Consider the following 57,671-nt stretch of genomic DNA (forward strand, 5'->3'; position numbering starts at 1 on the left):
CAGCTCCCACTGATTGTACGTACACGGTTTCAGGGTCTATTTCACTCCCCTCCCGGGGTTCTTTTCGCCTTTCCCTCACGGTACTGGTTCACTATCGGTCAATCAGGAGTATTTAGCCTTGGAGGATGGTCCCCCCTTCTTCAGACAGGATATCACGTGTCCCGCCCTACTCTATAAGCTTCCACATATCGCACCTTCGTGTACGGGACTTTCACCCTCTATCGTGCGACTTTCCAGACGCTTCCACTAATACTATATGCTACCCGCTTGGGCTCCTCCCCTTTCGCTCGCCGCTACTTAGGGAATCTCGGTTGATTTCTTTTCCTCGGGGTACTTAGATGTTTCAGTTCTCCCGGTTCGCCTCATCTGACTATGTATTCATCAGATGATAGTGTAGTCACCTACACTGGGTTTCCCCATTCGGACATCGACGGCTATAGCGCCTTTTATCAGCTCACCGTCGCTTTTCGCAGATTAACACGTCCTTCTTCGCCTCTGATTGCCTAGGCATCCACCGTGTACGCTTAATTTCTTAACCTTACAACTCACAGTTGTCTCGGTTTTAATTACGCTTTTTTTCTCTCTCTTACGTTATCCACTTTATTTATTCGTCATTAATTAAAATTTATCGCTAACTTTTAATCATACGATTCTATAAAAGCTTTACATAAGAACGAAAACTCGTTTCTTTCAGCTTGTTCCTAATTGTTAAAGAGCTTTATCTTTCTATTTACTTAACTATAACTCTCAAGCAAATACAAACATAATTTTTTATATATCTAATGAAAGAGATATCTTTAATGGTGGAGCTAAGCGGGATCGAACCGCTGGCCTCCTGCGTGCAAGGCAGGCGCTCTCCCAGCTGAGCTATAGCCCCAATAATTCACTTCATCTGTGTATTTCCCAACTCGCTTAACGCAGACCGCTTCGTGCTAATTTATGCCTTCACTTCATCAACGTAAGCCAAAATCAGCAAAGTTAAGTAGAATTGGTGGGTCTGAGTGGACTTGAACCACCGACCTCACCCTTATCAGGGGTGCGCTCTAACCACCTGAGCTACAGACCCAATAAAGTGACTCTTTCTTCTAAACAAACAATCTGTGTGAACACTTACGAGCTCTTCGTAAGGAGGTGATCCAACCGCAGGTTCCCCTACGGTTACCTTGTTACGACTTCACCCCAGTCATGAACCACACCGTGGTAAACGCCCTCCCTAAGGTTAAGCTATCTACTTCTGGTGCAACCCACTCCCATGGTGTGACGGGCGGTGTGTACAAGGCCCGGGAACGTATTCACCGTAGCATTCTGATCTACGATTACTAGCGATTCCGACTTCATGGAGTCGAGTTGCAGACTCCAATCCGGACTTAGACGTACTTTATGAGGTCCGCTTACCCTCGCGAGCTCGCTTCTCTTTGTATACGCCATTGTAGCACGTGTGTAGCCCTGGTCGTAAGGGCCATGATGACTTGACGTCGTCCCCACCTTCCTCCGCTTTATCAACGGCAGTCTCCTTTGAGTTCCCGGCCTAACCGATGGCAACAAAGGATAAGGGTTGCGCTCGTTGCGGGACTTAACCCAACATTTCACAACACGAGCTGACGACAGCCATGCAGCACCTGTCTCACAGTTCCCGAAGGCACTCTCGTATCTCTACAAGATTCTGTGGATGTCAAGACCAGGTAAGGTTCTTCGCGTTGCATCGAATTAAACCACATGCTCCACCGCTTGTGCGGGCCCCCGTCAATTCATTTGAGTTTTAACCTTGCGGCCGTACTCCCCAGGCGGTCGATTTATCGCGTTAGCTTCGGAGCCCATCGCTCTAGGCAACAAACTCCAAATCGACATCGTTTACAGCGTGGACTACCAGGGTATCTAATCCTGTTTGCTCCCCACGCTTTCGCATCTCAGCGTCAGTATCTGTCCAGAAGGCCGCCTTCGCCACCGGTATTCCTCCACATCTCTACGCATTTCACCGCTACACGTGGAATTCTACCTTCCTCTACAATACTCCAGATAACCAGTTTTAAGTGCAATTCCTAGGTTGAGCCCAGGGCTTTCACACCTAACTTAATTATCCGCCTACATGCCCTTTACGCCCAGTCATTCCGATTAACGCTCGCACCCTCCGTATTACCGCGGCTGCTGGCACGGAGTTAGCCGGTGCTTCTTCTGTAATTAACGTCAATTAGTGCACCTATTAGATACACTACCTTCCTCATCACCGAAAGTACTTTACAACCCGAAGGCCTTCTTCATACACGCGGCATGGCTGCATCAGGGTTCCCCCCATTGTGCAATATTCCCCACTGCTGCCTCCCGTAGGAGTCTGGACCGTGTCTCAGTTCCAGTGTGGCTGGTCATCCTCTCAGACCAGCTAGAGATCGTCGCCTAGGTGAGCCATTACCTCACCTACTAGCTAATCCCATATGGGTTCATCAAATGGCGCATGGCCCGAAAGTCCCATGCTTTGGTCTCTCAACTTTATACGGTATTAGCAGTCGTTTCCAACTGTTGTCCCCTTCCATTCGGCAGATCCCCATACATTACTCACCCGTCCGCCACTCGTCATCAAGTGCAAGCACTCATGTTACCGTTCGACTTGCATGTGTTAAGCCTGCCGCCAGCGTTCAATCTGAGCCATGATCAAACTCTTCAATTTAAAGTTTGACGCTCAATAACTGTCTCTGACATATTCAAATGAATCTTCAGTGTCACTTATCAAGACTTAATTTTTAAGTCCGTAGACTTTTCATTCTTCGTCTCGCAAGTGCCCACACAGATTGTCTGTTTCTTCTTTTTAAAGAGCTGACAGCTTCAATTCCCAAACAACTTTTTGTTGATTTAGTTTGCTGTCTCAAGGGTTGCGTATGTTACTCACTTCACTTGCATACGTCAACCCCTATTTTATAAATTTTTCTTTTTTTGAATTAAGCGATTGCTTTTTAGACAATAAAATTCATTATAGGGTTATTTTTAGTTGTTTTACTACATTAATGGCTTTAGTAATCGCATCGTTAATCGTTAAAGCCTTCGCTAGCGCAACCCCCATTCTGCGAGTACCTTTCACTTCTGGTTTACCAAATAAACGTAAATCAGTTTGCGGTTCACTTAATGCTTTATCAAGATTAGTAAAAGTGACTTGTTTTGAATCACCTTCTATTAATAAAACAGCTGATGCACATGCCCCATATTGTTCTATAATAGGAATAGGCAGCCCTAATATTGCCCTAGCATGTAGTGCAAACTCAGACAAATTTTGTGAAATTAATGTCACCATGCCTGTATCATGTGGACGAGGTGATACCTCACTAAACCATACTTGATCACCTTTAACAAACAATTCAACACCAAATAACCCTCGCCCACCTAATGCATCTGTTATTTTAGTTGAAATATCTTTTGCCTGTTTTAAGGCCTTATCAGACATCTGCTGAGGTTGCCAAGATTCTCGATAATCACCTTTTTCTTGACGATGTCCTATCGGTTCACAATATGACACACCCTTAATATGTCTAACAGTGAGTAGGGTAATTTCGTAATCAAAATCAATAAAGCCTTCGATGATAACTTTTCCACCGCCAGCTCTACCACCTTCTTGTGCATATTTCCATGATAATTCAATATCTGCTTCGCTTCTTAATAACAATTGTCCTTTACCAGAAGAGCTCATAACAGGTTTGACTAAACAAGGAAGACCAATTTCTTTGACTGCTTTTCTAAATTCTGTTGCATTTGTAGCAAATCGATAAGGTGACGTTGGTAATTTTAATTCCTCCGCTGCAAGTCGACGAATCCCCTCACGATTCATCGTAAGTTGAGTTGCTTTTGCTGTTGGAATAACTGTAAAACCTTCATCTTCCAGCTCAATTAGTGTAGATGTTGCAATAGCTTCAATTTCAGGGACAATATAATCTGGATTTTCTACTTCTATGACTTTTCTTAAAGCATCTCCATCAAGCATATTAACGATATGGTGCCGATGAGCAACTTGCATCGCTGGCCCATTTGCATAACGATCAACGACAATAACCTCACAACCAAATCGTTGTAACTCAATGACAACTTCTTTTGCAAGCTCACCCGCCCCACAAAGTAAAACTTTAGTTGAACTGGGTGATAATGGGGTCCCCAATTTAGCCATAAATTCCTCTTACCCAATTAACTTTTTTAGAAAAAAATATCATAAAAACAAAAAATCGGGACATTTATCCCGATTTGATTGACGCTAAATTAGTTTTGGTACGGATCGCGTAAAATCATTGTTTCACTTCGATCAGGTCCTGTTGAAATAATATCAATTGGCGTTTCGGTTAACTCTTCAATCCGTTTAATATAAGCTTTAGCTGCTTGTGGAAGAGCATTATAACTTTTAACACCAAAGGTTGACTCATTCCATCCAGGCATTGATTCATAAACAGGTTTGACTAAGCTCCATTCTTCAGCAGCGGCTGGAGCATTTTTGATGACCTCACCATTTGGTAATTGATAACCAACACAGAGCCTCACTTCTTTAAGTCCATCTAGCACATCGAGTTTAGTTAAACAAAATCCAGAAATAGAATTAAGTTGTACTGCCTTGCGAACAGCAACCACATCAAGCCATCCAGTACGACGACGACGACCAGTTGTTGCGCCAAATTCATTACCTTGCTTACATAGGTATTCACCAGTCTCATCAAATAACTCTGTAGGAAATGGGCCAGCACCAACTCGTGTAGAGTAAGCTTTGACAATACCTAGTACATAACCAACATAACGCGGACCAAAACCAGAACCTGTTGCGACACCGCCAGCAGTAGTATTAGAAGAAGTAACAAAAGGATAAGTCCCATGGTCAATATCAAGTAATGTACCTTGCGCCCCTTCAAACATAATTCTCTCACCTTTTTTGCGTGCTTCTTCTAAAAGAGCAGGAATATCGGCAATCATAGCAACTAAAATATCAGCTATCGCTAATGTATCATCGAGAACTTTTTGATAGTCTACAGCTTCTGCTTTGTAATAATTAACTAATTGGAAATTGTGATATTCCATTACTTCTTTTAATTTTTCGGCAAAAGTTTGGCGATCACATAAATCACCAACTCGAAGCCCACGACGTGCCACTTTATCTTCATAAGCAGGACCAATACCACGCCCTGTTGTTCCAATAGCTTTACTGCCACGCGCTTTTTCTCGCGCTTGGTCTAATGCAATATGGTAGGGTAAAATTAAAGGGCATGATTCTGAAATAAGGAGTCTTTCTTTAACAGGAATGCCACTTTTTTCTAACTCATTCATTTCTTTTATTAAAGCATCAGGACATAACACAACACCATTGGCAATAATACTTATCACATCATTGCGTAAGATTCCTGATGGAATTAAATGTAATACGGTTTTTTCACCATTAATCACTAATGTATGACCAGCGTTATGTCCACCTTGATAACGAACAACATATTTTGCTTTTTCTGTGAGTAAATCAACAACTTTACCTTTGCCTTCATCACCCCATTGTGTACCTAGTACAACAATATTATTACTCATAGACTATTTACTCATTCAGTTATTTATTAGATTTTAATTTCATATATTTAAAAAATTCACTATCAGGACTAATGACCATAACATCATTACCTGTAAAGCTTTGTTCATAAGCTTTTAAACTACGAATAAAGCTAAAAAATTCTCTATCTTTACCAAAAGCATCAGCATAAAGCTTGGCTACATTCGCATCACCTTCACCACGAATAGATCGAGATTGACGTTCAGCTTCGGATAATATCTTTGTTACTTCTAGTGTAGTATCTGCTCGTATTTCATCGGCTTTCTTAACACCTTCAAAACGTTGATTTTGTGCAACAACTTTTCGAGCTGCTTTCATTTGCTCATAAATTGAATTGGAGATTTCCTGAGGAAAATTAACTTTCTTTATACGAACATCAATAACTTCAACACCAAAAGATCTCATACTTGTCTTATTACTTTCAGATTCTTTTTCAGCCGAACCAATAAAATTTTCGTTTGATTCACTTCTAACCAACTCTTGAACAGTGCCATTTAATGCATCTTTTACTCGTGTCATTATAGAATTACGAGAGTTATTATTTGTGTCATTAATAATATCAATGATATTCAATTTCCCAATTTCAGCTCTTAGACGTCCATTTAATCGAGCAAGCAACAAGTTCTCAATGTTATTACCACCAGCAATTGTTTCATAATATCGATTAAAATCAACAATCTTCCATTGTACAAAATAATCAACAACTAAATCTTTATTTTCACGTGTTATGAACTTTTGCTCCCGACCTATATTATCAGAACTATTTGTTGTTTGGATTTTAGCATCAACAATTTTTACATTATCCATTCCTGGAATTTTAAAATGTAATCCAGGCCCAGATAATCTAATAATTTTATTGAATCGTAAAACTATACCACAAGTCCCTTCTTCAATAACATAAACACTAGAAAAAAGCACACCAATTAAAATTAATGTTATAGGAATCAATAATTTTCGCATAATCATCTCCTTATCTTCCCATAAACCGCGGAGTCCGCGTGGTGTTGCTGGTTTTATTTATACTATTTGTGTTATTGTTAACCTCTTTTGGCAATTCCTGCGTTGTTTGAAACTGCTCTTTTATAATTTCAGATGAGTTTGGCATATTAGAATTATATTCACTATTTGGGTTTTCTAAAGTCATGGGTTCTGAATTTTTTTCATTTTTATTTTTTAATAATTGTTCTAATGGCAATACCATTAAATTCCCATTTTTATCATTAACTATAATTTTGTTGGTTTTGGTTAACACTCTTTCCATAGTTTCAATATACAAGCGTTCTTTAGTAATTTCTGGTGCTGCTTTATATTGTGGTAAGATTTTTTCAAAACGAGCCACATCACCTTCCGCTTCAAGTTCCACTCTAATTTTATAAGCATTTGCATCAGCTAAAATTCTTGCAGAGCGACCTTCTGCCTGTTGTACTTGTTGAACTTTTTCAGCAGCAGCTTTATTTATTTCACGTTTTTTGTCTTCTCGAGCATTCATTGCATCATTAAAGGCTTCTTGTACAGCCTCAGGCGGACGAGCTGATTGGAAATTAAGATCCACTATACTAATTCCCATATCGTAATTATTGATGACATTAACTAGCTCATCTTTTGTACGAGTTTCTAATGCTGAACGCCCATTAGTTAAAATATCATCCATACTTGAGCTACCTACTTCAGTACGCAAAGCACTATCAGCAGCTTGTTGTAAACTATCTTTAACATTAGTAACATTAAATAAATATTTTACAGGATCGCTAACACGATATTGTACATTCATTTCAACAAAGACTAAATCTTCACCGGTTGTTATCATAAAGCCATTCACATTAAAATTGTGTGTACCTTGTGTATCAACTTTATATACTTTATCAATTAACGGTGGATTCCAATTTAATCCAGGTTGAATAATTTCTGCCTGAACTTGACCAAATCGGGTAATTACACCTCGTTGGCTTTGGCTAATAGTATAAAAACCACTCCCCGCCCAAACTAGCACGAATAAAGCGATTATAGATATAATAATTTTAGCCGTATTCATCGGCAACTTAATTCCTGACGATCCCTTATTATTACCAAAATTGCTTTTTTTTAATAAATCTTTAATTTTACCCAATAAATCATTAGATGAATGATTAGTTGGTTTTTTGTTATGATTTCCCCATGGGTCGTTATCTTGTCCGTTATTGCCGGGCTGATTCCACGCCATATTTTATATGCTCCATTTAACAATTAGTTGTTATTTTGCTTATTGATTAAGTATAACAGATCTGGCTCTTGTTTACAGAGGCGATTCCATTCAATAGAGGGAATTCTCACATTTAGATGAAAACTACCATCCTCATTAATAAATTCATTTTCTACCGCATTTAACTGATATAAACGACTTCTTAGTCTTGCTAAATAGGCAGGTAAACTCAAATGGCAAACTTGAATTTGCTTAGCTAACCTTTCTTTTAAAGCAATAAATAATTGATCCAATCCTAAACCTTTTTGTGCTGAAATCCAAACTCGAATTGGTATGCCGTTTTCGTCCCGATCAATACTTGGCTGTTTCCCCTCAATTAAATCAATTTTATTCATAACGAGCAATGTTGGAATTTCATCTGCATCAATTTCAAGCAACACTTCATTAACGGCATGCATATTATCCAATATATTTGGATCGGCTGCATCAATAACATGTAATAATAAATTGGCTTCTTGCGTTTCAAGTAGTGTCGCTTTAAAAGCGGCAATTAAATCGTGGGGTAAATGACGAATAAATCCGACTGTATCAGCTAAAACAACTTCACCAACATCATCGACAATGATCCGCCGTAATGTTGGATCGAGTGTAGCAAATAACTGATTAGCAGCATATACATTTGCATTTGTTAATGCATTAAATAATGTTGATTTACCCGCATTAGTGTAGCCAACTAAAGAAACTGTTGATAGATCGGCTTTATTTCTTGATTGACGATTTTGATTTCGCTGTTTTTCAACTTTAGCAAGTCTTGATAAAATTAACTGAATACGATGACGAATCAATCGTCTATCTGTTTCTAATTGTGTTTCACCGGGCCCTCGTAAGCCAATTCCGCCTTTTTGCCTTTCTAAATGCGTCCAACCTCGAACTAATCGAGTCGAAAGATGTTGTAACTGTGCTAATTCAACTTGTAATTTACCTTCATGTGTTCTAGCCCGTTGAGCAAAAATATCAAGAATCAATCCTGTTCTATCAACAACCCGACATTTACACAACTGTTCTAGATTACGTTCTTGGGAGGGTGTTAAAGTATGATTTACTAAAATAACAGAAGCATCAAGCTGTTTAACTTTTTCAGCTATTTCTTGTGCTTTACCTTCACCAATAAAATATTTGCTTTGAGGTACTTTCCTTGAGGTTGTTACAATATCGAGAATATCTATTTGAGCTGAAGAAACTAAAACTTCAAACTCTTTAAGATCCTCGATATCGCTTTCTTGCGGGAAGAATACATGAACTAATAAGGCAGTTTCACCGCCTTTATATCGATCGAACAATCAAATTCTCCACTGAAATATCAGCTTTCAGCTTCCTCTTCAGGTTGAGTTACTAGTCCAGAAATAGGCCTAGATGGTACAACTGTTGAGATAGCGTGTTTATATACCATTTGACTTACAGTATTTTTTAGTAAAATTACAAACTGATCAAATGATTCAATTTGTCCTTGTAGCTTAATACCATTAACTAAATAGATTGATACAGGAATATGCTCTCGACGAAGCAAATTTAAATAAGGATCTTGTAATGACTGCCCTTTTGACATGAGTTTATCCTTTAAAAATAATTATATGAATATAAAATTAATGTATTTTTTACATACGATTTCAGATACATCTTTAGTATCTACCAAAATAACATAAAAAGCACTTCTCTTGAACTAATCAACAACAATTTATGCACAAATAACTAATTTTTTAATAATTTTAAACTAAAAAGATAAAAAAAAGACTAAATCTTGACAATAATGCGCATAATTTTATCAACAATACTATACAATAGTATACTATTAATCCTCTTTCTAAAAATTATAGATTAGAACATTTTTTGAAAAATTGAATCCATATTATCATTATTTAACCATGTAATAGGTTGCTTCCAACCACGCAGCCACGTGATTTGTCGTTTGGCTAATTGACGAGTAGCACAGATACCTTTAAAAACCATTTCATCATAACTTATATCGCCATTTAAATATTCCCACATTTGGCGATAGCCTACACAGCGAATAGAAGGCAAATTTAAATGCAAATCAGATCGCTGCATAAGCGTTTTAACTTCATTTTCAAATCCTTCATCTAACATCTTTAAAAAACGTTGTTCAATACGCTCATGTAATTGCGACCGATCTTGCGGCATAATAGCAAACTGCATAATATCATAGGGTAATGCTTCGCCGCTTTCTTGTGTAAGTTCAGTAAGACTTTTTCCTGAGATTAAATAGACTTCTAAAGCACGATTAAGACGCTGTGGATCGTTAGGATGAATTCTTTTAGCCGAAACGGGATCAACTTTTTTTAGTTCATCGTGAATCGCTTGCCAACCTAATTTATTGGCTTTTTCTTCTATTTGCTCACGAATTTCACTATTGGCCGCTGGAAGTGGTGAAAGCCCTTCAATTAAAGCTTTAAAATAGAGCATTGTTCCACCAACTAACAATGGAACTCGACCTTTTTTTAGTGATTTTTCAATTTCTACAATTGCATCACGCCTAAAATTAGCTGCAGAATAACTCTCTGCGGGATCACAAATATCAATCAATTTATGTGGATAATATTGTTGCTCTTTTTTAGTTGGCTTTGCGGTACCGATATCCATACCGCGATAAATCAGAGCGGAATCGACACTAATAATATCAATAGGATAACGTTCGTAAAGTGCCATAGCAAATGCCGTTTTACCAGATGCTGTTGGTCCCATTAACGAAATAATTTTTGGTTTATTCATGATAAAATGGATTGAGTTAAAGATTGTATATCAATCGGATATAAAAATGATTCTTGTTGTAATAGATTAATATCCACCTCTTCTAATTGAGCAAGCAACGGAATGACTTTAGCCACACTCCAGATCATAGTGCGATTATCATCATACTGATTAGCTAACCAAGCCGCTATTTGTGTAGGATCTAACACTTCATTTTTTGAATCTGATATAAAAGCAATTAAAGCAGGTAATAATTGCTGCCAATTCATAGTGCGCAACATTTTAGGAACATTTTGCAAATACAATTTTGCTTTATCAATATAAAAATCAAAGCCTAAAAAATTCAACTGAGGTTGATAACTGGAAAGCACTTGCTGCTCTTGATGATTGATTAAAATGGTTAATGGAATAAGCAATTTTTCAGAATCTTGTGATAATAATTTAATTGCAGTCACTTTTTGCTTAGCAATAGGTAATTTCATCAACATTAATTTTTGCTGAGTATCTTCATACTTTTCAAGCAATGCGATGTCGGGTTGAATAATAGTTAACACTCGACCAAATTGCACTATTGATGAGCTATCAAGTTGCTTTTGTAATGTTTGCAAAGGTATATTACGTTTAGGAAATAATGCTTCAATAACCGCTTTTTGTGGTTCAGTTATTTCATTTTTCTCTACAGATAAACCTGATTTTTTTAGCTCAGATTGTATAATTTCTTGAGATGGGGGAACAACATTGACTAATTGACCATATAATGCATTTTCTTTAGCATAATTACTGTTTTTTTTTGATAATTGACTATTCGTTTGATAAGACTTAGTGGATATTTTTTGATTAAAGATATTCTCACCAGCTGCTTGTCGATTGGGCGTTATTGTTGCTATTTCTTCTGTTACAGGTAAATTCGATTCAAGTGCCATTACTATAGCTTGATAAACAAAATCATGAACCAATCTTGCTTCATGAAAACGGACTTCATGCTTAGCAGGGTGAACATTGACATCAACTTGTTTTGGATCGATGTGTAAAAACACCACATAACTTTGTTGTTCATTCGTACGGCTTATATAGGCCTGACGCAATGCATGATTAAGTAATTTATCTTTGATGACTCGCCCATTAACATAAAAATACTGCAAATCACTACTTTCACTACTAGTGACCCAACCTTGAATGAGTAAATCATCATGTTGCCAATCTAATTTGACAGCTTTTTGCATAAATGCACGCCCGCACACCAATTCGACTCTTTTTTCAAGGGTGGATGAACGATACTGCTTAACCAATTTACCATTATGTTGCAAATTAAAGGTAACATCAGGTCGTGCAAGTGCAATACGCCGAACAAACTCTTCAATATGCATAAACTCAGTTTTTTCTGTTTTTAAAAAACGACGTCTTGCCGGTGTATTATAAAACAGATCAAGGACTTCGACAGTCGATCCCACAGGATGAGCTGCAGGTTTAATCATCGGCTTCATATCCCGTCCTTCAGCATAAACTTGCCATGCTTCGGATTGTTCAGCAGTACGTGAAGTTAATGTCAATCTAGCAACCGAACTTATACTCGCTAGCGCCTCACCACGAAACCCAAGGCTCACAATTGAATCTAAATCATCTAATGTACTGATTTTACTTGTCGCATGACGAGCAAGCGCCAGCGCTAATTCAGCTTTAGCAATACCACAACCATTATCACGAATACGAATTAACTTACAGCCGCCTTGTTCAAGATCAATATCAATTTGGTTACTACCCGCATCAAGGCTATTTTCAACTAACTCTTTGATGACAGATGCGGGGCGTTCTACCACCTCACCAGCAGCAATTTGATTGGCTAATTGGGGAGAAAGAATATGAATTGCCATTAATGTTGTTCCCCAAATTTTGGATTTTGTTTAACGTAATTTTTTATACCTTGATAAATAGCTTTTGCAATCTTATTTTGATGGGCATTACTGCCTAACAATTTTTCTTCTCCTTCGTTAGAGATAAAACCCACTTCAACTAAAATTGACGGGATATCTGGTGAACGTAATACACCTAAACTTGCATGCTCTGGAACAGATTTATGCAGCTTGATTATTCCTTCCATTTCTTTTAATACATGTTTTGCTAGCTTATAACCCACTTGTTGAGAATAAGAAAACTGTAGATCTAATACCGCTTGGCTTAAATGAGGATTATGATCATCACTAAGAGCATCACCTGCCCCACCGAGTAATTGTGACTGTTTTTCTTCTTGTTCAAGCCAACGACCAAGTTCCGTATCAGCACGCTTAGTTGATAACACCCATATCGACGCACCTGTTGCACTCCTATTTGGTGCAGCATCAGCATGAATTGAAACTAATAAATTGGCTTTATTTTTACGAGCAATTTCGGAGCGCTGCGAAACCGAGATAAAATTATCACTGCTACGGGTTAATACTCCTTTAAAATTGGGATCTTTATTTAGCAAACTGGTAAGTTTTTTTGCGATTGAAAGCGTCACTGTTTTTTCATATAACTTATTTTTTCCTATTGCACCGGAATCTTTACCTCCATGACCAGCATCAACGGCAATCATAACTCTAGCTGCATAAGTAGAGCTACAAAGCAGTAATAATATAAAAAAAGTGAGTAGTTTTTTCATTGTCTTTTTATTGTTTATTTCTATTGTGATAAATTAATAATCGCTTGGCCTTTTTCGTTTTTTGCTTGCACGCAAACTGTACGCTCATGCGCCAAATAAGCCAAATGAATTTCAAGATCAGCACTCGGCAAGATACCATTTGTTTGTTCTGGCCACTCAATTAAACAAATCGAGCGCAAAGCAAAATATTCACGTATTCCCATAAACTCCAGCTCTTCAGGGCTACAAAGCCGGTAAAAATCAAAATGATAAACAGAAAAACTATCAAACTGGTAGGGTTCTACTAACGTATAAGTAGGGCTTTTTACGTTACCAATGTGACCTAATTGTTGCAAAAAACCACGACTAAAAGTTGTTTTACCAGCACCAAGATCACCAATTAAATAGATAACAATTGTATCATCATGCTTAGACAAATAGTTTAAACACTGTTTGGCAATTTTACTACCAAACAAAATCGTTTCTTGCTCATTAGTTAAAATAATCGGTTTCATGATGAATTCTTTGCTCAATAAATAGTCCTTATTATATACTAATAACCATTAAAGATGTACCAAGCAAAATAACCTTAATTTTTAAAAAAAATTCAGGAAAAACTACGTTTCAGTATAAAAAGTGAAAAAAATAATGTTACATACTATATCGACAGCAAATCAATCAACCATAGATCTACAATTAATATCAGCTCAAGATACCGTATTATTCTGGCAAAATGGCGTTATTCTGGCTATACAAAATAATCCACTATTCAATGACATCATCAACAAAACCAAACATTGTTATATCATCGACAACGATATTGAGGCTCGCGGACTTAGCAAGATAATTGATTCAAGACTTAAAATTATTAATATGCAACAAGTCGTTGAACTTACAGCTAACCATTTTCCACAAATGAACTGGGAATGACTTCAGATCATGATGCTCATCATTGCCACCTGATGTGTTGCCTAAAAAGAACCTAGCTTTTATTAAAAAATGCTACGGTGAGGACTTTCAGCCGAGTAACATCAGATTATGGCACAAGAAAGCGAAAATAAAGAACAAAAATAACAAATAAAATCCTGAAAAAGGCGCATAACAAAACAGATCTTTAAACTCAGGTTAAGGTACCGACTAGTTAAACCCTACCATAATTAAAATAAACACTTTAATCCCAAAACCAAGCCTGAGTATTCAATTTTCCTTACCATAAATCCATCAAAAGTACATCATAAGTGACAATAGTACAGACAATGATTTCACGGGAAAGAGACCTTCGGTTAACGCTTATTTGGTTAATCTAGTTATATGATAGATAGTTAAAGTTGTGAATCCAAATATTGCATTAAATGTATATAATAATCCATTAATATCATTTAGCAAGACTGAACCTATATTATGCTTTTCTACTTACCTGCCCGAATAAAATTTTGACAAGAAGTAAACACATCTACAGCAGTGCCTAACCTTCTCGAGATTACATTTATGCGTCCGGCGGTTATCGATTTTGACTCTAATTTTGTTAAAATGCGTGATAGAATAACCATTTGTAAATTAAAACTTTTTAATTAAATATATTTATTTTCTGAAACTTCTTTACAAAAAAGTCATCTTTTTAAAATGAATTTCACTGCCAATTGGCAGTGAATAGACATTACGCATAAATAGAATTCAATTGCCAACTTTCCAATTTTGTCACTTTCGCTTTTCCATTTTCAGCAAAGAGGTTGATGACTCGCTCGGCGGGTAATTGTGGGTAAATACGGCTCGTAAGGCTATACAAATCATTATTAACAAAAACCTCGACAGATGAGGCATCAATAAAAATATGCAAAGTTAGCTTATCTGTTTTTGGTAGCGGTACGCTACGATAACCGCTTAATTCAAGACCGGATAAACTGCGATCAAGTATAATTCGATCGGATTGTAAATCAACATATAGTAACGTTGCTTGTTTACCATCTCCAGTGGCTGCAAGTTGCAAACCAAAACGTTCAGCATCGCTTTTATTTAAATCAAATTCAACATTAAGTTCGCAACTAATAGATTGAATATTGGTGTGTTTAAGTTCATTACTCAGCATTATTTCACCAAATGATTCCGTTTTTTCGCGCAATGCTTCAAGTTCTTTAATCGGGCGGTTTCGGACACTATTATCTTGATCTAAAGTGAGTTCACGTGGCAGCGTAAATGCACCAGCCCATTTATCGTTTTTGCTTGGCATCGCTGACTCCCACATATCCATCCAAGCAAACACAATGCGACGCCCATCAGCAGCAAGAAATGATTGCGGTGCATAAAAATCATGCCCAAAATCCATCTCTTGAAAAGGTTTAATAATTGTAAATTGTTGCCCTGGCTGCCAGTTACCTACAATATAGCCCGATTGAAATCGATTGCGGTACTGGTAGCCAGTTGCTTTCATACCTTGTGGAGAAAACATCAAAATCCATTTATCACCCAGTGGAAAAAAGTCTGGACATTCAAGCATATAAACATCAGGATCGATATCACTTACCACGACATGATCAAATATCCAATTTTTTAAGTCATCTGAACAATAAAGTAAAACTTGCCCCACATCATTTGGCGTTCGTTGACCAACCACCATCCACCATTTGCCATCTTGTTGCCACACTTTAGGATCGCGAAAGTGCATAATGCCATTTTTTGGCGCAAGTACTGTGCCTTGCTTTTCAAAATGAATGCCATCTTTGCTACTCGCCAAACATTGGACTTGCCGAATCTGCTCATCATTACCTTGACCTGCTAACCAAAGATGACCTGTATAAATTAAGCATAATTCACCATGGTTATCGACCGCTGAGCCAGAAAAACAACCGCTTTTATCAAATTCTTGATCAGGAGCAATCGCAATTGGCAATCTACGCCATGTAACCAAATCATCACTAACAGCATGCCCCCAATGCATTGGCCCCCAATTTTCATCGTAAGGATGATGCTGATAAAAAGCATGATATTGACCGTTAAAGTAAATCAAACCATTAGGATCATTCATCCAACCTGCTGAGGGAGCTAAATGAAAATGTGGGTAGTATTGTTTATTCATCACTTTTTCTAACGCTTTAACAGCTTGATTGGCTTTATCAATAGCAGTAGACATAAAAACCCCTTTTTTATCCAATATTAGATACCTTTATCTAATGGTATCTTAATTTAACTGTTAACGTTAACTGTTAATGAAATTAGAGATAAAATATGTGATGATAGTCACACATTTTTAACGTTAACAATGAATTTTTTGCCAAATGATTTAGTCTATGACAAACTTTTAAAATATAACCATCATTAATTCAATAATAAATTAAACATCAAAGACTTTATTAAAAGGCAAGAAGATGACGTATTTCACAAAATTAAAATAATCTGCCTCTACGCTAGATTAGATTACCTTAGTCACTAACTATAATCGAGTTAAAAAATGAATAATACTAAAGTTTGGTCCCTTGGGGATGCCGTTATTGATTTGTTACCATTTGGTGATATGAATTATAAAGCTTGTGCAGGTGGCGCGCCGGCCAATGTGGCGATTGGTATTGCTAAATTGGGGCTACCTTCTGCTTTTATTGGCCGTGTTGGTAATGATCCTTTTGGTCATTTTATGGAAAAAACGTTCCGTGACTATCATGTTGATTGTCAAAGCCTTGAAAAAGATGATCACTATAAAACAAGTACTGTTGTTGTTGATTTAGGTCAAAATGGGGAACGGAGTTTTACTTTTTTAGTTTCGCCATCAGCCGACCAATTTTTGTCTGAGCAAGCGATACCTGATTTTAACCAAGATATTTTACATTTTTGCTCTTTGGCGCTAGTCGGCCATACTTGTCGACAAACGCTTAAAACCGCTATTAAAAACCTTACCGCAAAAAATGGCTTGATCAGCTTTGATATTAACTTGCGCGAGCAGATGTGGGAAAATAAAGATGAAATGCGCACAACGATTACGCAATTTTGTCATGATGCCGATATACTCAAACTATCAGATGAAGAATTATTTTGGCTCACTCAAGACAATGACTGGCATGAAGCATTAAATAAATTACAACAACACTATGAAGCACCATTAAAATTAATTACTAAAGGTAAAGATGGCAGCATTGTATTATGGCAAGGCAAAATATTTTCTTTTGATTCATATCATGTAAATAGTATTGATACTACTGGTGCAGGCGATGCCTTTGTGGCAGGACTACTTAGCAGTATTGCGTCATCGGGAATGCCTGAAGATAAACTCATGTTAGAAAGCATGATGACGATCGCTAGTGCGTGCGGTGCCTTAGCAACCACTCAAAAAGGCGCGTTAACGGCATTACCCGATAGCACATTTTTACAAGCTTTTATTAGCGATAATCCAACATTAACGGCTAAACAACTCGCTTAGCCAATAAAGCATGAATAGGGCAGCAAAGTTGAACACAATATTTTCAAAATGTCATTGTGATTGACTGCCCTTACGACCTATTTAATCCATTGATTATAAAAATTAAATAGCATTTAACACAGACCACATTGTGATCTTGCCCATTGATCTATCATAAAAACATCGTCAATAGTCGATGGTTCAGGGAAAGCCAATTGATCTAATACTTTTGCTACATTTTTGGCAATATCCATAAAACCTATTTTATGTTGCAAAAATGCTTCTACCGCAATTTCATTCGCTGCGTTAAGTGCCGTTGTGGCAGCTTGCCCTTGATCGGACGCTTCTATTGCCAATTTTAAACAAGGATAACGATTAAAATCAGGTTGTTTAAACGTTAAAGCCGAAATTTGACAAAAATCCAAAGGTGGTACACTTGATGGAACCCGATCGGGGTAAGACATAGCATAAGCAATCGGCGTACACATATCAGGCACACCCAGTTCTGCCACCACACTACCATCTTGATAACGTACCATGGAGTGAATAATCGATTGCGGATGAATAATAATTTCCATTTCGTCAGCATTTGCATTAAATAACCAACGTGCTTCGATATACTCAAGTCCTTTATTCATCATGGTTGCCGAATCCACAGAAATCTTTTTACCCATCGACCAGTTAGGATGTGCAACCGCTTGTGCTGGCGTAACCGATGCAAGCTTATCGAATTCCCAATCGCGAAACGGCCCACCAGAACCTGTTAAAACTATTTTAGTAATACCCTGTTCAGCCAAATTCGCAAAACCTAAATTATGCTGTACTGCCATTGGCAAACTTTGAAAAATAGCGTTATGTTCACTATCCACCGGCAACAGTTCAGCGCCATACTCTTTAACCGCTTGCATAAACAGATGTCCACAGGTCACGAGTGATTCTTTATTAGCAAGCAAAATACGTTTACCTTTTTTAATTGCCGCAAGGGTTGGTTTTAGCCCAGCAGCACCCACAATAGCGGCCATCACTTGATCGACTTCGGGCAACTGCGATAAATCACAAATGGCTTGTTCACCGCTTAACACTTCAATATCCAATTTTAGATTGGCAAGATTTGCTCTTAGCTCCTTAGCCGCTTGCGCTGTTGCCATGGCAACGTATTTAGGCTTAAACATCAAACATTGCTCAGTCATTTTGGCAACATTATTACCACCCACTAAGGCATACGCCTTAAACAGATGTGGATTTTGAGCAATAACGGTTAGCGTACTGCAACCAATTGAACCTGTCGACCCTAAAATTGTGATATTTTTCATATTAATACATTAAATCTATATTATGGTTAGCTAAAAAATTAATAAATTCCTTGGTTGGCACTTTATCTGTAATAATTTGATTAAACAGCGTTAACTCACCAATAAAAGCCGGTTTAACTTGATTAAATTTAGTATGATCGGCAATCAAAATATTCTGACCTGATTTTTTTATAGCCTGCAATTTCATATCAAGTTCATCAAAATGATAACAAGTTGCACCTTGTTCAATATCGATCCCCGCGGCCGAAATAAACGCTTTATTTGGGCAAATCGAATTGAATTCACTATGCTGTCCAATAGTGCTAAAAATCGCATTATTAGCCTGATAATGACCACCACATAAAATTGTCTTACAATTAGATTTATTTTGTAATGCTAAAAATGCGTTTAATGAATAACAGATAGCAGTAAAAGTTATTTCATCATCAATAGCATCAATGATAAAAGGGATTGTGGTACCGCAATCAAAAAAGATGGTATCGTTTGCAAAAACAAGTTTGCTTGCTAATTTAGCAATATGTAACTTTTCGTTAACTTGTTTATCTTGTTGGTCTGATAAAAAATATTGCGTTGTTTGATAACGAGTTTCACTAACAATATAACCCCCTAAAACAGTTAATGATGTAGGAATGTTATTTAAATCTCGGCGAATGGTCATTTCGGAAACCGCTAACAACTTAGCGGCTTCTTTTAAATGAATCTTATCTGTTTTTTTTAAAAGTTGAATAAGATCATTCACTCTTTTTTGTGATTGTGTTTCCATGCTGATCCCATAAATCAACAGTAACAAGCTACATAAGTAGCTTATTAATTGATATCATTGATTAATAATCACTGGTCGAAATTGCATCACCAGAAACAATCGCAATACCAGCACTAGCCCCTAAACGCGAAGCCCCCGCTTGAACCATTTTTTCAGCCGTTTGACGATCACGAATACCACCCGATGCCTTAACACCCATCTCATTGCCAACGGTATCACGCATCAACTTAACATCCTCAACCGTTGCGCCAGATACACTAAACCCTGTTGAGGTTTTAACAAAAGCAACGCCGATTTGCTTACAGATTTCACAGACTTTAACAATTTCGTCTTTAGATAATAAGCAAGTTTCTAAAATCACTTTTAATGGCACAGCGCCACAAGCATTAAAGACCGCCTCAATATCTTGTTTAACCGCATCGAAATCATTGCTTTTTAACCAACCTACATTGATAACCATATCGATTTCTTGCGCGCCAGCTTTAACCGCCATTTCAGTTTCAAAGGCTTTAGCGCTAGTCAGCATGGCACCAAGTGGAAAGCCAACCACCGCACACACTTTTACATCGCTACCTTTTAGTAAACTAGCCACTAAAGGCACATAGCCTGAATTTACACAAACTGAATAAAAATGATATTGTTTAGCTTCTTCACAAAGTTTGGTTATTTGGTCTTTTGTTGCGTTCATTGCAAGTAAAGTATGATCGATATACTTTGCATAATTCATAGTGATGTCCTTAAAATTTTTAGTTTTGATGTCTAATTTAATGAATTTGTTAGGTGTAAAATGTTATTTTAATAACAGATATAGGGTGATAATGTTATTATAGTAACATTATGGGTAATTGTAAAAAATAGTACAGATAAAAATAAACAGGTTGTTGTTTTTTGTTTTTTTGGGAAAAAACAAAATAAAAAACCCAATAAAATCAATATCTTTCCTGACTGGTTTTGGCATACAATCAGGCCTTTTTGGGTTAGTGCATAGAATGAATTAGGTGTAGTGGTTTCGGACGTTTTGACCTTGCCGTACTATATACCCATTAACTCGCTCGGCAATACTGAGTGGTAACAAAGAGTAACCTATCCAACTTAAGTCATTTATGGTAAAACATTTGTTAATTTTTAAATGATTATGTTAATAATGAAATATAAACAACACGTTGTTTTCTGACATAGCATCTTTTAAACATAAAAATCGAAGAATTTTTAAACAAGGATGATGGAAAAGGACAATGATAGATATAAAAATTTTACGCTATTTTCTTGCTCTTGCTAAAGAAGAAAGTATTACCGCTGCCGCTAACCATTTGCATCTAACTCAACCTACTTTATCTCGTCAGTTGATGGAGCTTGAACAAACACTTGGCACCCCCCTATTTATTCGTGGCAGTAGGCGAATTACCTTGACCGATGAAGGAATACGATTACGTAAACGTGCCGAGGAGATACTGGAACTTGTGCATAAAACAGAAGAAGAGTTTCAAGCACCCACAGAAAATATTAGTGGTGATATTTATATTGGTTGTGGTGAAACCGATGCAATGAAGTTGGTGGTGAGTGTGATTAAATCAATGCAAGAGGTTTACCCACACATCCGCATCCATATTTATAGTGGTAATGCAAATGATGTCACCGAACGTATTGATAAGGGATTACTTGATTTTGGAGTGTTAATTGAACCAACTCATCTAACAAAATATGAATCATTGTGCCTTCCTCAACAAGATACATGGGGAGTTTTAATGAGAAAAGATTGTGCGTTGGCAAACCTTGAGGTCATTTCTCCATCTGATTTATGGTCATTACCACTGATTGTTTCCCAACAAAAATATGTTAGTGATAGCATTGAACAATGGTTTAAACGAAACGATGAAAAATTAAATATTATTGCAACATATAACTTAATATTTAATGCAGCTTTAATGGTTGAACAACATATCGGATATGCCTTGTGTTTAGATAAACTCATTAATACAGCGGGCGATAACCCGCTTTGTTTTAGACCTTTATATCCAAAATTAAAAGTAGATGTGAATATTGTCTGGAAAAAACATCATGTATTTTCTAAAGCTGCTGAACTGTTTTTAAAACAGCTAAAAGAACATTTTTGATATTCTTCTGCCATTTTATAATGATGAGTAAAAAAGGGAGCACCGTAATTCTGACTCCCTTTGCTGTGGAACAACATTTCATTAAAAATTAATCGCTATTTTAAATGCGTTTTAAAAAAGGTTGTTAATTTATCAAAAGGGATTAAATGGATGCGATCATAAAGATCAACATGCCCAGCTCCTTTTACATAATAGAGTTCTTTTGGTTCTATTGCACGGTTATAAGCATCTTCACTGAACTCTTTAGAATGAGCCTGATCACCTGTGATAAATAACATTGGTCGTGGTGAAATGGTTTCAATATCGTTAAATGGATAAAAGTTCATAAATTTTACATTACTGGTTAATGTTGGGTGAGTCGTTAGTTCTGGCGTTGAACTGGATGGAGTATATTCACCCCGAGGCGTACGATAAAAATCGTAAAATTCATGGGCAATTGGACCATCTTCGGGTTTGAGTTGCCCTTTATTGACCGTACCACTTGTATATAATGTCTGCCCCCCAGTAAATTCAACATAACGTTGTTCTGCCGCCTGTTTAATGATCTGTTTACGCTGTTCAAGTGTTAACGAATGGTGAAGAGCATTGCGATTGGCCGAACCCATATCGTACATACTTACCGTCGCAATGGCTTTTAAACGTGGATCAATTTTAGCGGCACTAATAACAAAACTGCCGCTACCACAAACACCAATTACGCCAATATTGTGACGATCTACAAAAGTTTGAGTACCTAAATAATCAACTGCTGCACTGAAATCTTCTGCATACATATCGGGCAATACAACATTACGTGGCTGTCCCTCACTTTCGCCCCAAAAGGATAAGTCAATAGCTAATGTAATAAAGCCTTGTTCAGCCATTTTTGTCGCATATAAATTGGCACTTTGTTCTTTAACCGCACCCATTGGATGTCCAACAATAATGGCTGGATATTTGTTTTTGGCATCAAGCGTTTTAGGTATAAATAGGTTTCCAACCACACTCATTTTATATTGATTTAGAAAACTAACTTTTTGCATAGTGACATTATCGCTTTGATAAAAATTATTCGCATTGTTAGACATATCGGCTCCCATTACTGATGGTGATAAAAATAACCCAAAAAGACTTAAAAAGACGATTAAAGCAGTACTATCTTTGAAATAAAATAACCCCTTTTTCATTAATGTGATCCTTTTAATAAGTGAATATTAATTTAATATTTTCAATCAATTGTAAAAAATCTTACTATGCAATAGAACGTCCTGTTACACGAATAAATAACCAAAAGCTGAATTTAATTAATATCAAGGCACATAAAAAAATTAGCGCAGAACTAAAAAATATACCTTGCATCCCCTTATGATCAAAAATGAAGCCTCCCATTGCCGCTGCCAATCCGATAGAAAACTGAATCGCCGCAACGGATAATCCGCCCATCATTTCGGCTTTATCAGCAAGTGTACGTACAATCCAAGTAGACCAACCTACCGGAATAAAACCAAACATTAACCCCCACGCAATAACCAGCAACATGTTAAATATTATGTTTTTATTGATAAACATTAAAATAATAGCAAGCATTAATAAAATAAAATGAACGACTATCATCGTTATTTTAAATTGTTTGCCCATCACAATACCGGCAATAAGGGTACCAATACAGTTAGCAATACCAAATAGAAGCAAAAGCGTAGAGAGGGTATTTGTTTGTAAGGCAAGATTATTTTCTAAAAATGGTCTTAAGTATGTAAAAAATATGTGATATCCCCCATAACTAAATATTGTGGCTACTATTCCTATCGTTATCCAGCTTTGTTTTAAGAGAAAAAACATATTTTTAAAACTATTACCTTGCTGTGCAGGTAAAGTAGGTAATGCAATAAATTGCCAAATAAAGGCGATAGCGCCCAGTAATGCCGATAGCAAAAAAATATTTCGCCAACCAATCAGATTGCCTAAATAGCTTGCTAATGGTAGTGAAATAATTGTTGCCACTGAGACACCGGCATAGATAATACTTAATGCACGAGATAGATCTTTTGTCGGTACAAGTTGTAGCGTTACCGCTGAGGCCATAGACCAAAAGCCACCAACACATATCCCCAATATGCTGCGCCCCATCAATAGCATGATATAATTAGGTGTAAATGCGACTAATATATTAGCGCTCACCAATAAAATAGAGAGCGTTAATAACACTAATCGTCTATTTATTTTGTTTGTTAGTGGCGCCAGTGTCAAACTTGCAATAACAGCAAAAATACCCACAGCGGTAACCGTTTGACCTGCCATTCCTTCAGTAATATGTAATGTTTGAGCAATAGGCGTTAACAAACTGATAGGAATAAACTCAGCCGAAATAAGACTGGTTACTCCCATAAATAATGAAAAAACAGCAGACCAATGAGATGCTTTTTCTGGTTCTGTTTGACTGGATAAGCGTGTTTTCATTACATAAAGTACCTTTTAGTTAACTAGCTCCATAGCGTCACTAACGTTGGATTCTTGGCTAGTAAGTGCCTCTAAACCAAAGCGCCAACTTATCTATATAGATAAGATCAGAGCGGATAACACAAGCAGAAATAGTTTAAATAGCTAACTTCAAAAAAGTATAGGCACTTTATCAATCCATGTAAAATACTTATATTTTATAGTTACATATGCCTTAAAAGCATGGAGTATATGCTAGTTTTGTTGAGGATAATTAGATTGTTTTTTTGTTGAATAATAGTAAAAAAGTAAATATCACATCTGTCTATCTTACATTTTTAAATGCTTTTTTACCGTTATCATTGGGGGAGGACTTTCTAGATTTTTTAAATGGGCTATTTTTAAAGGTAGTAATAGTTAAGAGTTTGGCGCTGAATCATTTGATAAAGGTATAAATTCTTCTATATCTTGTATAAATTTTCTAGCTTTAGCTATACTAAGTTCGACTTCTTTTTTGTCTAATGTTTCTTGTAAATGGTAATCACATTTAATTCTAAGTGCTTTTTGCTCTAACAATCTTGCCCTTAAAGAAATTAATTTCATTCTTGGAATGGCTTCATCTTTACCCGGAGCTGCTAAATAATCGCTCACACTTTTATGAGATGGTTCATCTTTAGGTAATCTAAAATTGATTGAAGATAAGATAGCATGGTAACAACTATAATACGCTCTAGCAATTGCATTACGATAACCGATTTCATCATTTCGTTTTAATGAATCTTCAGCAAAAGAGAGAAAGTCTTTGCAGTTTACTGACACTTACTTTCGCCTTCTAAGTAATAACTTGATATTCAGATTTTAGATAACGAATAGAGACACCGAAAGCCTTATCATGAAGGTGTTCATTTTCAGCAATTTTATCAGCCAACTCACCATCTATTTTAGCCAAACGTACAAAATCAGTGTCGTTGGTTGTTAGTATCATAATATTAATATCATCGTCTGGATAATACTCACAACAAATTTGAGAATGTGATAACCGATAAGTATCTGCTATATCAAGAAAAGTTTTAAGTAAAAATTGCATATTTTCATCACTCAATTTTAAATTACTTTGAAATTGACGCAATGAATTAAGGCGTTGAGATAACCCAGAAATAACATCTTTTTTATTTAATTTATCAATTTCTTGATATACTTTATTAATTCCCTCAAAATTACCATTCCATAAATATGCATCAAACAAATGTATTAAAAAATTAGAGTTATTTGAAATTTGATTATTTGCCCTAATGATTTCTGCAATATGTTTTTTAATGAATCCTATATCAAATAAATAGGTTATATAATTCATCATAAAATAAGGTTCATTATAAGAAAAAGATTTTTCAAATAGCGATAATGCAGCTGAAACATCTCCCTTACAAGCATAAAAAAATGCCCACAATTGATCCCCAATTAAGTCTCCTTGAGGAAAAGGCTTCAAATCTTTACGGAACTCAAATTCTTCACAACCTTCGAAATTTCGTTCAGAAAAAAGAATCTGTATTAGCTTATCTAATATCATTGTGCCTTTTGTTGCAGGTACATTAGATTTTGCCATCGTTGATAATCCTTATACAGAATTGAATTGAATAATACATAAAATCACTAAGCGATAGTAATATCGGACGTCCAGTAATTAATCATTATAAATTATTGCTTATGATTAACAAGAAAAAGATTTTTCCTATCAACCAATAAAAATTTAGATTACTTATATTGGTATTTTCCATCCTAAAATAGGTTTCAGCATAAAAATTAGTTTTTCAAGGGAAAAACGCTCTGCTTTATAAAACAGAGCATTTAGAAGAAAAGAAAAAAAGTAAAAGGATTAGAATTCCATTAACTCTTTTTCTTTATCGGCAAGCACTGCATCTAATTTTTTAATTGCGGCATCTGTCGCTTTTTGGATTAAATCTTGTGCTTTACGTTCATCATCTTCTGAAATTTCTTTATCTTTTAGTAACGCTTTGATTTGATCGTTAGCATCACGGCGGATATTACGGATAGATACACGACCTTGTTCCGCTTCGTTACGAACAATTTTAGTTAAATCACGACGGCGTTCTTCTGTTAGTGGTGGTAATGGTACGCGAATAACAGTACCTGCTGATGCTGGGTTTAACCCTAAATCAGACGTTAAAATTGCTTTTTCAATAGCTGGGGTTAATGATTTATCAAATACAGTGATAGCTAGCGTTCTTGCATCTTCAGCAACGATGTTGGCTAGTTGACGCAGTGGCGTTGGGCTGCCGTAATATTCAACCATAATGCCATCTAATAAGCTTGGTGACGCACGACCGGTTCTAACTTTAGAAATATGATTTTGAAACGCATCAATGCTTTTTTCCATGCGCGTTTGCGCTTCTTTTTGAATCTCGTTTAACATAATAAAAGCCTTATTTAAAATAAAGATAATTAACTGGTTACTGTTGCCTTGTTATTAATTAATGTCCCTTCTTGTTCACCTAAAATAACGCGACGCAAAGCACCAGGTTTATTCATATTAAAGACACAAATGGGTAGATTATGATCTCTTGCTAATGTGAATGCAGCTAAATCCATCACTTTAAGTTCATCATCAAGGACTTTGTCATAACTTAACGTTTTATAAAGTGTTGCTGTTGGATCTTTAACGGGATCGGCTGAATAAACACCATCGACTTTGGTGGCTTTTAAAACAACATCAGCTTCAATTTCAATACCACGTAAACATGCTGCTGAATCGGTGGTAAAAAATGGATTGCCTGTTCCAGCAGACAAAATAACCACTCTACCATGACGAAGCAAGCTAATTGCTTCGGTCCAGCGATAATCATCACATACACCATTTAATGGAATCGCTGACATTAAACGGGCATTAACTTCAATTCGGTGCAATGCATCTCGCATCGCAAGACCATTCATTACAGTTGCTAGCATCCCCATATGATCGCCAACAACGCGGTTCATTCCCGCTTTAGCAAGCCCTGCACCCCGAAATAGATTACCGCCCCCAATAACAACAGCAACTTGAACATTCATTTCAATTAGCTCTTTAATTTCTTGCGCCATGCGATCTAGAACGGTTGCATCAATACCAAAACCTTCGTCGCCTTGTAGTGCTTCGCCACTGAGTTTAAGAAGAATACGTTTATAGAAAGGGGTCACCATACTGAAGTCTCACTATTTCGTTATTTAATTACTCAAGAAGCTAAAAATTAGCCGGTAGTAATTTTAAAATATTTTGTAGATAAACAAAACCGCCATAACGGCGGTTTTTTGAAACGATTAAGATTGTTTCGATATTGCAGCAACTTCTGCAGCAAAGTCAACTTCAACTTTTTCAATACCTTCACCCACTTCAAAACGAATAAATGAAGCTACTGCAGCTTTTTTCTCTTTTAATAAATCGCCAACTGTTTTTGAAGGCTCCATAACAAATGGTTGACCAGTTAGTGATACTTCACCAGTGAATTTACGCATACGACCTTCAACCATTTTTTCAGCGATTTCACGTGGTTTACCTGATTGCATTGCGATATCAATTTGAATATTACGTTCATGTTCAACCACATCAGCTGGAACATCGCTTGGGTCAACATATTCTGGTTTGCTTGCCGCAATGTGCATTGCAATATGTTTAACTAATTCATCATCAGCACCATTAGCAGCAACTAATACACCAATACGCGCACCATGTTGGTAACTACCCACCACATCACCAGAAATCTCTGCAACACGACGGATACCGATGTTTTCACCAATTTTAGCAACTAACGCTGTACGCTCTTCTTCAAATTTAGCTTGCAGTGCCGCAATATCGCTAGTGCGTTCAGTTAATGCTGCTTCAGCAACTTTATCACTAAATGCTAAAAATCCAGCATCTTTCGCAACAAAGTCTGTTTCGCAGTTAACTTCTAAGATAACACCAAATTTTTTATCTGCAGAAATTTTAGAAATAATAACACCTTCAGCCGCAACACGACCCGCTTTTTTAGCGGCTTTTGCTTGACCTGATTTACGCATGTTGTCAATTGCAAGTTCGATATCACCATTAGCTTCAACTAATGCTTTTTTACATTCCATCATACCTGCGCCCGTTCTTTCACGCAGTTCTTTTACCATAGAAGCGGTAACTTCAGCCATTTTTTAATCCTCTATTTAACCATTGTGATAACTTTCATTAGAATGGGTCGATAGCATTAAGTATCGACCCTGAAAATATTTGAGTTTATTACTCTGCTGCTGGCGCTTCTTCTACGAAGCTTTCTTCAGATACTGGAGATTGGTTTTGCTCACGACCAGAACGTACTGCTTCAGCAACTGCATTAGCATATAATTGAATTGCACGAATTGCGTCATCATTACCTGGTACGATGTAATCAATTCCATCAGGATCTGAGTTAGTATCAACAATAGCAATGACTGGAATACCTAAATTGTTAGCTTCTTTGATAGCGATATGTTCGTGGTCTGCACCAATCACAAAGATCACATCGGGTAAGCCACCCATATTTTTAATTCCGCCCAAGCTATTTTCTAATTTAGCCATTTCACGAGCACGCATAAGTGCTTCTTTTTTGGTTAATTTATCAAATGTACCATCACTAGCTTGTGTTTCTAAATCTTTTAGACGTTTGATTGATTGACGTACTGTTTTCCAGTTAGTCAACATACCACCTAACCAACGGTGATTAACATAGTATTGCCCACAACTTTCAGCTGCTTGTTTAATTGCTTCGCTAGCTGCACGCTTTGTACCAACAAATAAAATTTTACCTTTACGAGCGGCAATCTTGTTTAATTCAGCTAAAGCTTCGTTGAACAATGGTACTGTTTTTTCAAGATTGATAATATGAACTTTATTGCGTGCACCAAAAATAAATGGTTTCATTTTTGGGTTCCAATAACGAGTTTGGTGTCCAAAGTGTACACCCGCTTGTAACATATCGCGCATTGATACTGTAGTCATGATTTCCTCATTTTGACGTTGGGGTTATGCCTCCACATATCCGCTTTAACCGACCTAATCACATAAAGTAAAAGGCACCCCGGAAAAGTGTAATGATATGTGTGTGTTATAACGTTAATTAATCATTAAATGTAATACTTTTATTCGCCATTACTTTTGCAAAAAATAATGCGAAAATGTAGCGCGCGTTTTATACCATAAATAGTATAAGATTGCCAGCTTTATTTGTATTTATAGGCTATTAGCGATTTTAATTAGTTTTATTAAACTTTTCAGTATTCATTTAACAAGCAAACACAAAACAAAAAAACAAATAAAATCAATGGATTTTCTGAAATTTTTTTGGATGACTATTTCTATATTAGTTTGTATTATTTTGAAGAAATATGTCCGTTCTGTAAGCTAACGCTTACAGAACGATAATAATAGAAACTAGCTGAATAATTTATGGCACTGTAAGCTTATCCAATCCCATAGACCACCAAAAAATCCTGTTTCTTCAACATTTTGTAAGGCAACAAGGGGTTGTTCATTAATCACTTGACCGTCTAATAGAAACTGCATTTTACCGACAGTTGTGCCTTTAGTGATTGGGGCATAAATATAATTATCAATTTTATATTCAACTTGCACATCTGCAGAGCGGCCTTTTGGTACAGTGATGTAAGATCCATTAATCGCACCTAATTGAATTTTATTTTCATCACCATACCAAATCGTTTCTGTCGTTAATGGCGTTCCTGCTTTAACAGGATTTGCAGTTTCAAAAAAGCGGAAACCCCAGACTAATAGTTTTTTACTTTCTTCTTCACGACCTTTAAAGGTGCGACCACCCAGTACCGCTGAAATTAAACGCGTATTACCATCAACCGCTGAAGCAACTAAATTGTAGCCTGCGGCATTGGTATGGCCTGTTTTGATGCCATCTACATTTAATGTGGTATCCCAAAGTAATCCATTTCGATTATGTTGTGGTTTTGATAGCGTATAGGTAAATTCTTTTTCTTTATAAATAGAATATTCTTTAGGTAAATCACGAATTAAGGCTTGCCCTAAAAATGCCATGTCTTTGGCTGTTGTGTATTGCCCTGGCGCATCAAGCCCATGAACAGTTTCAAAATGGGTATGATTTAGTCCAATTTTCTTGGCATAATCATTCATTAAATTAACAAAGGCTCCTTGGCTGCCGGCAACATGCTCAGCCATGGCAATACACGCATCGTTACCTGATTGGATAATAATACCTTTGTTAAGATCAGAAACCGATACCGTTTTACCGACCTCTAAAAACATTAATGATGACCCTTTTAACACAGGGTTACCCGTTGCCCAAGCGTCTTTGCTGACCACAACCATATCATCATTTTTTATACGACCTGACTGTAATGCTTGCCCTACCACATAACTGGTCATCATTTTAGTTAGGCTTGCCGGATCGCGCTGCTGCTCGGCATTATATTGTGCTAAAATTTCACCTGATTTGGCATCGATTAAAATATAAGACTCAGCATTTAGTTGTGGAATGGCTGGAATAGGAAAAGCCATTTCTGCTGATGCTGATGAACAAACTGCAAGCGCAAACAAAGCAAAAGATAATTTAAATTTCTTTTTCATTTATTACAATTCCGTTAAATATTTTTAGATAACATATATCGATGTGTGTGGATAGACATCATAATGCCAAAACTTGCCATTAATACGACTAAAGATGAACCACCATAGCTTATTAAAGGTAATGGTACACCAACTACTGGTAAGATTCCACTGACCATACCAATATTAATAAACACATAAACAAAAAATACTAAAATTAGTCCACCAGATAAGATTCGACCAAATGTGGTTTGTGCCTGTGCAGCAATAATAAGCCCTCTTACAATTAAGCATAAAAATAGAATCAGCAAAACAATCGAGCCAACAAAACCAAACTCTTCAGCGATAACTGAAAAAATAAAATCAGTATGTCGTTCAGGCAAAAATTCGAGTTGTGATTGTGTGCCTTCTAGCCAACCTTTACCCCATATACCACCGGATCCAATCGCTGTTTTCGATTGAATAATATGATAGCCGGCTCCGCTTGGATCGAGTTCAGGATTGATCAACATTAATACGCGTTTTTGTTGGTAATCATGCATTAAAAAGAACCACATAATTGGTAAAAAGACAGCAATTAAAATTACTGCAATAAGAATATAACGCCAGTTTATTCCTGCTAAAAAAATAATAAAAATTCCTGACATAACAATTAATATTGCCGTACCTAGATCCGGTTGCATAGCAACAAGTAACGTCGGTATACCAATTATGGCAAGGGTTTGTAACGTAGTTTTTAATGGCGGCGGACATCCATCACGATGAATGAATTTGGCAACCATTAATGGCACCGCTATTTTAGCTATTTCTGAAGGTTGAAATCGCAATATACCTAAATCTAACCAACGCTGTGCGCCTTTACTGGTATAACCAAAAATATCGACTAATAATAGAATGATAATACAAGCAATATACAGATACGGCGCCCACTTTTCATAGGTTCTAGGAGAAAACTGAGCCAGCACAATCATTACAACAAATCCAAGCAATATTTGAATTACTCGCTTTTGCATCATGTCGATACTTTGCCCGGTTGCGCTCCAAAGAATATAAAGACTATAACCAAGTAATAAAGTAATAAATGAAAAAAACAAAGGATCAATATGTATCTTTTGCCAAAAAGATTTTTTGTTATTATTCATCATTAGTCTTCATTTCCTGTATTAGGTGAAGGTTCATCTAGCTCGGTTGAATTATTACCAAGTAAGTAAAAATCTAATATTTTACGCGCAACCGCACCACCGTTAGAGCTTCCGCCCCCGCCATTTTCTAAAACAATAGCTAACGCTATTTTTGGCTTATCGTAAGGTGCATAAGCAACAAACAAAGCGTGATCTCGCAGATGTTCGGGGATTTTATTTGAATTATAAATTTCATCAGATTTCAAACCATAAACTTGTGCGGTCCCCGATTTACCTGCTGCTTGATATTTTGCATCAGCATAAATCTTACGTGCTGTTCCTCGTGTCCCAAACATAACACGGTGCATACCTTCTTTAGCTAATGCCCAATAAATTGGTTTAACATCCATTAGACTATTATTTTCTATATATTTTTCAGGGTTAACTATTGGTTGATGTTCATTTGAATTTAAAATATCGCTCTTTTTATATAATAAAAAGTGGGGAGTATAGGTCTTACCATTATTAATTAACGTGGTTAATGCTTTAGCCATTTGTATTGGGGTTGCCGTCCAATAACCTTGACCAATACCAACTGGTATCGTATCACCTTGTAGCCAAGACTTTTTATGACGCTTCATTTTCCATTCACGACTCGGCATAACCGCTCGAGTTTCTTCGTTTGGAGAAATATCAATACCTGTTCGTTCACCATAACCAAATTTAGTCATCCATAAATTTAGGCGATCGATGCCCATATCATAAGCAACTTGATAAAAGTAGGTATCAACTGATTCTTCAATTGCTCTTAATACATCAACGCGGCCATGCCCCCATTTAAGCCAGTCTCGGTAACGTCGTTCAGTGCCAGGTAATTGCCACCAACCGGGATCGTTAATCACGGTTTTTGGGGTGATCACGCCTTCACTTAAAGCCGCAATAGAAATAAAAGGTTTTACTGTCGAAGCAGGGGGGTAAGCGCCCAGTAAAGCACGATTAAAAAGTGGCTTGCTAGGATCATTGAGCAATTCACTATATTTAGCATTTGAAATCCCCCCAACAAAAGGATTAGAATCATAACTTGGGCTAGAAACCAAGGCCAAAATCTCCCCATTATTAGGATCAATAGCCACTACCGCCGCTTTACGTCCAGTCAATAATTGCTCAATATAAAGTTGCAATTTAAGATTAATAGATAAATAAATATCTTCGCCCGCTTGCGGTGGATGTTGATTTAGTTGGCGAACAATACGACCTCGGCTATTGACTTCAACCTTTTCATAACCCGGCGTTCCATGTAATACGTCTTCGTAATACCTTTCTATTCCCATTTTCCCAATATTAAATGTTGCTACATAATCGCTAGTTTTATTTTCATTTTCTAAACGCTGTTTATCTTGACTATTAATTTTAGAAATATAGCCAAGGATATGAGTTAGTGATGCGCCATATGGATAATAACGATGCTGTATGCCAAGAATAGAAACAAACGGAAAACGATGTTGATCCACGACAAAACGTGCTATTTGTTTTTCGGTCAAATTATCTTTCAATGGCACCGGACGGTGAGCTTTATAATTACGACGTTCTTTTTGAAATATTTCAATATCTTCATCTGTCAAATCAACAATTTTTTTTAGTTCATTAAGTTGTTCATTGAGATTTTTAGTTTTATCGGGAATGATATTTAATTGATAAGTAATATTGTTAATCGCTAATGGCGTACCATTACGATCATAAATCATTCCACGATTAGGTGGTGTAGGAATAATTTCAATACGATTATCATTCGATTTCGTACTGTAATAACTATAATTCAAAATCTGTAACCCAGCTAGGTTAATAATCAACACAATGATTAAAATAATAATTGCAACAAAAGCAATCAGTGCTCGACGCAAAAATAAATTCGCTTCTACTGAATGATCTCGAATATTTGTTTTCTTTTTTTTACTTGAGATAGGGATAATAATACTCCTTAAAATACTCTACTGCTTATGCTGATTTTCTTCCCACTGTTCATAGGCATTAACAATACTAGCGACTATTGGATGGCGTACCACATCTTCACTATTTAAAAAATTAAAACTAATTTCATTAATTTGACTCAAAACTTCAATGGCATGACGTAATCCTGATTTTTGATGATGTGGTAAATCAATTTGGGTAATATCGCCGGTTATAACCGCTTTTGAATTAAAGCCAATACGGGTTAAAAACATTTTCATTTGTTCAATAGTGGTATTTTGGCTTTCATCAAGAATAATAAACGCATCATTTAGCGTTCGTCCACGCATATAGGCGAGTGGTGCCACTTCAATCACGCTTTTTTCAATTAGTTTTTCGACCTTTTCAAAACCGAGCATTTCAAATAAGGCATCATAAAGTGGGCGTAAATAAGGATCGACTTTTTGGCTTAAATCACCAGGCAAAAAACCCAATTTTTCACCGGCTTCAACAGCAGGCCGAGTAAGCACAATGCGACGAATTTGTTGCTTCTCAAGCGCATCAACCGCAGCAGCTACCGCTAAATAAGTTTTACCTGTTCCTGCAGGGCCAATTCCAAACGAAAGATCATAATCTAAAACATGGGCAATATATTGAGCCTGATTAGGTGTACGTGGTTTTATCACACCACGCTTAGTTTTTATCATAACCAGTTTATCGTTTTGATAATCAATATGATTAGGTAAATTTTCACTTACTTTTTTTAGTATATTTGTATCTTTTACCGCTAAATGAATTTGCTCGGGTTCAATATTAATAATTTTATCTTTTATTTTAGTTTGGTTATAAAGTACCTGCAAAATATCAGCAGCAGCTTGAACACAAATATTATCTCCAGTTATTACAAATAAATTTTCTCGATTATTAATTTCAATGTTTAATAAACGCTCAAGTTGTTTAATATTTTCATTATAAGGACCACAAAGACTATTAAGTCTTTTATTATCAATTGGTTCAATCATAATTTGTGTAGTAATATCCAAAAATAAATCCTCTAATAATTAACCTTAACCATTTTAAGGTTGATAAATTCCAACACCTAAATCATTTTCCTTTCGCGTTCGTGATATTACTGACATTGGTGATTCGTTTACGCGTAAATCCATTTCATCTTCGGTTCTAACTACTTTGCCACGCAATGAATTTGGATAGACATCTATAATTTCAACATCAACAAACTTACCGATCATCTCAGGACGACCTTCAAAATTAACAATTCTATTGTTTTCAGTTCGACCGGTTAATTCCATAAGGTCTTTTTTGGATGGACCTTCAACTAAAATACGTTGTACAGTATTTAACATACGACGGCTAAATTGCATAGCTTGTTGGTTGATTCGTTCTTGAAGAATGTAAAGGCGTTGCTTCTTCTCTTCTTCTGAAACATTATCTTCCATTTCAGCAGCGGGTGTACCTGGACGTGCTGAATAAACAAAGCTATAACTTAAATCAAAATTGACATCAGCAATTAGTTGCATGGTTTGTTCAAAATCTTCTTGTGTTTCGCCTGGGAAACCGACAATAAAATCCGAACTAATTTGAATATCAGGGCGCACTTTACGTAATTTTCGAATAATGGATTTATATTCAAGCGCGGTATGTGTACGTTTCATTAAGTTTAATACACGATCTGAACCACTTTGTACTGGCAAATGTAAAAAATTAACTAGCTCTGGTGTATCACGATAAACGTCGATAATATCATCTGTAAATTCAATTGGATGACTGGTTGTAAAACGAATGCGATCGATACCATCAATGGCTGCAACTAAGCGTAATAACTCAGCAAAGGAACAAATATCACCATCAAACGTTGGCCCCCGATAAGCATTGACATTTTGACCTAATAGATTGACTTCACGCACACCTTGTTCAGCCAGTTGCGCAATTTCATAAATGACATCATCACAAGGTCTGCTAACTTCTTCCCCACGGGTATATGGAACCACGCAATAAGTACAATATTTATTACATCCTTCCATTATAGAGACAAAAGCTGTTGGTCCTTCGCTACGAGGCTCTGGTAGGCGATCAAATTTTTCAATTTCAGGGAAACTAACATCGACGACATGATTATCGTTACCGCTTCGAATCTGTTCAATCATTTCAGGTAAGCGATGAAAAGTTTGCGGTCCAAAAATAATATCTACAAATGGTGCACGTTTACGAATTTGAGCACCTTCTTGCGAAGCAACACAACCACCTACTCCAATAATAATATTAGAATTATTTTTTTTAAGGTTCTTCCAACGTCCTAGTTGATGAAAGACCTTTTCTTGGGCTTTTTCTCGAATAGAACAGGTATTTAATAATAAAATATCAGCTTCTTCGGCATTGTCTGTTAATGTTAAACCATGGGTGGATTCAAGGAGATCTGCCATTTTTGTTGAATCATACTCATTCATTTGGCAGCCCCAAGTTTTGATATGTAATTTTTTGCTCATCAATAACTCAGCTATATTATTTAATTGTTAAAATGAAAACGGGTTTAAATCCGCGATTTTAGCGCATTATATTGTAATCTTTTGTGATCGTAGGGTCTATAATAAAATAAAAATTAGCGGATAACTCAAAAAATTTTATTTATAAAAATAACAACCAATTATGATAATCATTCTTTTTAATATCCCTTAATTTTATGCTATTATCTGCGATTAATTTGACATCAAATAAAGTTTTAAGGTATGACAAAAGCATTTAGCCCAACAAAACGCCTATTAATTAAAGGTATTATTGCTACATGTTTACTATCTGTCACTCGTGTTGGCCTTGCAGCCACTCAAACCAAAGTTGTTGCAGTGCGTGTTTGGCCTTCTTCTACCTATACGAGAATTACATTAGAATCAAATATTAAACTCAATTATAAAACGGCTTCACTATTCAACCCAGATAGAATAGTCATTGATATTGATAATCTCAATTTAAATCCAACGCTAAAAACGATTTCATCAAAAGTATTAAGTCATGATCCTTATATTAAGTCGATACGCGTTTTGCAATTAGATCCTAAAACAGTAAGAATTATGATTGAATTAAAGCAAGGTGTTGAGCCTAATATTTTTACGCTATCACCCGTTGCAAAATTTAAGCATCGTTTAGTGATGGATCTTTATCCATCAAAAATTTCTTCAACAAAAGATGATGATCCTTTACTTGCACTATTAGAAGAATATAAAGCAGGTGATCTTAGTAAAAAACAAGCTGAAATTAAAACTCCAACCAATAAAAATAGAAATGCACCTCTTATTGTTATGCTCGATCCTGGTCATGGGGGTGAAGATCCAGGTGCGATTGGTTACAACAGAACTCGAGAAAAAGACATTGTTTTACAAATAGCGCGTCGAACTTATAATTTACTTAAGAGAGAGCCAAATATAAAAGTCTATATGACACGCAATGAAGATGTCTTTATACCATTAAAAGTCCGCGTAGCCAAGGCGCGATCTTTACATGCTGATATTTTTATTTCTATTCATGCTGATGCCTTTACTAACCGTTCTGTCGGTGGTTCCTCTGTTTTTGCATTATCAACACGTGGAGCGAGTAGTTCGGCCGCAAGTTATTTAGCTCAAACCCAAAATGAAGCAGATCAAATAGGGGGGGTAAGCCGTAGTGGTGACAAGTATTTAGATAATACGATTTTAGATTTGGTTCAAAAAACAACGTTAAATAATGGTGTATTACTTGGTAATGCTATTTTGAATCGAATGAAAAGAATAAATAAGTTACATAAACCATCACTTGAAAAAGCAGGATTTGCAGTGTTAAAAGCACCTGACATTCCATCTGTTTTAGTTGAAACAGCCTTTATTAGTAATATTAACGAAGAAAAAAAATTAAAGACTGCTTCATTCCAAAATCAAGTATCTAAATCAATTGTGGATGGTATTAAAGATTATCTGAAAAAACGCAAACATTAAATTTTTAAAAATTTTCAGAGAAGTTTGTGTTTAAGCAAACAACTATTGAATAATAATCAAACACCTTTCAGCATCTAATTCTGGTATAGTCAATTTAATATTTTGTTTAAGCGTAAAACCTTCAGGAATAGGATCGATATCACTTCCTTTTAAAGCGTAAAAAAATCCTTGTTGATCGGGAAGGTGCTTACACCAATTAAGCATATCTTGCAAAGAAGCAAAAGCTCGGCTAATAACTCCATCAAATTTTTTATCGTTATACTCTTCGATTCGGCTTTGTATTGGGTTAATATTTGTTAGCTTTAATTCAAACTGTACTTGTTTTAAAAAGCGAATACGCTTACCTAAACTATCAACTAAATCAAATTGTTTATCTGGGTTAACTATCGCTAAAGGAACGCCTGGTAAACCAGGACCAGTTCCTACATCAATAAAGGTTTTGCCAGTTAAATAAGGAGATACAACTAAGCTATCCATAATATGCTTAACTAACATCAGACTCGGATCGCGTACCGCTGTTAAATTGTAAGTTTTGTTCCATTTGCTTAGCATCTCAACATAATGGATCAGTTGATCTAGTTGTGATTCAGGGATCAAAAGATCCGTTTGATCAATTAGACTAATGAGTTTCTTTTTTAACATAATTTTTCTTTTTTAAATAAACTAATAACATTGAAATAGCGGCTGGTGTAATACCAGAAATACGCGAAGCTTGCCCTATAGAAACAGGTTTATGTTGCTTTAATTTCGCCACCACTTCATTCGATAATCCAGATATTTCGGCATAATCAATATGCTCAGGAATAAGCGTTTCTTCATTGCGCTTTTGACGTTCAATTTCTTCTATTTGCAGTTTAATATAACCATCATATTTTACTTGAATTTCAACCTGCTCGGCAGCTTGTGGGTCAGATAATCCAGGTGCAAATAATGAAAGTGATTTCAATGTGTTATAACTCATTTCAGGCCGTTTAAGTAACTCTTCACCATTGGCTTCTTTAGTCAAATTCGCACTTAAAACAGCATTGACTTCATCGATGGTTTCAATATGAGGGTGTACCCAGATATCGCGTAACCTCGCCCTTTCTTGCTCAATAGCATCAAATTTTTCATTAAAATGACGCCAACGGTAATCGTCGACCATGCCTAAATTACGACCAATTTCAGTTAAGCGAATGTCGGCATTATCTTCACGTAACATTAAACGATATTCAGCTCGCGAGGTAAACATGCGGTAAGGTTCGTTAGTGCCAAGTGTACAAAGATCATCGACTAACACACCTAAATAAGCCTGATCGCGACTTGGATACCATTGATCTTGATCATATGCAAAGCGAGCTGCATTTAAACCTGCAAGCATTCCTTGTGCTGCCGCTTCTTCATAGCCTGTTGTTCCATTAATTTGTCCAGCTAAAAAGAGACCTTTGATCACTTTACTTTCAAGTGTTGGTTTAAGATCCCTTGGATCAAAATAATCATATTCGATCGCATAACCTGGTCTTATAATATTGGCGTTTTCTAATCCTTTCATACTGCGCACAAATGCAAGTTGCGTATCAAATGGTAAGCTTGTTGAGATCCCATTTGGATAGATCTCATTACTCTCTAATCCTTCCGGCTCTAAATAGATCTGATGAGAATTACGATCGGCAAAACGCATGATCTTATCTTCAATTGATGGGCAATATCTTGGTCCGACACCTTCAATAATGCCGGTGTACATAGGACTGCGATCTAAATTAGATCTAATAATATCGTGTGTTGTTTCATTAGTGCTGGTGATATAGCAAGGGATCTGCTTAGGATGTTCATTTGCATTACCCAAAAATGAAAATACTGGAACAGGATCATCGCCATATTGCGTCCCCAATTTTGAAAAATCAATCGTTCTAGCATCTATTCGTGGTGGAGTACCGGTTTTTAGGCGCCCCATTCTAAATGAATATTGATGTAGAGATTTTGATAAACCAATCGAAGCTGGATCGCCGGTACGACCACCACTATAATTATCAAGCCCTATGTGGATCTTACCATCTAAAAAAGTACCCGTTGTTAACACAACCGCTTTGGCTTTAAAAGAAACACCCATTTGAGTTTTTACACCAATGATCTGATCGTTTTCAATGATCACATCTTCAACGGATTGTTGAAATAACATTAAATTTTCTTGGTTTTCAAGTGCTGTCCTTATCACTTTTCGATAGAGAGATCGATCCGCTTGTGCACGTGTAGCTCTAACAGCTGGGCCTTTGCTGCTATTTAAGATCCTAAATTGGATCCCTGATAGATCGATAGCATGAGCCATTAAGCCACCCATAGCATCGATTTCTTTAACTAGGTGACCTTTACCTATACCTCCAATAGCTGGATTACAGGACATTTGTCCTAATGTATTAATATTATGGGTTAAAAGTAGTGTTTTTCGTCCCATTCTTGCTGATGCCATAGCTGCTTCTGTTCCGGCATGGCCACCACCTACGATGATGACATCAAAAAGATCTGGATAAAACATAAAAAAGCCTCGTATTTATTTATGTACGGATGATCGCAAATTTAGATCGGGTGATTTGGTTTATTTAGGGTAGGGAATTTTACTCATCTTTTTGATTACGTCAAATGATCTATTTTGATCGCGATCTAAATAAAATAAGATCTTTTAGATGATCTTTTTATTTTTATTATTATTACCGTGGATCATTTCTGTTGATAACTATTTTTTATAATTATTTTATAGGATCTTATCGATCATTTAATTCTGTTAATTGATCGGATCTTTTTTTATTTAAACCTGTTTATAACTATTGCATTTATCCACAGTCTATTTATTTAATAAGGTTATTAATGCGTTTATAACAGCTTGTGATCCCAATTTATCACAGAGTTATCCACAAAAAACAAGTTTGTTTGCTTACTTTTTTATCTCTTATTGCTTTAATTTTATACTTGCATGATCGGTCTTTATTTAAGATCTAACATATTTATTAAAAAAAAACTAAATATGAAAAATAAATAAGTAATAAGTAATCTAGTAAGTAAAATATAATATGAGGATAGGAAATTTTTCTTTTCTATAAAAGTGATTGATTTTTATGAAAGCAAATTTATACTTAACATGATTATGTTTTTATTGTGAGGTTCTTTTATTACTCTTTCGCAGCTACCTTTACCTTTTTCATTACCCAATAATGAAACTTTTGATAGTTTTTATGTAGGTGATAATCGATTATTGTTTGATTCATTGCAAACCTTATTAGGTCTAGAAGGATTTAATATCTTTTATATATGGTCGGCTAATGTTGCGGGTCGAACTCATCTTTTACATGCATCAAATCAAAATAAATTAGCTAGTTATATTCCCTTAAAGCAGTATTATCATCTTGTACCTGAAATTCTGCAAGGATTAGATCATTATGATTTAGTCTGTTTAGATGATATTGACGCAATAGCAGGTCATAGAGATTGGGAAGAGGCTATTTTTGATTTATTTAATCGTTTAACTGAAAAAAACGTGAGTAAATTATTGATAACATCAAGCGCACCACCTAAACAAATTTCTTTTATATTACCTGATTTGGTTTCTAGATTATCTTGGGGACAGGTTTATCAATTAAAAGAGCTTAGTGATGATGATAAGCTTAAAGCCTTACAATTAAGAGCACAATTAAGCGGTTTTGAATTATCAACAGAAGTAGGGTTATTTTTATTAAAACGTGTTAACCGTGATATGCGTACGCTATTTTCTTTATTAGAAAAGTTTGAAGTAGCAACGCTTGCGCAACAACGTAAATTAACCATTCCTTTTATCAAACATATTTTGGATTTGTAATATGAGTCAAAAACCTGAAGCTATTGTTTTTTTTGATCTAGATGGGACATTATTTAATAGCCAAATCGATGTGTTACCCAGCTCTTTTGAAGCTATAAAAAAATTAAAACAAAATAATATTACACCAATGATTGCAACGGGTCGAACACCTTGTGAAGTGGTTGATTTAATGAAAAAGACTCAAATTGAGTCGATAATTGGCATGAATGGGCAAGTTGTTTTATATCAAGGCGAAAAGGTCTTTACTAATGATATTGATAAGGGCGTTATCGATCGTTTGTATCAATACTCTAAACAGCAAACCGGTATTCCGTTGTCTTTTTATAATCACGAAATTATGCGAGTGTCGCAAAATAGTCAACCCACTAAAAAATTTTATCATTTCCTAAAAGAACAAGTTCCGCCTGTCGATGATCAGATTTATTTAAAATCACCTATTCAGATGCTTTTATTACTTTGTGAATCAGGTGAGGCGCTTTATCGAGATATCTTCCCTGAGTTAACCTTTATTCGTAATACACCTTACTGTGTTGATGTTTTCAATCATGGTGGTTCTAAAGGTTATGGTATTACTCAATTATTAAAAAATAAAGGTTTCACTGATGTGCCAACCTATGCTTTTGGTGATGGCATGAATGATTTTGAAATGTTCTTAACCGTTGATCATCCTATTGCTATGGGTAATGCGGTTGATGAATTAAAAGCGCAAGCTGAGTTTGTTACAGAGACTAATGATAATGATGGAATAGCTAAAGGGTTACAACATTTTGGATTGATTTAATCAAAAATTGTCTGTATTTTTAGTTTATTGATAATAAACTCCTAAACAAACAGCTTGACTTGCGCCTGTTACCTCTGGAATGTTTGATGGAATATTATTGATTCGACAATAAGCAAGCCAAGCAAAGGCTATTGCCTCCATATCGTCTCCACTTATACCTTTTGTATCGGTCGTTAATACGGCCCATGAGGGTAATAAAGCCGATAATCTTTGCATAATTAGTGGATTTTTAGCACCTCCACCACAAACTAAAAGCTCACAAGGTAATGTGCTTACTATAGGTAATTTATTCATTTCATTGGCAATGGATAAAGCGGTAAATTCAACGAGTGTTGCTTGAATATCTTGTGCTTTTAAATGTGTTCCAGCTAATTTTTTATAGAGCCAGGATAAGTTAAATAGTTCTCGTCCTGTACTTTTGGGAGCGGGTATTTGAAAATAGTCTTCTTGATATAAAAGATTTAATAAGTCTTGGTTTATTTTACCGGTTTTTGCCCATAATCCGCCCTTATCATAGTTTTTACCTAAGTGCTCTTTTATCCAACCATCCAGTAATACATTACCTGGACCAGTATCATAACCTAGGATGGTTTGATTGGGTATTAATACCGAAATGTTACTCATACCGCCGATATTTAGTACCACGCGATTTATTTGTGGATCTTGTAGCACTGCTTTGTGAAAAGCAGGAACAAGAGGCGCACCTTGTCCACCATAAGCCATATCTTTACGACGAAAATCAGCAATAGTGGTTATACCTGTTTTTGCGGCAATGATATTGGCATCACCAATTTGTAAGGTAAAAGGATTATCACCATTTGGTGAATGGTAAATTGTTTGTCCGTGACAGCCAATAGCTTTAATTTTTTGTTTATCAATATGATTTTCTTTTAAAAAATTATTTATACTATCAGCAAACAGTTTGCCAATTAGGTGATCTATCTCACCTAAATTCTGTAATGTGGTTTGTTGGGTTTCACATAATTTTAGTAAATGCTGTTTTAAATCGGCGGGCATTGGATAGCAGTTGCTAGCTATTGATGATATGACATTTTTTGCGGTAATATTCACTAAAGCAATATCAACTCCATCCATGCTAGTACCTGACATCACACCAATATATAAATTTTGCATAAAGTTACCCTTGCCGAATTATTTGGCCCGTTTTGATGTCTTTTATTTTCGATGGTTGTGATCGATGACCTGTTACACCATCTAAAATAGGAAATTCTTGACCAAACTGTTTGGCGACTTCGATGGCTGTTTTGCAAGGATTATGAGCAGAAAGATTAGCACTGGTTGACACTATCGGTTTGCCATAAAGATCACAAAGCTTACAAACTAAAGGATGATTGGTGACGCGTACTGCAATGGAATCAAATTTTCCAGTCAAAAAATAAGGCGTATTTTTATTTTTAGGAAAAACCCAAGTAACAGGTCCAGGCCAGTTAGTAAGCGCTAACTGTTTTTGCTCGTTAGTGATGGCTGATTCATCTATATAGGGAATTAGTTGTAGGTAATGGCTGGCAATTAAAATCAAGCCTTTATCTATTGATCGTTGTTTTAGTTGTAACAACTTTAATACGGCTGATTCGCAATCTGGATCACACCCTAGACCGAAAACGGCTTCAGTTGGGTAAGCGATCACTTCACCATTTTTTAAGCAATTATTAATTTCGGAGAGTGTTAATAAATTAGCCATTAAATTTGAATACGAGCTGAGTACAATTGAGATGTATATTAAACCTAGGTTTTTGGTTTTGCAAATCCGCATGACTCACGCCTTTAAATGATGATAGTCAAAAAAGGGACAAAGCTTTCCTCTAATTAATGGCATAATACTTTTTATTAATTTTCACCACATTATTTACTTCAGTAAAGTGCTCATTTCCTCTCTAACTTGAGGTACGGTTAAACCCACAATGATTTGTAATGACTGTCCTTGGTATACAACATTTATTGCGCCATGGTTTTGGAAATAATCTACTTCCTGAACTAATTCGGGTTTATCTACTTGAATACGTAAACGGGTCGCACAATTAGTTAATTGTTTAATATTTCCTTTACCGCCTAATCCTTCAATAAAGGCAATGGCTTGTTGTGTTACACTATCAATAGTGACAGAGTCTGTCTTAGATTTATTGACTCTTTGGTTTTTATTTTTTTTATAATCCGATTTAGTAAATAGTTTAATATTTTTATCTGAGCGCCCAGGAGTCATAAGATTGAATCTAAGAATTAAAAACTTAAACACAAAGAAATAAATTACAGTAAAAGTTAAACCGATAGCTATTTGAATGGCATAAACCTCCCAATGATTTGCACCAAGTGGTAACCAATTTTGAAAGATAAAATCAATAATGCCTAAGTAGAAATTTCCCGATATACCAAACATATACATGATTGTGGACATTGATGCAGCCAAAAATGCGTGAACAACAAATAACATAGGAGCGATAAAGATAAAAGTAAATTCAATTGGTTCAGTAATCCCTGTCAAAATAGCGGTAATTGTTGCGCCAATTAACAATCCAGATACCATTTTTTTATTTTCTGGTTTTGCTGTTGCGTAAATAGCCATTGAAATACCAGCACAACCAAATACTTTCCCCATCCCGATTAACATAAATCCACCCTGAGGGAATAATTCATTTAATGTTTTTGTGCTAGTAGCAAATTCAGAAATATGAGAAATCCAATAATTAACTGTTCCGCCATCAGTGACAATGGGACCAAAATAAATTGGTCCATAAATAAAGTGATGTAATCCTGTAGGAATTAAAATGCGTTCTAAAAATGTAAATAGCCATACTCCAATCACACCTGAATTTAAAATGAAACTCTGTAAAGTTTGAATTCCGTTTTGAATTGGAGGCCAAATTAATACCGTCAATATAGCTAATATAAGCATTAAAGGAAAACAGATAATAACGATTAAGGGAGTACCCGTAAATACATTTACCCATTCTGGTAAACGTAAATCAAAATAGCGATTATGAATCCAAACGGTAAAAGCTGCAGTTATAATAGAGCCAACAATTGAAGTATCTAATGTTAATACACCCCCAATTTGAGTTAATCCTGTTTGCCCAACTTGGTAATTGATTTCAAGTTGTTCACTCCAAATATCAAGAATCCCTCCAATAAAATAGTTAAATGTTAAATAAGAGATAAAAGCAGCTAAGACGGCTCGACCAGATGCCCTTTTTGCTAATGCAATCGGTAAGCCAAGAGCAAACAGCATAGGCATATTTTGAAATAAAACCAGCGATGCTTTTTGGAATACATTAACAATTTTGACATAAATAGACCCTTCTATGGCAAAGGGGAATAAATGAGGATTCAGTAAAACAACAGTCAATCCCAATAAAATACCAGCAGCAGGAAAGAGTAAAACAGGAACAAACATTGCTGCCCCAAAACGTTGAATTGTGTTTCTCATATACATTAACCTTTTATTAATATATTGACTTCATTATTTTAAAATAGTCATACGCATATTTATGAATATCACTAAGCATTAATCGAAACTTTAGTATTATTCATTATTGATATAAAAGTATTATTTAAAAAACTGAGGCAAATAATCTTTATTTTCGTTCAATATTTCTTCAACGATTGCTTTTGCTTTAGGGACATTAACAACCGTTCTATTTAGTGTTAATGCATTGATTAATTTTTGTTTAGAGCCTTCGTACCAGGCATCAACAACTAATTTTTCATAACCTAATTGGATTTCAATCATCGCTTTTTGGAATGTTGGGATCTTACCAATAGCAAAAGCTTTAGGACCATCAGAGGTTAACATACATGGTACTTCAACCATTGCATCATCTTGTATGTTACTAATAACGCCTTTATTTGGGACAATCACAAGATAAATATCTCCTTTGTTATAGGCTAGCGATGCTGCAACTCGAATCATATAACGACCATGAATATCATCATGGATTTCTTCACCAGCAATGGAGCTTTTTTCAATAATACGTTTACACATTTCAAATACATTTTTTTCACGACCATTGATAACTTGACGCGCGCGAGTATTATTAATATCTTCTTTACTCACCATTTTTTCTGGATATAAATAGTATTGTAAATAAGTATTTGGTAAAAATTCAGGGTTATCTCTTAACATGGTTTCCATGTTTTTAAACGTTGCTTGCCACGAAGGATCATTAGCTATAATTGAGTCAACAGCTTTAATACCATCTTTTAAGATAATATTTTTAATTCGTTGGGTTAAATCTTCGCCTTGTTTATTTTTAACTTTTGTAAACCAACCATAATGATTTAACCCAAAGTATTCTGGTACAAAATCCCAAATCTCACAGTTAAGTAATTTTGCATAACTTACCATGATTGCTGCAGGCATATCACAAATGTTTAAGATTCGATTATCGTCAGGAAATTCTCGGTTTAAGGCTTCGGCAACAAGCGCTGCTGGATTGGTATAGTTTAAAATCCAAGCATTCTTTTGATATGAACGAATTTCACGTATAAGTTCAATCATATCCCCAATTGAACGCAATCCATAAGCCATGCCGCCTGCACCACAAGTTTCTTGACCTACACAGTGATAAGACAATGGGATTTGTTCATCACGTTCACGCATTTTTAAACCACCTGAACGAATTTGCATAAAAAAGAAATCAGAGTTTTCAAAAGCGACTTTTTTATCTGTTGTATAAGTAAACTCTTCAATTTCTGGATAGAGTTCTTTAAACATGATTTCAGTTGCTTTTGCATTTAACTCTTGGCGAGCTGCATCAATATCATAAAAAACAACTCTTCTTAATGGAAAGTTCTCTTTTTCTGTTACAAGACTTCTCATAATACCTAAGGTATAAGTACTACCAGCACCAACAACAGTTAAATTAATCTTTTTCATAGCATGTTCCCTAAATTGTACTTGTTAAATAAAAATTTAGTTAAAACATGTTATCAATAAGTTTTATTTATAATAATACTTATTTAATACAAATGTGAAAAGGATCACAAAAATTTTTTGTTGTTAGTAAAATGTATTAAATAATACGCTCTACTATTTTGATAATTGATTAATAATAAATTTTTCATTTGATGCTATTTTAATTATTCAATGTTAATATAATGAAAATTTGATATGTAGGATATTGCCGTGAGTAAACCACTATACCGACAAATTGCTGAAACTATTGAAAAAAAAATTCGTTCTGGCGAATTAAATGTTGAAGATGTACTACCAACAGAACATTCTTTACAAGATATATATAATGTGAGTCGTGTCACGGTTCGTAAAGCCCTTGAATTGCTTGAAAAACAGGGATTATTAGAGAGAATCAAAGGCAGCGGTACTTATGTAAAATGTAATTCTGACAAACATGATGCCTTTCAATTAAAAGGATTTGACGAAAATATTACCTCACAAGGACGAATTTCAGGTACAAAAGTAATACATTTTCAGTTAGAGCAAGCACAACCCGTTATTGCAGATAATCTAAAAATTGGAATTGGCACGCAGGTATATTCTATAGTACGTATTAGAACAATTGATGATGAACCTGAAATTTTAGAACAAAGTTATATGCCATTATCACTATTTACTGATCTTAGTGTTAAAGTAATGCAGACATCAAAATATCACTATATTGAAAAACAAAAAGGTTATCAGATATCCCATAGCAAGCAAGACTTAAAGCCCGTTTTAGCTACTAGCATTGTTGCTAAGCATTTAAATATCGAAACAAACTATCCTGTACTACGCCTACGTTCGACCAGTGAATTAGTTAGTGGGGAAATATTTGAATACAGTATTCAATATTTAAGGGGTTTCCAATATCGGTTTGAATATATTGCACGCAGAGGTTTGGAATGAACGTCAATTTTAACAATACACAATTTAATTTGTATTTATAATAAACGGATAAATACTACATTAGACTTCCAGTCTAAGTAAAAACATTTTTTATAAATACTGTTTTAACCGTTTTAAATGCACCAATCTAGCAGCATATTGTCATAAAAGTATTTTTTATGACTCAACAACACGAGCTAAAGGTTACATTCAACGTTTTGATGATTAAATGTTTTTAATTATGCTCATGACTAATATCTCTTTTTTGATAGAAATTAACATGACTATTTAACAGATACTACTTTTTTGTCCGTAACATTGCTTTCTATTCGCATTACACTCGGAATTATTGCATAATACAGGGCGTTTAAACTACCGAAATCAAGTTAGGAATAATTATGGAACTCCTTTGTCCAGCAGGATCTTTACCATCACTAAAAGTGGCCATTGATAATGGCGCTGATGCTGTTTATATTGGTTTAAAAGATGATACCAATGCCCGTCATTTTGCTGGTTTAAATTTTAATGAGAAGCGATTGATTGAAGCATCTGATTATGTACATAAACGTGGCAAAAAGTTACATATTGCCATTAATACTTTTGCCCACCCAGAAAATTTTCAGCGTTGGCAATATGCGGTTGATACTGCAGCCAATATTGGTGCTGATGCGTTAATTATTGCCGATCTGGCTATGCTTGATTATGCCGCTGAAAAATATACTAATCTTGAGCGTCATGTTTCTGTGCAAGCGTCATCGACCAATGAAGAGTCGATTAAGTTTTACTATAATAATTTTCAGGTACATCGCATAGTGTTACCGCGTGTACTTTCGATACATCAAGTCAAACAACTATCACAAGTTTCCCCTGTTCCACTTGAAGTGTTTGCTTTTGGTAGCCTGTGCATTATGGCGGAAGGTCGCTGCTATTTGTCATCTTATTTAACCGGTGAATCGCCTAATACTGTTGGGGCTTGTTCGCCAGCTAAATTTGTCCGTTGGGAAGAGACCGAAAAAGGCCTTGAGTCACGATTGAATAATGTGTTAATTGATTGCCATAAAAAAGGCGAAAATGCAGGTTATCCAACCCTATGTAAAGGGCGTTATTTTGTTGGTGACGCGCTTTATCATCCAATCGAGGAACCAACCAGCCTAAATACCATTGAGCTATTACCTGAACTGTTTGCTGCTAATATTGCCTCGGTTAAAATTGAAGGGCGTCAACGTAGCCCTGCTTATGTCGAGCAAGTGACTAAAGTATGGCGACAAGCTATCGATCGCTATAAAGCTAATCCGCAATCATACCAAGCAGAAAAAAGTTGGATGGATATGCTTGGTTCAGTATCAGAAGGAACACAAACAACATTAGGTGCTTATCACCGTAAATGGCAATAGGGTAACATTAATTATCGAAAGATAATTCTTAAAAGGACATGCTTTAGTCTTTTCTCAATTTTGCCTATGCAATGAACCAGTAGCGTCAGCTTTAATTAGTGAGTAAATCTAACATAAATATAGTGAGCAAAACTATGAAATACGCATTAGGACCAGTGCTTTATTATTGGCCTAAAACCACAACAGAAGCGTTTTATCACGCCGCAAAAAATAGCGAAGCCGATATTATTTATATGGGCGAAACGGTGTGTACTAAACGCCGTGAAATGAAAGTGCCAAACTGGCTTGAACTCGCAAAAGAGATTGCTAAATCGGGCAAACAAGTGGTACTTTCAACCTTAGCGTTACTTGAAGCGCCATCAGAATTAAACGACTTACGGCAGTTAGTGAATAATGGCGATTTTTTAGTAGAAGCAAATGATTTAGCCGCCATTAATATTGCGCAGGAGCATAAATTACCATTTGTTGCAGGCCCTGCTATTAACTGTTATAACGCATTAACATTAAGATTATTACAAAAACAAGGGATGGTACGTTGGTGTATGCCAGTTGAGCTTTCTCGTGACTGGTTAGCGAATGTACTTAATCAGCTTGAAAGTTTAAATGTTGAACGAAATTTTGACGTTGAAGTTTTCAGTTACGGCTATTTACCCTTAGCTTATTCGGCTCGCTGTTTTACCGCAAGATCGGAAGATAAACCAAAAGATAAGTGTGAAACTTGCTGCATTAAGTATCCGGTTGGTCGTGAAGTGTTCTCACAAGAACAGCAGAAAGTATTTGTGTTAAACGGTATTCAGACTCAAAGTGGTTATTGTTATAACTTAGGTAATAATCTCAAAGAGATGAAAGGTTTAGTCGATATCGTAAGAATTTCACCACTTGGTCTTGAAACACTCGATATTGTAAAGCAGTTTAAAGCTAACGAAGATGGATTAAATCCACTGCAAATTGAACATAAACGAGATTGTAATGGTTACTGGAATGGTATTGCCGGACTTGAACTTACCCAATAAATATTTTCTGCCTGAACAATTTAGGGCAAATTTCCCTGCACTTAATAGTGAAAGCGTCTATCTTGACTCGGCAGCAACCGCACTTAAACCACAACAGATGATTGATGCAACGCTTGCCTACTATTTAGAAAATACCGCAACAGCCCAGCGTAGTTTGCATAATACTGCCTTGCAAGTCACCGCAACAATTGATAAGGCAAGGCAAAATGTTGCCGATTTAATTCATGCTAATAACAGCACTGAAATTATCTGGACTCGCGGAGCAACTGAATCAATCAACCTCATTGCGCAAAGCTATGCTCGCCCATTGCTACAACCTGATGATGAAATTATTGTGAGTGAATTAGAGCATCATAGCAATTTATTACCTTGGCTAATTGTTGCTAAGCAAACGGGTGCTAAAGTCATAAAATGGTCATCGGATATTGATGAATTATTATCACTATTGTCAGTAAAAACTAAACTTGTTGCAATAACCCAAATGTCAAACGTAACTGGATTTTGTCCTGATTTAGCAACAATTAGCCACCTTGTGCATCAACATAATGCGATTTTAGTTGTTGATGGAGCTCAAGGCATAGTTCATCATGCGCTTGATGCTCAGCAATTAGATATCGATTTTTATGCTTTTTCAGCGCATAAATTGTATGGACCAACGGGTCTTGGTGTTTTATATGGTAAAAAAGCCTTATTTGAGCAAATGTCGGTTTGGCATGGTGGCGGTAAAATGCTAAAAAGCACCTCGTTTAATGATTTTATTCAAGAAGATCCTCCCTATAAATTTGAAGCAGGTACACCCAATATTGCTGGCATTCTTGGTTTTAATGCAACACTTGAATGGTTAAAAAGTTGGGATAATAAGCAAGCAGAGAACTACACAAAGCAGCTCGCTTTCTACGCAAAATCACAACTAAACCAATTTGCGGATATTCAATTTTATAGTGTGGATAGTAGCCCGATCATCACGTTTAATCTTAACAATATTCATCATAATGATATTGCTATCTTGTTAAGTGAACAAAATATTGCGATCCGCACAGGCGAGTTTTGTGCTCAGCCTTTGATGAGTAAATTAGGTTGCCATGGTGCAATTCGTCTATCATTAATGCCATATAATAATCAGCAAGATGTGGAGAAATTTATTTCAGTATTGCAAAGTGCGATTGAAATATTGGTATAATTCTATACTAAATGGTATAGATTCCTGAAAGTTTTTTACAAAATAGTCAACCATAAATAGGTCAATATTATGCTATCACAGCAAAGTTTAACTGAGTTATTTGCAAAGCAACATACTTGGCAAGATCGTTATCGGCAGTTGGTAATGTTAGCAAAGCAATTACCTGATTTTCATGAACAACTAAAGACAGCGCAAAATCAAGTTAATGGTTGCGAAAACCGAGTTTGGCTGATTTATCAAAAACAAGCAGATAATACCTATATTTTTAGTGGCGATAGTGAAGGGCGAATTGTGAAAGGGTTATTAGCCATTTTAATCATCATTGCCAATCACAAAACAGCACAAGAAATTGCAGCAATCGATTTTCAATCCCTATTAAGTCAGTTAAAAATTTCTGATCAGCTCAGCCAATCACGTTTGCACGGACTTGCCAAATTAATTGAACGTATAAAATCGGTGGCATAAAAAAGGGGGCTGGCTAATGCGCCCCCCTGTCGTTCATATAGTTACTGTTTAATTTTCAGGATAAGTAAATAGTGTTATAACTTTTTTTACGCCATTAACTTTACTTGCAATTTCAGCAGCAGTTTTACCTTCTTCTGGCGTAACAATACCAATTAAAAACACTTCACTATTTTCGGTTACGACTTTGATATTACGCGCTTTTGTTTTGGCATCTAAAATGAACTGAGATTTAACTTTAGTGGTTATCCATGTATCATTCGTAACAGTACCGGCACTAACTGGTTGACCAATACGAATTTGGTTATAGACTTTTTTTACCCCTTCAACTTGATAAGCAAGGTTTTCGGCTTTTTCAATTTGTTGACTATTTGCTTGTCCAGTTAAAAGAATATTTCCATTATAAACGCTTGATAAAATCCGTGATCCGATAAAAGTTGGTCCATGATTCTTTATTTTCATCCCCATACGTGAATTAAGGGTAGTATCATCAACTTGAGTTCCAGCAGTACGAGGATCTGTTGCAACTTTTGCTGTAGCTCCTGCACCTGCCCCAATCACTGCAGCAACACAACCTTGTAACGTTAATGCACAAAAGATTACCATTAAGGTAAGTTTTTTCATTATAACTCCTTATGATATATTACTTAGTAATAATCAAATTTCAATAAATTTGCCTTTATTATGCCTTGTAGATATTGATTTGCAAAACAATTTTATTATTAAAATTAAGATAAATATCAATAATTTTTTCAGTAAATAGCTTGCAATTTGTTCTAGTCTTTACCTATTTTTTTATTTCAGTAATTTGGCTAACCAGCTTGCCTTTTTTTAGCCTTGTTATTATAAAATCACCGACAGTAACTTGCTCAAAGCCACGCACCACTGAGTTGTTTTGGCTGGTAGTGACTGAATAGCCCCGCTCAAGTGTAGCAAGTGGGCTGACACTATTGAGTTGGGAAGTTTGCAAAACAAATTGATGTTGTGATTCTGTTAACTTTTGCTTAATTAAATTAATGAGTTGCTGCTGTTTTTGCCATACCACTTGCCCTAAATAAGTCATGTTATTTTGTGGCGATACTCGTAATAATCGTCTATCTAGTGAATTATGACGATTTGATAGTTTAAGTAAATATTGCTGAATATTGTCATAGAGTGAATGACGGCAGCTTAATAGTTGATTCAATTGTTTTTCTAGTTTTGCTTGTGGATGCTGAGTTTGTAATTGATGACGCCATTTATTGAGTTTTTCTCGGCATTGCATTAAATAATAATCCATTGCCATGGATAAATGCTGTTCTTGAACTTGTAAGCGTTTTACTTGTTCTAAACTATCTCGGCTCACAAGCTCTGCTGCCGCTGATGGCGTTGCTGCTCTCATATCAGCCACAAAATCGGCAATCGTAAAATCAATTTCATGCCCAACTGCGCTCACAATGGGTAATTGACTAGAATAAATAGCCCTTGCCACCACTTCTTCATTAAATGACCATAAATCTTCAAGCGAGCCACCACCTCGTCCAACGATTAAAACATCACATTCTTGACGAATATTGGCAATGTGAATCATCTTTGCAATTTGCCCTGCCGCTTCGCTGCCTTGCACTTGCGTTGGGTAAATAATCAAATCCAAACTGGGATCACGGCGTTTTAATATCTGACAAATGTCATGTAGTGCAGCCCCCGTTGACGAAGTAATAATACCAACGGTACGAATATTTTCAGGTAATGGTTGTTTATAAATAGGATCAAATAAGCCCTCATCAGACAGTTTTTGTTTTAGCTGTTCAAACTTTTGCTGCAATAATCCCACACCTGCCGGTTGAATTTTATCAATAACCAGCTGATATTCACCGCGCGCTTCATATAGTGTCACTGTTGCCCTGACTAAAACCTGCTGCCCATTTTGTGGTGAAAAACCGGCACGAAAATTACTATTGCGAAACATGGCACAGCGCACTTGTGCGCTATCGTCTTTTAATGAAAAATACCAATGTCCTGATGATGGACGTGAAAAGTTTGAAATTTCTCCCATTAACCAAATTTGACCAATAGCATCACAAAGCAGCTCTTTAACCATTTGATTAAGATCTTTGACCGATAAAATAGAACTGTTTTGCATGCGGTTATCCTTTTATAACTAGATAAGTTTAAACTAAATCAAACTGAGCCCAAATTGGCGCATGATCAGATGGCTTTTCCATTGCACGAATATCATAATCAATCCCAGTTTGCTTGCAATGCGCCATCATTTTTTGGCTTGCTAATATTAAATCGATTCTTAGCCCAGTATGGGTCTCAAAACCTTTAGAACGATAATCAAACCAAGAATATTCAAGCTCAGTTGGGTGAGTATTGCGGTAAGTATCAATAAAACCGAGCGACATTATACTATTCATCCATTCACGTTCTTCCGGCAAAAATGAACATTTACCTGTGCGTAGCCAACGTTTACGGCTCTCTTCTAAAATTCCAATATCTAAATCGGTTGGGCAAATATTCATATCACCCATAATTAAAGATAACTGACAGCTTAATTGTTGCTGATTTATATAGGTTATTAAATCCTGATAAAATTTACGTTTAGCAGGATATTTAATTTCATGATGTAAACTTTCACCTTGAGGAAAATAACCATTAATTACCGTCAAATTGCCTTGACTAGTTGGTAGCTCAGCCATAATCAAACGACATTGCGCATCATCACTATCGGTTGGAAAGCCATACTGTACGGACAATGGTTTTTGCTTAGTTAATAACGCCACTCCATAGTGACTTTTTTGTCCGTGATAATATAAGTGATAACCAAACTGTGCTAATTCGTCAATAGGAAACTGATCGTTATGAACCTTCGTTTCTTGTAAACCAATAATATCTGGTTGGTGAGTATCAATAATTGCTGCTAATTGATGAATTCGCGCGCGAAGGCTATTAATATTAAACGAGATAACTTTCATAATAAATTTATTGTATTTGTTTCCATGTTCTAAATACGCATCGTAACAAAAATACGATATACTGTTAAGCTATTACAATAAAAGCCACCATTTGTGATAAAAGGAATCACCGAATATGTCTACGGAATTACTTGCCTTGCGCAATAAAATCGATGAAGTTGATAAATCTATTTTATCTTTAATTACCAAGCGATTAGCATTAGTTGCCGAAGTTGGCGAAGTAAAAAGCAAACACGGTATTCCTATTTACGATCCTAAGCGTGAAGCAGAAATGCTAGCTAAAAGGCGTCAAGAAGCTGAAAAAGCAGGTATATCACCCGCATTGATTGAAGATATTTTACGTCGTTTAATGCGTGAGTCTTATATTAGCGAAAATGATAAAGGCTTTAAAAAAGTCTATAGAGGTCAAGGATCGATAGTTATTGTTGGCGGCAATGGGCAAATGGGGCGATTATTTGCTCACTTATTTGCTTTATCTGGCTATCAGGTTAAAACATTAGGATCAAAAACGATGCATCAAGCTGCCGAAGTGGTCGCCGATGCAGCGGCAGTGATTGTGACTGTGCCTATTAACAAAACTTGTGAAATCATTAAACAACTACCACAATTACCGAAAGATTGTATTTTAACGGATTTTACATCTATAAAAGCCAAACCACTCCAAGCTATGCTTGATAAACATCATGGTCCTGTTGTCGGTTTACACCCGATGTTTGGTCCAGATGTATCCAATTTAGCCAAACAAATTATTGTTTACTGTGAAGGTCGATACCCAGATAAATGCCAATGGCTAATTGAACAAATGCGTATTTGGGGGGCTAATTTATGTGCTATTGATGCCAAAGAGCATGACAAATGCATGTCGTTCATCCAAGCATTACGACACTTTACTTCTTTTTCGTATGGCGTTAATTTGCAACGTGAACAGGCTGATTTAGAACAATTGATCGCACTTTCCTCACCGATTTATCGGCTTGAACTGATGATGGTAGGGCGCTTATTTGCTCAAGATCCTGAGCTTTATGCCGATATCATTATGGCTTCGGATGATAATATCGAATTAATCAAACGCTATTACGAACGATTTGGGCAAATGGTTAAAATAATTGAACACCGCGATAAAACAAAATTTATCCAGAATTTTAATGAAGTTACCGCTTGGTTTGGCTCTTACGCAGAGCGTTTTATTAAAGAGAGCCAAGTATTATTAAAATTTGCTAATGATAATCGAGAGTAAGTTTATACTAAACGGTATACTTTCCTGAAAGTTTTTACAACTTAAAATATGTGTTTATCAAAAGATAGTGGTTATATTTGCAATAAAATAAAGTGTTGCAGATAAAACGTTATCAAAAACAATACTATTAGTGTGAGGGAATTAGATGTCTAAACGAAAATATTTTGGTACCGATGGGATTCGCGGTAAAGTTGGAGAGTATCCTATCACACCAGATTTTGCGCTCAAATTAGGCTGGGCAGCGGGTCGTGTGCTTGCCAAAGATGGCGTTAAAAAAGTATTAATCGGTAAAGATACCCGCATTTCAGGCTATATGCTTGAATCAGCACTAGAAGCAGGATTTGCTTCCGCAGGCGTTGCCGCTGCTTTTACAGGACCCATGCCAACTCCAGCCATTGCATATTTAACTCGCACTTTCCGTGCTGATGCTGGTGTAGTCATTTCAGCCTCACACAATCCTTTTTATGATAATGGTATTAAGTTCTTTTCAACCGAAGGAAAAAAGCTTGATGATACCATCGAATTAGAGATCGAAGCCGAACTTGAAAAAAAGATCGATTGCGTAGAATCCAAACAACTCGGCCGAGCAAGCCGTATCACCGATGCAGCAGGTCGTTATATCGAATTTTGTAAAAGTACATTCGATCATGATTTAAGTTTGGCAGGATTAAAAATTGTTGTTGATTGTGCAAATGGCGCTACCTATCACATCGCGCCTAAAGTATTACGAGAGCTTGGTGCACAAGTGATTAAAATTGGCTGTGAGCCTAATGGGGTTAATATCAACGAAAACTGTGGTGCAACTGACGTAAAAGCATTAGCTAAAAGTGTGATTGATGAAAAGGCCGATTTAGGTTTTGCATTAGACGGCGATGGCGATCGCATCATTATGGTTGATCATAAAGGTTGCAAAATTGATGGTGATTTAATTATCTACATCATTGCACGCGAAGCATTAAGACAAGGTCAACTAAAAGGCGGCGTTGTCGGCACTTTAATGAGCAATATGGGGCTTGAGATAGCGCTTAAAAAGCTTGGTATTCCTTTTGTGCGAGCCAAAGTAGGCGATCGTTATGTACTTGAAAAATTAGTCGAGAAAAATTGGCGCTTAGGTGCTGAAAATTCGGGGCACGTTTTACTATTAGATAAAACCACCACGGGTGATGGTATTGTTGCTGGTTTACAAGTACTAGCGGCAATGGTACGTAATGACATGTCGTTGGCAGATTTGTGCAGTGGCATGACA

The 57,671-nt window shown here is 36.0% G+C and carries 48 protein-coding genes, 2 tRNA genes, 2 rRNA genes and 1 pseudogene (1 of these 53 running past the window's edge); 13 read left to right on the forward strand and 40 right to left on the reverse strand.

Annotation, left to right across the window (positions count from 1 at the left end; genetic code table 11):
• The 14 genes and pseudogenes from A9G23_RS11675 to tsaE all read right to left on the reverse strand — a co-directional run.
• Window positions 1–538, reverse strand: a 23S ribosomal RNA gene (locus A9G23_RS11675); the annotation flags it as partial.
• A gap of 263 nt (window positions 539–801) precedes the next feature.
• Window positions 802–877 (reverse strand) — tRNA-Ala (locus A9G23_RS07735).
• A gap of 112 nt (window positions 878–989) precedes the next feature.
• Window positions 990–1,066: transfer RNA gene (locus tag A9G23_RS07740), tRNA-Ile, on the reverse strand.
• A gap of 58 nt (window positions 1,067–1,124) precedes the next feature.
• Window positions 1,125–2,662 (reverse strand): 16S ribosomal RNA (locus tag A9G23_RS07745).
• 300 nt (window positions 2,663–2,962) lie between these two features.
• On the reverse strand, window positions 2,963–4,144 hold the full coding sequence (purT, locus tag A9G23_RS07750; RefSeq protein WP_065587067.1) for a formate-dependent phosphoribosylglycinamide formyltransferase: 1,182 nt from the start codon (window positions 4,142–4,144) through the stop codon (window positions 2,963–2,965).
• A gap of 89 nt (window positions 4,145–4,233) precedes the next feature.
• Window positions 4,234–5,532 (reverse strand): adenylosuccinate synthase, encoded by a 1,299-nt coding sequence (locus A9G23_RS07755; RefSeq protein WP_065587068.1) that lies wholly within the window; start codon window positions 5,530–5,532, stop codon window positions 4,234–4,236.
• 19 nt (window positions 5,533–5,551) lie between these two features.
• Window positions 5,552–6,511: a protease modulator HflC gene (gene hflC / locus A9G23_RS07760; RefSeq protein ID WP_065587069.1), complete on the reverse strand. Its 960-nt coding sequence runs from the start codon at window positions 6,509–6,511 to the stop codon at window positions 5,552–5,554.
• Window positions 6,512–6,521: 10 nt separating this feature from the next.
• Window positions 6,522–7,751 (reverse strand): FtsH protease activity modulator HflK, encoded by a 1,230-nt coding sequence (hflK, locus tag A9G23_RS07765; RefSeq protein ID WP_065587070.1) that lies wholly within the window; start codon window positions 7,749–7,751, stop codon window positions 6,522–6,524.
• A 23-nt stretch (window positions 7,752–7,774) separates the two neighbouring features.
• Complete coding sequence (gene hflX / locus A9G23_RS07770; protein ID WP_065587071.1) at window positions 7,775–9,070, reverse strand: ribosome rescue GTPase HflX; 1,296 nt, start codon at window positions 9,068–9,070, stop codon at window positions 7,775–7,777.
• Window positions 9,071–9,090: 20 nt separating this feature from the next.
• Complete coding sequence (gene hfq / locus A9G23_RS07775) at window positions 9,091–9,336, reverse strand: RNA chaperone Hfq (RefSeq protein ID WP_065587072.1); 246 nt, start codon at window positions 9,334–9,336, stop codon at window positions 9,091–9,093.
• A 269-nt stretch (window positions 9,337–9,605) separates the two neighbouring features.
• On the reverse strand, window positions 9,606–10,517 hold the full coding sequence (gene miaA, locus A9G23_RS07780; protein WP_065587073.1) for a tRNA (adenosine(37)-N6)-dimethylallyltransferase MiaA: 912 nt from the start codon (window positions 10,515–10,517) through the stop codon (window positions 9,606–9,608).
• Window positions 10,514–12,367: a DNA mismatch repair endonuclease MutL gene (gene mutL, locus A9G23_RS07785; RefSeq protein WP_065587074.1), complete on the reverse strand. Its 1,854-nt coding sequence runs from the start codon at window positions 12,365–12,367 to the stop codon at window positions 10,514–10,516. The genes miaA and mutL overlap by 4 nt, the downstream gene beginning before the upstream one ends.
• 20 nt (window positions 12,368–12,387) lie before the next feature.
• Window positions 12,388–13,092 (reverse strand): annotated as a pseudogene (locus tag A9G23_RS07790) (N-acetylmuramoyl-L-alanine amidase); the annotation flags it as partial.
• A gap of 62 nt (window positions 13,093–13,154) precedes the next feature.
• The gene (gene tsaE, locus A9G23_RS07795; RefSeq protein WP_065587076.1) at window positions 13,155–13,628 is read right to left on the reverse strand and encodes a tRNA (adenosine(37)-N6)-threonylcarbamoyltransferase complex ATPase subunit type 1 TsaE; all 474 of its coding nucleotides are present in this window, start codon (window positions 13,626–13,628) and stop codon (window positions 13,155–13,157) included.
• A 133-nt stretch (window positions 13,629–13,761) separates the two neighbouring features.
• Between tsaE and tusB the strand changes: the two genes are divergently transcribed.
• Window positions 13,762–14,043, forward strand: coding sequence for a sulfurtransferase complex subunit TusB (tusB, locus tag A9G23_RS07800; RefSeq protein ID WP_065587077.1), 282 nt, complete (start codon window positions 13,762–13,764; stop codon window positions 14,041–14,043).
• 727 nt (window positions 14,044–14,770) lie between these two features.
• Here the strand turns inward: tusB and A9G23_RS07805 are convergent.
• Window positions 14,771–16,240 (reverse strand): glycoside hydrolase family 32 protein, encoded by a 1,470-nt coding sequence (locus tag A9G23_RS07805; protein WP_065587078.1) that lies wholly within the window; start codon window positions 16,238–16,240, stop codon window positions 14,771–14,773.
• Window positions 16,241–16,558: 318 nt separating this feature from the next.
• Between A9G23_RS07805 and A9G23_RS07810 the strand changes: the two genes are divergently transcribed.
• Window positions 16,559–17,518: an aminoimidazole riboside kinase gene (locus tag A9G23_RS07810; RefSeq protein ID WP_065587079.1), complete on the forward strand. Its 960-nt coding sequence runs from the start codon at window positions 16,559–16,561 to the stop codon at window positions 17,516–17,518.
• 113 nt (window positions 17,519–17,631) lie between these two features.
• On the opposite strand, the gene ispC is transcribed toward A9G23_RS07810, so the two are convergent.
• The 3 genes from ispC to deoC all read right to left on the reverse strand — a co-directional run bounded on the left by ispC (window position 17,632) and on the right by deoC (window position 20,300).
• Entirely contained in the window at window positions 17,632–18,810 is a 1,179-nt protein-coding gene (gene ispC, locus A9G23_RS07815) for a 1-deoxy-D-xylulose-5-phosphate reductoisomerase (RefSeq protein WP_065587080.1), read from the reverse strand.
• 1 nt (window position 18,811) lies between these two features.
• Window positions 18,812–19,573 carry a DNA-binding transcriptional repressor DeoR gene (gene deoR, locus A9G23_RS07820; RefSeq protein ID WP_065587081.1) on the reverse strand — a complete coding sequence of 254 codons (762 nt, stop codon included), beginning with the start codon at window positions 19,571–19,573 and terminating at the stop codon, window positions 18,812–18,814.
• Between the two features lie 61 nt (window positions 19,574–19,634).
• A complete protein-coding gene (gene deoC / locus A9G23_RS07825; protein WP_176700249.1) occupies window positions 19,635–20,300 on the reverse strand; it encodes a deoxyribose-phosphate aldolase in 666 nt (221 codons plus the stop codon).
• 511 nt (window positions 20,301–20,811) lie between these two features.
• Here deoC and A9G23_RS07830 point away from each other — a divergent pair.
• Window positions 20,812–21,687: a LysR family transcriptional regulator gene (locus A9G23_RS07830; protein ID WP_065587119.1), complete on the forward strand. Its 876-nt coding sequence runs from the start codon at window positions 20,812–20,814 to the stop codon at window positions 21,685–21,687.
• A 95-nt stretch (window positions 21,688–21,782) separates the two neighbouring features.
• Here the strand turns inward: A9G23_RS07830 and A9G23_RS07835 are convergent, their stop codons facing one another.
• The 13 genes from A9G23_RS07835 to miaB all read right to left on the reverse strand — a co-directional run bounded on the left by A9G23_RS07835 (window position 21,783) and on the right by miaB (window position 36,263).
• Window positions 21,783–22,853 carry an alpha/beta hydrolase gene (locus tag A9G23_RS07835; RefSeq protein WP_065587083.1) on the reverse strand — a complete coding sequence of 357 codons (1,071 nt, stop codon included), beginning with the start codon at window positions 22,851–22,853 and terminating at the stop codon, window positions 21,783–21,785.
• Between the two features lie 64 nt (window positions 22,854–22,917).
• Entirely contained in the window at window positions 22,918–24,123 is a 1,206-nt protein-coding gene (locus A9G23_RS07840) for an MFS transporter (RefSeq protein ID WP_065587084.1), read from the reverse strand.
• 396 nt (window positions 24,124–24,519) lie between these two features.
• Window positions 24,520–24,921: a HEPN domain-containing protein gene (locus A9G23_RS07845; RefSeq protein WP_065587085.1), complete on the reverse strand. Its 402-nt coding sequence runs from the start codon at window positions 24,919–24,921 to the stop codon at window positions 24,520–24,522.
• A 13-nt stretch (window positions 24,922–24,934) separates the two neighbouring features.
• Window positions 24,935–25,705, reverse strand: a complete 771-nt coding sequence (locus A9G23_RS07850; RefSeq protein ID WP_065587086.1) for a hypothetical protein — start codon at window positions 25,703–25,705, stop codon at window positions 24,935–24,937.
• Window positions 25,706–25,975: 270 nt separating this feature from the next.
• Window positions 25,976–26,533: a ribosome recycling factor gene (gene frr / locus A9G23_RS07855; RefSeq protein ID WP_065587087.1), complete on the reverse strand. Its 558-nt coding sequence runs from the start codon at window positions 26,531–26,533 to the stop codon at window positions 25,976–25,978.
• A 29-nt stretch (window positions 26,534–26,562) separates the two neighbouring features.
• On the reverse strand, window positions 26,563–27,297 hold the full coding sequence (gene pyrH / locus A9G23_RS07860; RefSeq protein ID WP_065587088.1) for a UMP kinase: 735 nt from the start codon (window positions 27,295–27,297) through the stop codon (window positions 26,563–26,565).
• Window positions 27,298–27,414: 117 nt separating this feature from the next.
• Window positions 27,415–28,272, reverse strand: coding sequence for a translation elongation factor Ts (gene tsf / locus A9G23_RS07865; protein WP_065587089.1), 858 nt, complete (start codon window positions 28,270–28,272; stop codon window positions 27,415–27,417).
• A gap of 88 nt (window positions 28,273–28,360) precedes the next feature.
• Window positions 28,361–29,098: a 30S ribosomal protein S2 gene (gene rpsB / locus A9G23_RS07870; RefSeq protein ID WP_065560530.1), complete on the reverse strand. Its 738-nt coding sequence runs from the start codon at window positions 29,096–29,098 to the stop codon at window positions 28,361–28,363.
• Window positions 29,099–29,530: 432 nt separating this feature from the next.
• Window positions 29,531–30,712, reverse strand: coding sequence for a serine hydrolase (locus A9G23_RS07875; protein WP_065587090.1), 1,182 nt, complete (start codon window positions 30,710–30,712; stop codon window positions 29,531–29,533).
• 14 nt (window positions 30,713–30,726) lie between these two features.
• Window positions 30,727–31,836, reverse strand: coding sequence for a peptidoglycan glycosyltransferase MrdB (gene mrdB / locus A9G23_RS07880; protein WP_065587091.1), 1,110 nt, complete (start codon window positions 31,834–31,836; stop codon window positions 30,727–30,729).
• Complete coding sequence (gene mrdA, locus A9G23_RS07885) at window positions 31,836–33,773, reverse strand: penicillin-binding protein 2 (protein ID WP_065587092.1); 1,938 nt, start codon at window positions 33,771–33,773, stop codon at window positions 31,836–31,838. Before mrdA ends, mrdB begins: the two co-directional genes overlap by 1 nt.
• 27 nt (window positions 33,774–33,800) lie before the next feature.
• On the reverse strand, window positions 33,801–34,781 hold the full coding sequence (locus A9G23_RS07890; RefSeq protein WP_442899772.1) for a PhoH family protein: 981 nt from the start codon (window positions 34,779–34,781) through the stop codon (window positions 33,801–33,803).
• Window positions 34,782–34,835: 54 nt separating this feature from the next.
• The gene (miaB, locus tag A9G23_RS07895; protein ID WP_065587094.1) at window positions 34,836–36,263 is read right to left on the reverse strand and encodes a tRNA (N6-isopentenyl adenosine(37)-C2)-methylthiotransferase MiaB; all 1,428 of its coding nucleotides are present in this window, start codon (window positions 36,261–36,263) and stop codon (window positions 34,836–34,838) included.
• Window positions 36,264–36,503: 240 nt separating this feature from the next.
• Between miaB and A9G23_RS07900 the strand changes: the two genes are divergently transcribed.
• Complete coding sequence (locus tag A9G23_RS07900) at window positions 36,504–37,739, forward strand: N-acetylmuramoyl-L-alanine amidase (protein WP_065587095.1); 1,236 nt, start codon at window positions 36,504–36,506, stop codon at window positions 37,737–37,739.
• A gap of 42 nt (window positions 37,740–37,781) precedes the next feature.
• Here A9G23_RS07900 and rsmG read toward each other — a convergent pair whose 3' ends face one another.
• Complete coding sequence (gene rsmG / locus A9G23_RS07905) at window positions 37,782–38,381, reverse strand: 16S rRNA (guanine(527)-N(7))-methyltransferase RsmG (protein WP_065587096.1); 600 nt, start codon at window positions 38,379–38,381, stop codon at window positions 37,782–37,784.
• Entirely contained in the window at window positions 38,359–40,251 is a 1,893-nt protein-coding gene (gene mnmG, locus A9G23_RS07910) for a tRNA uridine-5-carboxymethylaminomethyl(34) synthesis enzyme MnmG (protein WP_065587097.1), read from the reverse strand. Before mnmG ends, rsmG begins: the two co-directional genes overlap by 23 nt.
• A 630-nt stretch (window positions 40,252–40,881) precedes the next feature.
• On the opposite strand from mnmG, the gene hda reads away from it, so the two are divergent.
• A complete protein-coding gene (gene hda / locus A9G23_RS07915) occupies window positions 40,882–41,565 on the forward strand; it encodes a DnaA inactivator Hda (protein ID WP_065587098.1) in 684 nt (227 codons plus the stop codon).
• Between the two features lies 1 nt (window position 41,566).
• Window positions 41,567–42,346 carry a Cof-type HAD-IIB family hydrolase gene (locus A9G23_RS07920; RefSeq protein ID WP_065587099.1) on the forward strand — a complete coding sequence of 260 codons (780 nt, stop codon included), beginning with the start codon at window positions 41,567–41,569 and terminating at the stop codon, window positions 42,344–42,346.
• 24 nt (window positions 42,347–42,370) lie between these two features.
• Here the strand turns inward: A9G23_RS07920 and A9G23_RS07925 are convergent, their stop codons facing one another.
• The 4 genes from A9G23_RS07925 to A9G23_RS07940 all read right to left on the reverse strand — a co-directional run bounded on the left by A9G23_RS07925 (window position 42,371) and on the right by A9G23_RS07940 (window position 47,237).
• Window positions 42,371–43,480 carry an anhydro-N-acetylmuramic acid kinase gene (locus tag A9G23_RS07925; RefSeq protein ID WP_065587100.1) on the reverse strand — a complete coding sequence of 370 codons (1,110 nt, stop codon included), beginning with the start codon at window positions 43,478–43,480 and terminating at the stop codon, window positions 42,371–42,373.
• Window positions 43,481–43,484: 4 nt separating this feature from the next.
• Window positions 43,485–44,048: a Sua5/YciO/YrdC/YwlC family protein gene (locus A9G23_RS07930; RefSeq protein WP_065587120.1), complete on the reverse strand. Its 564-nt coding sequence runs from the start codon at window positions 44,046–44,048 to the stop codon at window positions 43,485–43,487.
• A 165-nt stretch (window positions 44,049–44,213) separates the two neighbouring features.
• The gene (locus A9G23_RS07935; protein ID WP_065587101.1) at window positions 44,214–45,788 is read right to left on the reverse strand and encodes an alpha-glucoside-specific PTS transporter subunit IIBC; all 1,575 of its coding nucleotides are present in this window, start codon (window positions 45,786–45,788) and stop codon (window positions 44,214–44,216) included.
• A 120-nt stretch (window positions 45,789–45,908) separates the two neighbouring features.
• Complete coding sequence (locus A9G23_RS07940) at window positions 45,909–47,237, reverse strand: 6-phospho-alpha-glucosidase (protein ID WP_065587102.1); 1,329 nt, start codon at window positions 47,235–47,237, stop codon at window positions 45,909–45,911.
• Window positions 47,238–47,486: 249 nt separating this feature from the next.
• On the opposite strand from A9G23_RS07940, the gene A9G23_RS07945 reads away from it, so the two are divergent.
• The 5 genes from A9G23_RS07945 (at window position 47,487) to csdE (ending at window position 52,234) form a co-directional block, all read left to right on the forward strand.
• Complete coding sequence (locus A9G23_RS07945; protein WP_065587103.1) at window positions 47,487–48,203, forward strand: GntR family transcriptional regulator; 717 nt, start codon at window positions 47,487–47,489, stop codon at window positions 48,201–48,203.
• Window positions 48,204–48,580: 377 nt separating this feature from the next.
• Window positions 48,581–49,576 (forward strand): ubiquinone anaerobic biosynthesis protein UbiU, encoded by a 996-nt coding sequence (gene ubiU / locus A9G23_RS07950; RefSeq protein ID WP_065587104.1) that lies wholly within the window; start codon window positions 48,581–48,583, stop codon window positions 49,574–49,576.
• 134 nt (window positions 49,577–49,710) lie between these two features.
• Complete coding sequence (locus tag A9G23_RS07955) at window positions 49,711–50,589, forward strand: U32 family peptidase (protein ID WP_065587105.1); 879 nt, start codon at window positions 49,711–49,713, stop codon at window positions 50,587–50,589.
• A complete protein-coding gene (gene csdA, locus A9G23_RS07960) occupies window positions 50,546–51,769 on the forward strand; it encodes a cysteine desulfurase CsdA (protein ID WP_255306898.1) in 1,224 nt (407 codons plus the stop codon). The genes A9G23_RS07955 and csdA overlap by 44 nt, the downstream gene beginning before the upstream one ends.
• 69 nt (window positions 51,770–51,838) lie before the next feature.
• On the forward strand, window positions 51,839–52,234 hold the full coding sequence (gene csdE, locus A9G23_RS07965) for a cysteine desulfurase sulfur acceptor subunit CsdE (protein ID WP_065587106.1): 396 nt from the start codon (window positions 51,839–51,841) through the stop codon (window positions 52,232–52,234).
• A gap of 48 nt (window positions 52,235–52,282) precedes the next feature.
• On the opposite strand, the gene dolP is transcribed toward csdE, so the two are convergent.
• The 3 genes from dolP to xthA all read right to left on the reverse strand — a co-directional run bounded on the left by dolP (window position 52,283) and on the right by xthA (window position 55,188).
• Complete coding sequence (gene dolP / locus A9G23_RS07970; protein ID WP_065587107.1) at window positions 52,283–52,855, reverse strand: division/outer membrane stress-associated lipid-binding lipoprotein; 573 nt, start codon at window positions 52,853–52,855, stop codon at window positions 52,283–52,285.
• Between the two features lie 163 nt (window positions 52,856–53,018).
• Window positions 53,019–54,353: an exodeoxyribonuclease VII large subunit gene (gene xseA / locus A9G23_RS07975; RefSeq protein WP_065587108.1), complete on the reverse strand. Its 1,335-nt coding sequence runs from the start codon at window positions 54,351–54,353 to the stop codon at window positions 53,019–53,021.
• A 28-nt stretch (window positions 54,354–54,381) separates the two neighbouring features.
• A complete protein-coding gene (gene xthA, locus A9G23_RS07980) occupies window positions 54,382–55,188 on the reverse strand; it encodes an exodeoxyribonuclease III (RefSeq protein WP_065587109.1) in 807 nt (268 codons plus the stop codon).
• Between the two features lie 115 nt (window positions 55,189–55,303).
• Between xthA and tyrA the strand changes: the two genes are divergently transcribed.
• Together tyrA and glmM are read left to right on the forward strand one after the other, a co-directional pair.
• The gene (gene tyrA, locus A9G23_RS07985; RefSeq protein WP_065587110.1) at window positions 55,304–56,425 is read left to right on the forward strand and encodes a bifunctional chorismate mutase/prephenate dehydrogenase; all 1,122 of its coding nucleotides are present in this window, start codon (window positions 55,304–55,306) and stop codon (window positions 56,423–56,425) included.
• Window positions 56,426–56,570: 145 nt separating this feature from the next.
• On the forward strand, window positions 56,571–57,671 hold the 5' portion of the coding sequence (glmM, locus tag A9G23_RS07990; protein ID WP_065587111.1) for a phosphoglucosamine mutase. It continues 231 nt past the right edge of the window; only the first 1,101 of its 1,332 coding nucleotides appear in the window; the start codon lies at window positions 56,571–56,573; its stop codon lies beyond the right edge, outside the window.

The organism is Gilliamella sp. App4-10 (genome assembly GCF_001690495.1).
Classification (GTDB): Bacteria; Pseudomonadota; Gammaproteobacteria; order Enterobacterales; family Orbaceae; genus Gilliamella; species Gilliamella apicola_G.

Bases quoted from the DNA above. Each gene is read 5' to 3' on its own strand.
- purT (WP_065587067.1), bottom strand. From the start codon at position 4,144: ATGGCTAAATTGGGGACCCCATTATCACCCAGTTCAACTAAAGTTTTA.
- A9G23_RS07755 (WP_065587068.1), bottom strand. From the start codon at position 5,532: ATGAGTAATAATATTGTTGTACTAGGTACACAATGGGGTGATGAAGGC.
- hflC (WP_065587069.1), bottom strand. From the start codon at position 6,511: ATGCGAAAATTATTGATTCCTATAACATTAATTTTAATTGGTGTGCTT.
- hflK (WP_065587070.1), bottom strand. From the start codon at position 7,751: ATGGCGTGGAATCAGCCCGGCAATAACGGACAAGATAACGACCCATGG.
- hfq (WP_065587072.1), bottom strand. From the start codon at position 9,336: ATGTCAAAAGGGCAGTCATTACAAGATCCTTATTTAAATTTGCTTCGT.
- miaA (WP_065587073.1), bottom strand. From the start codon at position 10,517: ATGAATAAACCAAAAATTATTTCGTTAATGGGACCAACAGCATCTGGT.
- mutL (WP_065587074.1), bottom strand. From the start codon at position 12,367: ATGGCAATTCATATTCTTTCTCCCCAATTAGCCAATCAAATTGCTGCT.
- tsaE (WP_065587076.1), bottom strand. From the start codon at position 13,628: ATGAAACCGATTATTTTAACTAATGAGCAAGAAACGATTTTGTTTGGT.
- tusB (WP_065587077.1), top strand. From the start codon at position 13,762: ATGTTACATACTATATCGACAGCAAATCAATCAACCATAGATCTACAA.
- A9G23_RS07805 (WP_065587078.1), bottom strand. From the start codon at position 16,240: ATGTCTACTGCTATTGATAAAGCCAATCAAGCTGTTAAAGCGTTAGAA.
- A9G23_RS07810 (WP_065587079.1), top strand. From the start codon at position 16,559: ATGAATAATACTAAAGTTTGGTCCCTTGGGGATGCCGTTATTGATTTG.
- ispC (WP_065587080.1), bottom strand. From the start codon at position 18,810: ATGAAAAATATCACAATTTTAGGGTCGACAGGTTCAATTGGTTGCAGT.
- deoR (WP_065587081.1), bottom strand. From the start codon at position 19,573: ATGGAAACACAATCACAAAAAAGAGTGAATGATCTTATTCAACTTTTA.
- deoC (WP_176700249.1), bottom strand. From the start codon at position 20,300: ATGAATTATGCAAAGTATATCGATCATACTTTACTTGCAATGAACGCA.
- A9G23_RS07835 (WP_065587083.1), bottom strand. From the start codon at position 22,853: ATGAAAAAGGGGTTATTTTATTTCAAAGATAGTACTGCTTTAATCGTC.
- A9G23_RS07840 (WP_065587084.1), bottom strand. From the start codon at position 24,123: ATGAAAACACGCTTATCCAGTCAAACAGAACCAGAAAAAGCATCTCAT.
- A9G23_RS07850 (WP_065587086.1), bottom strand. From the start codon at position 25,705: ATGGCAAAATCTAATGTACCTGCAACAAAAGGCACAATGATATTAGAT.
- frr (WP_065587087.1), bottom strand. From the start codon at position 26,533: ATGTTAAACGAGATTCAAAAAGAAGCGCAAACGCGCATGGAAAAAAGC.
- pyrH (WP_065587088.1), bottom strand. From the start codon at position 27,297: ATGGTGACCCCTTTCTATAAACGTATTCTTCTTAAACTCAGTGGCGAA.
- tsf (WP_065587089.1), bottom strand. From the start codon at position 28,272: ATGGCTGAAGTTACCGCTTCTATGGTAAAAGAACTGCGTGAAAGAACG.
- rpsB (WP_065560530.1), bottom strand. From the start codon at position 29,098: ATGACTACAGTATCAATGCGCGATATGTTACAAGCGGGTGTACACTTT.
- A9G23_RS07875 (WP_065587090.1), bottom strand. From the start codon at position 30,712: ATGAAAAAGAAATTTAAATTATCTTTTGCTTTGTTTGCGCTTGCAGTT.
- mrdB (WP_065587091.1), bottom strand. From the start codon at position 31,836: ATGATGAATAATAACAAAAAATCTTTTTGGCAAAAGATACATATTGAT.
- A9G23_RS07890 (WP_442899772.1), bottom strand. From the start codon at position 34,781: ATGATTGAACCAATTGATAATAAAAGACTTAATAGTCTTTGTGGTCCT.
- miaB (WP_065587094.1), bottom strand. From the start codon at position 36,263: ATGAGCAAAAAATTACATATCAAAACTTGGGGCTGCCAAATGAATGAG.
- A9G23_RS07900 (WP_065587095.1), top strand. From the start codon at position 36,504: ATGACAAAAGCATTTAGCCCAACAAAACGCCTATTAATTAAAGGTATT.
- rsmG (WP_065587096.1), bottom strand. From the start codon at position 38,381: ATGTTAAAAAAGAAACTCATTAGTCTAATTGATCAAACGGATCTTTTG.
- mnmG (WP_065587097.1), bottom strand. From the start codon at position 40,251: ATGTTTTATCCAGATCTTTTTGATGTCATCATCGTAGGTGGTGGCCAT.
- A9G23_RS07920 (WP_065587099.1), top strand. From the start codon at position 41,567: ATGAGTCAAAAACCTGAAGCTATTGTTTTTTTTGATCTAGATGGGACA.
- A9G23_RS07925 (WP_065587100.1), bottom strand. From the start codon at position 43,480: ATGCAAAATTTATATATTGGTGTGATGTCAGGTACTAGCATGGATGGA.
- A9G23_RS07930 (WP_065587120.1), bottom strand. From the start codon at position 44,048: ATGGCTAATTTATTAACACTCTCCGAAATTAATAATTGCTTAAAAAAT.
- A9G23_RS07935 (WP_065587101.1), bottom strand. From the start codon at position 45,788: ATGAGAAACACAATTCAACGTTTTGGGGCAGCAATGTTTGTTCCTGTT.
- A9G23_RS07940 (WP_065587102.1), bottom strand. From the start codon at position 47,237: ATGAAAAAGATTAATTTAACTGTTGTTGGTGCTGGTAGTACTTATACC.
- ubiU (WP_065587104.1), top strand. From the start codon at position 48,581: ATGGAACTCCTTTGTCCAGCAGGATCTTTACCATCACTAAAAGTGGCC.
- A9G23_RS07955 (WP_065587105.1), top strand. From the start codon at position 49,711: ATGAAATACGCATTAGGACCAGTGCTTTATTATTGGCCTAAAACCACA.
- csdA (WP_255306898.1), top strand. From the start codon at position 50,546: ATGGTTACTGGAATGGTATTGCCGGACTTGAACTTACCCAATAAATAT.
- csdE (WP_065587106.1), top strand. From the start codon at position 51,839: ATGCTATCACAGCAAAGTTTAACTGAGTTATTTGCAAAGCAACATACT.
- dolP (WP_065587107.1), bottom strand. From the start codon at position 52,855: ATGAAAAAACTTACCTTAATGGTAATCTTTTGTGCATTAACGTTACAA.
- xseA (WP_065587108.1), bottom strand. From the start codon at position 54,353: ATGCAAAACAGTTCTATTTTATCGGTCAAAGATCTTAATCAAATGGTT.
- xthA (WP_065587109.1), bottom strand. From the start codon at position 55,188: ATGAAAGTTATCTCGTTTAATATTAATAGCCTTCGCGCGCGAATTCAT.
- tyrA (WP_065587110.1), top strand. From the start codon at position 55,304: ATGTCTACGGAATTACTTGCCTTGCGCAATAAAATCGATGAAGTTGAT.